The sequence below is a fragment of the Dactylosporangium sp. NPDC005572 genome, from assembly GCF_040605515.1.
In the GTDB taxonomy this organism is placed as follows: Bacteria; Actinomycetota; Actinomycetes; order Mycobacteriales; family Micromonosporaceae; genus Dactylosporangium.
The window spans coordinates 1-55,473 of the sequence record NZ_JBEXCY010000064.1; the positions used below are offsets into that span (position 1 = coordinate 1).

Genomic DNA, 55,473 nt, shown 5'->3' on the forward strand with positions numbered 1-55,473 from the left:
TCGGCACGCTCGACACGGCGACGAGCTCGGTGCCGGAGGTCATCTCCCTGATGGTCGGCCGGGCGATCACGGGTGAGCAGCGGCCGCGCGCGGCGGTGACAGCCGGCGAGCCGGTGCTGTCCGTGCGGGGGCTGCGCACCCGGGCGCTGCTGCGCGACGTCAGCTTCGAGGTGCGCCGCGGGGAGATCCTCGGCTTCGCCGGCCTCATGGGCGCGGGCCGCACCGAGGTGGCCCGCGCGATCGTCGGCGCCGACCGCCGCGACGGCGGCACGGTCGCGGTCCACGGGCGTGAGGTCTCGATCGCCAGCCCGGCGGACGCCGCCCGGGCCGGGATCGGCTACCTGTCCGAGGACCGCAAGCACTTCGGCGTGCTGCTCGGCCGCAGCGTGCGCGACAACGTCGTGCTCGCCTCGATGCCCCGGTTCACCTCGCCCCTCGGGTTCGTCGCCGACCGGCTGATCGGCCGGACCGCGACCGACTACGTCGCGCGGCTGCGCATCCGCACGCCGTCGACCGGTCAGCTGGTACAGCACCTGTCGGGCGGCAACCAGCAGAAGACCGTCGTCGCGAAGTGGCTCGTGCGCGACTGCGACGTCCTCATCTTCGACGAGCCGACGCGGGGCATCGACGTCGGCGCGAAGGACGAGATCTACGCACTGCTCGACGAGCTCGCCGCGGCCGGCAAGGCGATCGTGATGATCTCGTCCGAGCTGCCCGAGGTGCTGCGCATGTCGCACCGCATCGCCGTCATGTGCCAGGGACGGATCACCGCAATTCTCGACAACACCGACGCAACCCAGGAAAACATCATGGACTACGCCACCCGCTTCAACACTGAAGGAGCCGAAGGAACGGTGACCAGGTGACCTCGATCCCCGTCAAGCGCCCGATCGTCGCCCGGATGCGCGGCTCGGTGCAGCAGGTGCTCGCCCTCGCCAGCCTGATCGCGATCCTGGTGTTCTTCTCGTTCGCCAGCCCGTACTTCTTCACCCCGAGCAACCTGGTCGGCATCCTGATGGCGGCGACCGTCACCGGGATCCTGGCGCTCGGCACGACGTTCGTCATCGTGGCCGGCGGCATCGACCTGTCGATCGGCACCGGCATGATCCTGTGCGGCGTCATGACCGGTGTCTTCCTGACGTACTGGGGCTGGCCGGCCTGGGCCGGGGTCACCGGCGCGATCCTGTTCGGCGGCCTGATCGGCTTCGTCAACGGGTTCAACGTGTCCGTGCTCGGCCTGCCGCCGTTCATCGCGACGCTCGGCATGATGCTCGTCGCGTCCGGCCTGTCGCTGGTCATCTCGGGTACGAAGCCCATCTACTTCAAGGAGCACCCCGACTTCCAGCTCCTGATGAACTTCTCGGTCATCCCGGGAGCCCGCTTCCCGCTCGGCGTGCTCATCTTCCTGTCCCTCACCGTCGTGGCGGCGGTCGTGCTCGGCAAGACGATTGTGGGGCGCTACGCGTTCTCGATCGGCAGCAACGAGGCCGCCACCGCCCTGTCCGGCGTCAACGTGGTGCGCTGGAAGCTCACCATCTACACGATCGCCGGGCTGTTCGTCGGCATCGCGGGTGTCCTCGCCGCGAGCCGGCTCAGCTCCGCCCAGCCGGTCGGCGGGATGGGCCTGGAGCTGGAGGCCATCGCGGCCGTCGTCATCGGCGGCACGTCACTGCAGGGCGGTCGCGGTTCGATCGCCGGCACGGTCGTCGGCGCCCTCATCGTCGCCGTGCTCACCAACGGCCTCCGTGTCACCGCAGTACCGCAGGAATGGCAGTCGGTCGTCGTCGGCTGCGTGATCCTCGTCGCCGTCTACGTCGACATGCTGCGCAGAAAACGCGCCTGATCCCTCCCACACCCCATTTGAAGGAGTTCGATCGATGAACAGAAAGGCCTTCGTCGCGCTGCTCGGCGCGACCGCGATCACGGTGGCCCTCGGCGCCTGCTCCGAGGCCGCCGACAAGCCCGGCGGTGGCGGCGACGAGAAGCCGTACGTCGCGCTCATCTCGAAGGGTTTCCGCCACCAGTTCTGGCAGGCCGTGAAGGCCGGCGCCGAGCAGGCGGGCAAGGAGTTCAACGTCACCGTCACGTTCGAGGGCGCGCAGGAGGAGGGCAACGTCGAGCAGCAGATCCAGCTGCTGCAGACGGTCATCGACAAGCACCCGGACGCGATCGGCTTCGCCGCCATCGACAGCCAGGCCGCCGGCCCGCTCATGCAGCAGGCGAAGAACGAGAAGATCCCGGTGATCGCGTTCGACTCGGGCGTGGACAGCGACGTGCCGGTCACCACGGCCGCCACCGACAACCTCGCCGCCGCGGCCGAGGCCGCCAAGCACATGGCCGAGAAGATCGGCCACGAGGGCAAGATCGCCATGGTCGTGCACGACCAGACGAGCGTCACCGGCGTCCAGCGCCGCGACGGCTTCGTCGACTACATGAAGAAGAACGAGCCGAAGATCCAGATCGTCGACATCCAGTACAGCGGCGACCCGCTCAAGGCCACCGACCTGGCCAAGGCGATCATCACCGCCAACCCGGACCTCAAGGGCATCTACGGCTCGAACGAGGGCGCCGCGATCGGCGTCCTGCACGCGGTCCAGGAGCGCGGCCTGACCGGCAAGATGACGGTCGTCGGCTTCGACTCGGGCAAGGACCAGATCGACGCGATCAAGGCCGGCACGATGGCCGGCGCGATCACCCAGAACCCGGTCGGCATCGGCTACGAGACGGTGAAGGCCGCGGTCGCCGCGATCAAGGGCCAGTCGTTGCCGAAGTCGGTCGACACCGGCTTCTACTGGTACGACAAGGCCAACATCGACGACCCGAAGATCTCCGCCGTCCTGTACCAGTGACCGGCGCGCCGCCGGCCGGACGCGGGACGATCCGCGCCCGGCCGGCGGCGAACGTCAGGCCGGGAGAACGTCAGGCCGGCGGCGACCTGGCCACAGTCCACCGCCTGCTGACCCAGCGCTCCTGGCCTGCGGACGCCTGCGCCGCTGACCCGGCGCGGGCAGCCACGGCCGCCGGCGTTCCGCATCACGGCGCCTGCCGATTCTGGCCGAACGCTGCTCGTGGTAAAGTTGGGGCGTTGCAAGCTTGATTTCCACATACGTTGCCTCGCCCGTGGGTCTCGCACCTGCGGGCGTTGTCAGTATTTGCCGGGTTTCCGGAGCAGGGTCATCAAAGCGGCGACGCGGGAGTCCACACCGTGTGGCCTCCATCTGCCTTGCGAAGGAGCAGGTCATGACCATCGGTACTGTGAAGTGGTTCAACGCGGAGAAGGGCTTCGGCTTCATCACCCCCGACGACGGTGGCGCCGACGTGTTCGCCCACTACTCGGCGATCTCGGCGAGCGGTTTCCGCAGCCTCGAGGAGAACCAGCGGGTCGAGTTCGAGATCACCCAGGGTCAGAAGGGGCCGCAGGCGGCCAACATCCGCGCCGTCTGAGCGTCCCGCCCTTGAGCGACGCCTGGCCGGTCGGCGACCGGCCGGCCTGACGCACCCACAAACGCCCCGCACTAGTGCGGGGCGTTTGCCGTCGGTGCCGCTCAACGCCCGCCGTAACGAGCGCCCGACCAGGCCCGGACGCGCGCTCAGGCCCCAGCCCGGGCGCGGTCAGCGCGCCCGGCGTGACGAGCGCTCGACCACGTCCGGGGTGCGCGCTCGATTCGTCCCTGCGGCGACTGCCCGGCGCGGCCCGGCCGACGCCTGGCGTGACCAGCAGCCAGCCAGGCCCGGACACGCGCTCAGGCCGCCACTCCGGCGACCACCCGGCCATGCCTGGGCGCGCTCAACGCCCGGCGTGACGAGCGCCCGACCAGGCTCGGGGCGTGTGCTCAGCCTCGCCGCGACGGCTGCCCGGCGTCGCCCGGCAGCCGCCCGGTGCGGCAAGCGCCTGGCGTGACCAGCGCCCTACCACGTCCGGACGCGCGCTCAGGCCCCCACCCCGGCGACCGCCCGGGCGGGTCCGGGCGGGTCCGGGCGCGCTCAGCGGCCGCCGCGGCGACTGCCCGGGCGGGCCTTGGCGGAGAAGGCGGCCGCACTGGAACGCACCGGTGCGGCGTGGGCCGAGGTCGTCTTCGCCTGTTTGCCGCCGGACTGCGATGCGGACTGGGCCGCGGCGGTCTTCGCCGGTTTGCCGCCGCTCTGTGATGCGGACTGGGCCGAAGCGGTCCGCGACCGCCGGCCGCCGGTCTGCTCAGGCTGCGCCCCCCGCCGCGGACCGGCGGACGCTTGCTGCGTCGAAGCGGTCAGTGACCGCCGGCCGCCGTTCTGCGCGGGCGGCGGTGTCGCCGGCTGGAGGACCAGGGTTCGCTCTCCGGGGGCCAGCGTGCGCAGCAACTCGTCGCCGGGGCGCAGCCGGGTGGTGGTCGCGGCGATGCCGGCCTTGCGGGTCAGTTCGCGGACCTCGGGCGCCTGGCCGTCGGTCATCAGCGTGACGACCGTTCCCGCCGCGCCGGCCCGGGCCGTGCGGCCGGAGCGGTGCAGGTACACCTTGTGCTCCGCCGGCGGGTCGGCGTGCACGACGAGGGCGACGTCCTCGACGTCGATGCCCCGGGCGGCGATGTCGGTGGCGACCAGCGTGCGCACGGCCCCGTCGGAGAACGCCTGCAGGCTCTTGGCCCGCGCGCCCTGGGCCAGGTTGCCGTGCAGCTCCACAGCGGCGACGCCCGCCGCGACCAGCCGGCGGGTGAGCGTCTTCGCGCCCCGCTTGGTGCGCGTGAACACGATCGTCCGGCCCGGCGCGGCGGTCAGCTCCACCAGCACGGCGAACCGGTCCTCGGCGCGGACGTGCAGGACGTGGTGGGTCATCGCGGCGACCGGCGAGAGCGTCGAGTCGACGCTGTGCTCGGCCGGGTTGGTGAGGAACCGCCGCACCAGCACGTCGACGCCCGCGTCCAGCGTGGCGGAGAACAGCAGGCGCTGACCGCCGGCGGGCGTCTGCTCCAGCAGCCACCGCACGGTCGGCAGGAAGCCGAGGTCGGCCATGTGGTCGGCCTCGTCCAGCACGGTGATCTCGATGCCGTCCAGGCGCGCGTGGCCGCCCTCGACGAGGTCGGCGAGCCGGCCCGGGCAGGCCACCACGACGTCGACCCCGGCGCGCAACGTGGCGACCTGGGGCCCGGCGGCGACACCACCGAACACGGTCATCGTCCGCAGCGACAGCGCCTTGGCCAGCGGCGCCATCACGGCGTCGATCTGGGCGGCCAGCTCGCGGGTGGGCGCGAGGATCAGCGCCCGGGGCCGCCCGGCCTTCCGTGCCGCCGTGCCGGCGGCGAGCCGGGTGAGCACCGCCAGGACGAAGGCGTACGTCTTGCCCGACCCGGTGCGGCCCCGCCCGAGCACGTCCCGCCCGGCGAGTGCGTCGGGCAGGGTCGCGGCCTGGATCGGGAACGGCCGGTCCACCCCGGCCGCGGCCAGCACGCGGACGAGCGCGGCCGGCACGCCGAGATCGGCGAAGCCGAGCCCGTCGGCGGACGCGGACGGGCTCGATGCACCGGTTGAGCTCGATGCGCCGGTTGCGGTGGAGGGGCCGGACGAGGTGGTCTTGCGGGGGCGGCGTGCCGCCATACAGGCTCCGAACGTCGAAGGACGTCCCGCCCGGCGCTGACCGTCTCGGCCGCGCGCGTGGCGTGGGACATCGAACCCGGCCCGCCAAACGTGCGGGCCGCGCCGTCAGCGTACCCGAGTCCGCGACCAGCCTCGCTGTCCGCCGGTCGGCGGAGCGCCGACTGTGGCCGCCGACACTGACCGCCGGCGGGGCGAAGACCCTGGCCGCCGACCGTGACTGAACCGTGACCGCTGACCGTGACCGCTGATCGCCGAACGTGACCGCCGGCCGGTCAGACCGCGACGACCTGCCACCGGCTCTGCTCGCCCATCCACGCCCCGGCCAGGATCTCGGCCGACTGCCGGCTCGGACACTGGTGGATCTTCGACCGGCCGGCGGCGCCGCCGGCGCGGGCCTCGACCTCCCACGACTCGCCATCGGTGCGGATGTACACGTCGCGACGCCCTCGCACGGTGCTCTGACCGTTCCACCAATGACGCTCGATTCTCACCCACCGACGGTATAGCACCAGGCCCCAGGCGCGAAACCTTCACGATCTTGACATCTCGGCTGATCACGCACGGTCGCCGCAGGCTCACCGCTCCGCAAGGAGCGCCGGCCGCTACTCGCTGCGTGCGCGCAGCTCGACCAGCAGGCCGTCGCGATCGGTGAGCAGGGAGCCGAGGATCCGCCTTCCGGCGGCGAGCAGGTCCGCCACGTCGGGGGTGCTCAACGCGTACATCACCAGGGAGCCGTCCCGGTAGGAGGTCACAATCCCGGCCCGGCGCAGCACGGCGAGCTGCTGCGAGAGGTTCGACGCCTCGACCTCGATCTCGGCGAGCAGGTCGCGGACCGGTCGCGGACCGTCCTGGAGCAGCTCCAGCACGCGAATCCGGACGGGGTGGCCGAGTGTCCGGAACATTTCCGCCTTGGCCTGGTACAGCGGGACCGACATACGACATCCACCTCCCCCGGGGCCTCGCAGCAAGGTTAGCAGCCGGTGGAGCCCGGCACGGCACCTCGGACACGCCGTGCGACCGTCTCGACTTGAAGACTTTATCAACTGCTAAAGTCTTCCAATCCAGGACGGACGGAGGCGGTGATCATGGCGGTCCGCAGTGCGGCGGTCCGTGGTACCGCCGGCCGGCTGACCCGGCTGACCCGGCTGCTCCCCACGCGGTCGGACTGGGTTGCGGCGCGCCGCAACCCGCGACGGGACCTGCTCGCGGGACTCACCGTCGCCGTGGTGGCGCTGCCGCTCGCGCTCGCGTTCGGCGCCTCCTCCGGGCTCGGCGCGGGGGCGGGTCTCGTGACCGCCGTCGTCGCCGGGGCGGTGGCCGCCGTCTTCGGCGGCTCGAACCTGCAGGTGTCCGGGCCGACCGGCGCGATGACCGTCGTGCTGGTGCCGGTCGTCGCCGACTTCGGGCCGGCCGGCGTGCTGATGGTCGGGGCGATGGCCGGCGTGGTCCTGCTCGTCCTCGCGCTGGCCCGCCTGGGCCGGTACGTGCGGTACCTGCCGACCCCGGTGATCGAGGGGTTCACCGCCGGGATCGCCGTCGTGATCTCTTCTTCGCCGCCGCCCACCACTTCCTGCTCGAGCTGTCCGAGGTCGCCGACGTCCGCGTCGTCATCCTGCGCATGTCGCGGGTCACGACCGTCGACGCAACTGGCGCGCACGTGCTGGGCGACGCCATCTCCCGGCTGCGCCGCCGCGGTATCACGGTGCTGCTGTCCGGCATCGCCCCGCACCACGACCAGGTGCTCACCGCCCTCGGCGTCGCCGACCGGCTCCCCCGGTTCCCCGGCACCCCGGAGGCGATCGCGTACGCCCGCGACCTCATGCGCGGCTCCTGAGCCCTCCCGACTCGAAGAGTTGATAACCTCTGCAATTGATGAAGGCCTCAGACGATGGCCGACGACCCCTGCGGGACCTCGCGCTGCGCTACACGCACGGGGCCGGCCGTCTCGCGGCCGCGATCGCCGCCCGCCCGGAGACCGCGGCCGAGGTGACCGGCCGCCCGAACCGGGTCGCGGTGATCAGCGACGGCAGCGCCGTGCCCGGCCTGGGCAACGCCGGGCCGGCCGCCGCGCTGCCGTTCGTGGAGGCCAAGGCGGCGCTCTACGCCGAGGTCGCCGGCATCGACGCGGTACCCATCTGCCTGGACACCGGCCACGCCCACGGCACCGACGGCGTGGTCGCCGCGGTCCGGGCGATCGCGCCGACGTTCGGGGCCGTCGACCTCACCGGCTTCGCCTCGCCGTCGTGCCGGGACATCGAGCGCCGCCTGCGGATCGCGCTCGACATTCCGGTGTTCCACGACGAGCAGCACGCCACCCCGGTCGTCGTCCTGGCCGCGCTCCGCAACGCGCTGCGCGTCACCGGCAAGGACCTGCACACCGCCCGCATCGTCGTGCTGGGCGCGGGCGTGACCGCCGGCGCAGTGACCCGCCTGCTGCTGCACGCCGGCGCCACCGACGTGACGGTCTGCACCCCGCACGGCATCCTCGACCCCGGCCCCGGCACGCCGCCCGAGCCCACCGCGTGGCTGGCCGGCCACACCAACCCGCGGCGAGTGCAGGGCGGGCCCGCGCAGGCCCTCGCCGGCGCGGACGCCGTCGTCGCGGTGAGCGCCGACGGAGGGCTGGATCAGCACCTGGTGGAGACGATGGCAGCGCGACCCGTGGTGTTCGCGCTGGCCGGCCCGCCTCCCCCGGCCGGGCCGGCCGCCGTGACGGCGACCGGCCTCACCGAGCTGCTGGCGTTTCCCGGCATCGTCCGCGGGCTGCTCAGCGCCCGGGCGCCACGGATCACCACGGCGATGCTCCTGGCCGCCGCCGACGTCCTCGCCGGGCTGCTCGGCGAGGATGCGCTCGGCCCGCACCGGCTCCTGCCGGACGTCCTCGACCCCCAGCTGGCGCCCACCATGGCCGCCGCGGTCGCCGCGGTCGAGGCGTCCCGCCGCCGGGCGGAGCCGACGTTGCACCAAGCCTGAACCGAGCGAGCACTGAGCTTGTCAGCTCGCGTCGCCACCGTAGGCGTCGCGGTCAGTCGACCGGTCGGTACCAACGGCACCACGGCTTCGGGACCTTTGCCCCGTTCGGGGTGGTGGGGGCGGCCGCAGGCTGTGCGGTGAGCGCATCCGGGAGTGCCATGAACCTCTGGTGCGCCGCCTTCGCATCCGACAGGGGGTCGACGCGGTGAGCAAGCAGGCACGGCAGGCACGCAGCGCCAGGTTGGCCGCGCAACAGCGCAGACAGAGACGGAACCGCCTGCTCGCCGCCGGCGGCGGCGTGGTCATTCTCGGACTGCTGGTCGCCATCGTCGCCGGCCTGGTCCACGCGGCCGGCACCGGCGACTCCCCGGAGGTCACCCAGCGGCCGACGGTGGCTCCGGCCAATGCCAACGCGTCCGGCGCCATCGTGATCGGCGACGCCGCCGCGCCGGTGCGGCTCGAGATCTACCTCGACTACATGTGCCCGTACTGCGGCCGCTTCGAGCGGGCCAACAGCGGCGAGCTGGAGCGCCTGGTCGCCGACGGTACGGTCCGGCTGGAGCTGTACCCGCTGGCGTTCCTGGACCGGGCTTCGGCGGGCACCAGGTACTCGACCCGGGCCGCGAACGCCGTCGCCGTGGTGGCCGACCGGGCGCCGGCCAAGGTGCTGGCCTTCAACAGCGCGCTGTTCACCCGCCAGCCGCGGGAGGGTTCCGAGGGCCTGACCGACAACGAGATCGCCGCAGTGGCCGTCGGCGCCGGCGTGGCCCAGGACGTGGCCGGGCTCTTCACCGCCGGCACCTTCGAACCCTGGATCGTGACCCGCACGGATGCGGCGTTCGGCACCGGCGGCATCACGGGCACCCCGACGGTGAAGATCGACGGAGCGATGTTCAAGGGCGACCTCTACACGGCCGGCCCCCTGACGCAGGCGGTCATGGACGCCAAGAGCCGGCCGTGACCGGGACGCTGACCCGCCTGCGCCGCGTGCGCCACAGCAACGTCTGGATCCTCGGGACGATGCTGTTCTCCGCCGGCCTGAGCCTGACGGCGTCGTTCGTGCTGTCCGTCGATGCGATCCGGCTCGCCGAGGACCCGGGCGCCAGCCTCTCCTGCAACCTCAACGCCGTCATCAGCTGCGGTACCGTCGCCGGTTCGTGGCAGGCCCAGCTGTTCGGCTTTCCGAACGCGTTCCTGGGCCTCGTCGCCGAGCCGGTCGTGATCACCATCGCGGTGGCCGGCCTGGGCGGCGTGCGGTTCCCCCGCTGGTTCATGTTCGCCGCGCAGGTGGTGTACACCCTCGGCGTGATCTTCGCGTACTGGCTGTTCTACCAGTCGATGTTCAACATCGGTGCGCTGTGCCCGTGGTGCCTGCTGGTGACGGTGTCCACCACCCTCGTGTTCTCGACACTGACGCACATCAACATCCGCGACGGCAACCTGTTCCTGCCGCGTCGCGTCGGGTCGGCACTGCGCGGCGCGATCGACGCCGAGCTCGACGCCGTCGCGGTGACCATCTGGCTGCTCGTCCTGGCCCTGGCCGTCGTGCTCAAGTACGGCGACGCGCTGGTCGCCTAGCCGCGCGCGCACGGCGGCGGCCCGGAGTGCCTGCAGGCCCCTTCTCGCCGCCGTCGCGTCGGCGTTCGATCAGAGGCGCCGGCGGTCTCCGGGCCGGCCGAATGCGGAGGGGCTGTAGTAGCGGGTGACGGTGCCGTCCTTGCCGACCTCGCGGCTGTAGTGCTTGAGGAAGGCCCACAACAGGGGCGGCTCCTCGGCCGTGGTGTTGTGCGAGCGGTAGAGGTTCCTGGTCACCTTGAAGATCGGGATGGGGGTGCCCGGCGCATTCCAGGTCCAGGTCTGGAAGCGGTCGTGGAAGCCGCTGCGCCGTCCGGCCGTCGTGTCGACGTCGGCGAGGGTCAGGCCGTCGACCCCGAGGTGGTACTGCGCCCAGCTGTCGGTCAGGTTTGCCGTGTCGTCCCAGAGCGTGCCCACGAACTGCTGGATGTCGCCGTACCCGTAGATCATGTAGTTCGGGATCGGCTTCCCGCCGGCCGGGTACGCCACACCGTCGATGCCGATCGTGCCGGCCGCGTTCGGGGCAGCGGGGAAGGACGTCGTCGCGACCGCGGCGAAGTACTCGGGGAAGGCGATGGCGAGGTTCTGCGTGACCTGGCTGCCGGCGGACTGCCCGGTGGAGTAGCAGCGAGTGGGGTCGACGTCGTAGCGGGCGGTGATCGTCTCGCGCAGCTGCCGGAAGAAGGTCAATGAGTCGCGGTGGCTGACGACCACGGACGTGCGGCTGTACTGCTCGCAGACGACGACGAGGACGAACCCTTCGCGTTCGGCGACCTTCCACCACTGCGTGGCGTCCATGAACACCTTGTCGGTCTGGCTGTCGCCGGGCCAGACGAACACGACGGGCGCCCTGCGCCCAGCGGATCGGGGCACGTACACGAGGTACTCCCGGACGAAACCCGCCACCTGCATGGTGTGGACCTCGATGCCGAGCCGCCGGAAATCGGCGCGCTCATACAGCGCGTTGCCGTACGCGAAGAAGTTCTCGTAGCGGGTGTAGGCGGACAGGAACTCGACGATCTGGCGGGTCGTCGTCCTGCTGCGGGGCTCGGTGCGGCGGGCCTGGACGGCGACCTTCGAGATCGGTCCGGCGTGCGACGTCATCCACCGGCCCGAGCCGGGGCGCTGCCGGTACACGGTACCGAGGGTGCCGTCGCGGCCGGCGGAGGCCACGGTGTCGTTGGCGTGCTTCCAGTAGGCCACGCTCGCGGCGGACGAGCGCGGGTCGGGGTGGAGGTACCAGGTCGGCAGCACCGTCTCGTCGTAGCGGATGCGCCGGAGACCGGGCGGCAGGTCGACCGGGGTGTACTGCGACTGGCCGTCGAACTCACGCGCCGCGTACGAGGCGAGGTAGGCGGCGCTCAGGCCGGCGGAGCCGACGTATGCCTGGGCGATGACCCGCAGCGGGTTCGCGACCGCCCACGCCTCCAGGACGGGGGCGCCGCCGCCGTACCCGACGAGGTAGTGCTCCCCGAAGATCGAGAAGTAGCTGTTGGCCTGGTAGAACGCCATCGCCGCCGCGACGTACGCGGCCTCGGCCTCGGCGTCGGCCCAGCCGCCCGGTCCGGGCTCGAGGACGAACAGGCCCTCCTGCCGCTGGTCGGCCACGTCGCGCCAGCCCGACGACTGCAGGAACTCCGCGGTGCCGGCTCCGTCTGGTACCGCGATCACCGTGTAGTAGGAACGGATGGGCGTCTCGGCGGGGAGGTACACCTTCGCGGTGCGTGTCGCACCGGCGACGTCGAACGACCTGGTCCAGTACCCGGCCATCTCCCGCGGCAGGCGGTTGGCGCGGGTGTAGTCGTAGGCGGGGAACGGGCGGCCGTCCAGGGGCTGCGCCTCGCCGAGCTCGCCGGGGCGGTGCGGTGCCGCGTACGCCGCGGTGGTGAAGCCCTCGGCCGTCAGTGCGGCGCCTACCGCGAGCGCGGCGGTACCCACCAGAAGGTGACGCCGGTCGATGTTGGTCATGGCGCGACCGTAGTAGCGGCCCGCCAAGCGGTCCACACGAGCCACACAATCATGCACCCCGTATCGAAACCACCGCTTGCCCCTTCCGAATCCGATTCCTTAGCATGACGGTGGACCTCTAGATGGATCACATGGTCCGCCTGGTGGACCAGGTCGGCATCCTTGAGTACCCGGTACCGGCGCGGTGACCTTCGGCCCTTGGCGGTGTGACCTCCGGCCCATGCCCGCGCCCGGAAGGCCGCGAATGCTGTGCCGGACGCGACCCACGACCAGGAGGCCTCCCCGATGACCACCACCACCGCGGCTGATGCCGGCTCGGCGTACACCTTCAGGAACGCGGATCCGCAGGGCTCGCACCAGCTGACCCTGCTGGCCGACATCCTCGACGAGCACACCATCAAGGTGCTGGCCTCGATTGGCACCGGCATCGGCTGGCGCTGCCTGGACATCGGTCCCGGTGCCGGCACGGTGACCCGCTGGATCGCCGGCCAGGTCGGCCCGACCGGCGGCGTCACGGCCCTGGACCTCGACCCGCGCCACATCGCCGCCGCGGCCGACAACATCACCGTCCTGCAGGGCGACGTGCGCACGGTCGACCTGCCACCGCAGCAGTACGACCTCATCCACGCCCGGCTGGTGCTGCTGCACCTGACCGAGCGGGACCTCGTTCTGCGGCGGCTGGCCGATGCCCTGCGACCCGGCGGCCTGCTCGTGGTGTCCGACTGGGACTGCACCGACCGGAACTGGCTGCTGCACGCCGGCAGCCCGGAGGCCGCCGAGGCGTACGACGCCTTCCAGGACGCGATCCTGTCGATCCTGACCGAGCACGGCGCCGACCTCGGCTGGGCCCGCACCGTCCCCCTCGCGATGCGGGCCGCCGGGCTGGCCGACGTGAGCACCGTGGTCCACAACCGGCTGTGGCCCGGCGGCACGGCCGGGAACCTGCTGCACGTCAGCAACTCCTACCAGCTCCAGGCCGAACTGCTCGACCGCGGGATGACCGCCGAGCAGCTCGGCCTGCTCCGCGAGGCCATGCACGACCCGCAGACGCTCGCGTACTCCTACTGGATGTTCACCACCGTCGGCCGCCGCGCCGAGCCGTAGGCGACCGCACCCGGGGCGGCTCGGGACGAAAGTCCCGTGCGGCCCCGTCGACGTCCTCTGCCCGCGGGATCCGGACCGGCGCATGCTGACGGCACAGACCGAGGAGGGCGTCATGAACCGTCAACGCATCGTCGCCGGATACGACGGATCGGCCGAGTCGGGCGCCGCCGTGCGCTGGGCCGTCGCGGAGGCCGGCCGGACCGGCGCCGCGCTGCACATCGTGCACGCCTACCAGCCGCCCTGGACCGTCGCCTACTACGACGGCGTGTCCGCGCAGGCGGCCGCCGACGCGGAGACCCTGGCCGAGGAGAAGCTCGACGAGCTCGTGGCGCACCTGCACGAGCGGCACGCCGGCGTCCGGGTCGTCGCCACCACCGTCCGCGGCGTCCCGGCACCGGCCCTGCTCGACGCCGCGGCCACCGCCGGGCTACTCGTCGTGGGCAACCGCGGCTCGGGCGGCCTGACGAACCTCCTCATGGGCTCGGTGAGCCAGCAGGTCGCGACACACGCAGCGGTGCCGGTCGCGGTCGTGCGCGGGCGCTCGGACGCGGACGACGGGCCGGTCGTCGTCGGTGTCGACGGCTCGCCGTCCACCGATGCGGCGCTCGCCCTCGCGTTCGAGCAGGCGGCCTCCCGGGGTGCCGAGCTCGTCGCCGTCCGCGCGTACGTCCCGCCGCCCTCCGTGCTGCCGCTGAGCACGGTCGAGGCGCCGGAGCGGGCGGCGCTGCAGCAGTCCCTGACCGGCTGGTCCGAGAAGTACCCGGCCGTCAAGGTCCGGGCCGTCGTCGCCATGGGCCGCGCGGCCGAGGTCCTCGTCGGCGCTTCGCGCACCGCGCGGCTCGTCGTCGTCGGCAGCCGCGGGCACGGCGGCTTCACCGGCCTGCTGCTCGGCTCGGTCGGCCAGCAGCTCATGCACCACGCGGAGTGCCCGGTGCTCATCGCCCACCGCCGCGAACACCCCTGAACCGGATGGCCCGGGGCCGCCGCCCGCACTCCACGCGGGCGGCGGCCCCGATCAGCGCGCGAACCGCTCGGCGATCGCCTCGACGACCGACGGGTCGTCGGTGAAGACCGGGTCGTCGGGGCGCGGGTCGTGGAAGACGATGTCGGTGAAGCCGAGGCGCTCGTACCGGCCGACGAAGTCCTCGAACGCCGCCAGGCCGGCCAGGGGGCGCTCCTCGGTGTTGCCGATGAGGTAGATGCGGTCCAGCGACGCCGGGTCACGGCCCAGCTCGGCGCAGCGCTCGTCCAGGATCGCCGCCTGGGTGCGCACCGCACGCTCGGTCGCGGCGGCCGACTGGTCGCTCGCCCCCGGGTCGCCGTAGGTGATCCACGCGTCGCCGAGGCGGGCCGTGAGGGCAAGCGCCCGCGGGCCGGCCGCGGCGATCGCGAGCGGCAGCCGCGGCCGCTGGACGCAGCCCGGGACCATCCGCGCCTCGTCGACGGTGTAGTACGCGCCGCGGTGGCTGTAGGCGGGTGCGCGCAGCAGCCCGTCGAGGACGTCGACGAACTCGGTGAACCGGGCGGTGCGCTGCCCCGGGGTGAGCGGCGCGTCGCCGAGGACGGTGGCGTCGAAGCCGGTGCCGCCGCCGCCGATCCCGAGCGTGAGGCGGCCGTCGCTGACGTGGTCGAGGGTCATCGCCTCCTTCGCCAGGTTGACCGGGTGGCGGAAGTTGGGCGAGGTGACCATCGTGCCGAGCCGCACCCGGCTGGTCACCCCGGCGATCCCGGTCAGCCAGGGGATCGCCGCGTGCCACGGCCGGTCGCGGTACCGTCGCCAGGAAAGGTGGTCGTACGTCCACAGGTGGTCGTAGCCGATCGCCTCCAGATGCCTCGCCCGTTCGACCGTCTGTGGCCATGGGTCGGCCGGGAGCAGCAGGACACCGATTCGCACCGGGTGATCGTATGCGCCCGTTCCCGACGGCGGTCAGCGCTCGTGGGTGACGGTGCGGCCGGAGCGCCACGCGCCACCGGCCTCGTACCGCTGCTCGACGTGGACGTGTCCGGCGTCGACGCGGATGACGTTCCACGAGCGCGGCGCGCCGCGCAGCCGCCGGCTCGTCGCCGTGCCGGCCACCACCTCGACCGGTCCGTGACCGGTGGCCGGGTCGAGCAGCCGGTGGCTGGCCGGCACGTGGGTGTGACCGGCGAGCACGAGGTCGACGTGCGCGGCGGCGAGGGCACGCAGCAGTTGCGCCCGGCCCACGATCCGGGCCGGGCCGCCGGCCGACGGCGGGTGGTGCAGCGCCAGCAGCCGGATCGCGCCCGCCGGCGCGGCGCCGAGGTAGGCGGCGACCAGGGCCGACTGGCGGCGGGTCACCCGGCCGCCCTTCCAGCGCCAGCGTGGCATCGACTGCAGTCCGAGCGCCCGGACGTGCGGCAGGTCGAGCCGTGGATCGAGGTCCGCGTCGATCCAGGCCCGGTAGCCGGCGTACGGTGCGAGCAGTCGGCCGGGCCTGAGCAACGGGACGTCATGGTTGCCGGTCACCACGAGGCGGGGCGCCGGAAGGCGGTCGAGCAGGGCGCGGGCCTGCGCGAACTGGCGGTCGCGGGCGCGCATCGTGCAGTCGCCGGTGACCACCACCAGCCCCGGCGCGACCGCCGCCACGTCGTCGACGAGCGCGTCGGCCGCAGCCGGTGCGTGCGCGCCGAAGTGCAGGTCGGACACGTGCGCGATGACGAACGGCGCATCCGCCGGGCCGACGCTCACGGCCGGGCCCGGCCGGTCGGGAACGCGAGGCGGTACAGCCGGTGCCACGAGACCGGATGCCACGGCCGGCGGCCCGGCCCGGTTCGCGGTACCCAGACCCGCAGCGCCCCGGGCTGGATCCGGCACCGCACCGGCGTGGCCACCCGGGCCGGCTCCCCGTCGATGCCGACCGGCACCGACGGCGCGTCCGCGTCGACGACGACCTCGCCGGCCGTGACCCGGGTGATCGCCCGCGACCGGCCGCCCCGCACGAGCCGGGCCGCGTCGGCGGCGCTGTCGACGTTGACCGCGAGCACACCGAGCACACCGCCGTCGAGCCGCTCGCGCCGGCCCAGCCCGGCGACGTCGCCGACCGCGTACGGGTTGTTGCTCACCAGGACGGCCTGCGACCCGGCCACGAGCGTCGGCCCGGCGCGCAGGCGCAGGCGTGCGTGCTGGGCGGTCAGCAGGTCCGGCAGCAGGTCCAGGGCCGTGGCCGTCTTGTCCGCGCGGTACGCCGGACTCTGCACCACCCCGGCGTAGGCGCCGAACGAGGCGTTGTTGACGAACATCCGGTCCCCGGCCCAGCCGACGTCCACCCGGACCTCGACGCCGTCGGCGAGCGCGTCCAGGCACCTCGCCGGGTCGGTGCGGTCGAGCCCGAGGTCCTTGGCGAAGTGGTTGCGGGTGCCGGCGGCGACCACCAGGAACGGCAGCCCGCTCTCCACCGCGACCTCGGCCACGCGCGCCTGCGTACCGTCACCGCCGGCCACGCCGAGCAGATCCGCGCCGGCCCGGACGGCCTGCCGGGCCAGCGCGGCGACGTCAGCCGTGCCCGGCCCGTCCAGCAGCACCACCTCGGCACCGAGCGCGCGGGCCCGGCGCACCAGGTCGAACCGCTCCACCTTCCCACCGCCGGAGCGAGGGTTCATGATGACGAACGGCCGGCGCCGTGGCGGGAGGTCAGCGGTCACCCGCTCAGCCGTACCCGTGCGGCCCAGCGCGGCCGAGCCCACCGCCAGTGCCACGGCCCACAGCGCGCCGCAGGCCAGCACCAGCCACAGCAGCCCGGCCCGGGCGTACAGCGCCACCACCGTCACCGGCGCCGCGATCGTGAGCGCCGCGGCGACCAGCCGCCGGATCCCGCGGTACACGAGCAGCCACCAGAGGCCGGCGAGACCGGCCACGACACCGGCGGCGCCCAGGGCGAGCAGTCCGACACTGCGGATCCCGGCGACGCCCACGAGCAGCCCGGCCGCGGCCACGGCCGCCGCGAGCGCCGCCCGGGCGAGCCACCGCGAGGCACCGTCGCCGTCCGGTGAACCGCGCCCCGACCCCACGCCGCTCACGCTGCTCCCGGCCGGGCGGGGCGCCCTCATCCAGCCCGGGTGAGGCCGGCGGGACGACGCTCACCCCGTTCGGGCGAGGCGGCGCGGCGACGGAGTGATGAACGTTGCAATTGGGGAGACAGGCGTCGAGGAGGACAGATGTCGTCGTACTCGCTGTGGGACGTGCTGCTGACCATGCTCTGGTACTTCGTGTGGTTCCTCTGGATCTTCCTCGTCATCACGGTGCTCGTCGACGTCTTCCGCAGTCGTGACCTCAGTGGCTGGGCGAAAGCGGGCTGGACGCTGCTCACGATCGTGCTGCCGTTCGTGGGCGTGCTCGTCTACCTGATCGCCCGCGGCGACCGGATGTTCGTCCGCAAGGCCGGCGAGGTGCAGGCGCGCGAGGAGCAGTTCCGTGCCTTCGTCAGGGACGCAAGCGGCGGGGGAACCGCCGCGGAGCTGACCAGACTCGCCGAGCTCCACGACCACGGCGTCATCACCGACGCCGAGTTCGAACGGGGCAAGACCAAGATCCTCAGCTAGCCGGGAGGCGGCAGTGGATGCATACCCGGCCATCGAGCGTCACGGCCTCATCGGCGACCTGCAGACCGCGGCCCTGGTGACCGACGACGGCACCATCGACTGGTTCTGTGCACCGCGCTTCGACGCTCCGAGCATCTTCGCCGCGCTGCTCGACCGCCGCAACGGCGGCTGCTTCCAGCTCGTCCCCGACGGTGTGCAGTTCGTCAGCAAGCAGCTCTACCTCCCCGGTACCCCCATTCTGATCACGAGGTTCCTCAGCGCCGACGGCGTGGGCGAGCTGATCGACTTCATGCCGGTCGCCGGCGACACCGCCACCGACGTCCACCGCATCGTCCGGATGGTGCGGATGGTCCGCGGCCGGTTGCGCTTCCGGGGCGAGTGCCGGCCACGGTTCAACTACGCGCGCGACGAGCACGAGAGCGAGATGACCCCGGACGGCGCCGCGTTCCGGACTCCGCACTGCGCGGTGAACGTCAACGCCGTGCGCCGCCACGGAGGACTCGTCCGGCCGGAGGACGTCCGGCGCGACGGCAACGACATCCACTTCACGGTCACGCTGTCCGCCGGCGACGTCGGCGGCATGCTCCTGGAGACCCAGCCGGAAGGGCCGCCCCGGGCGGTCTCCGCCGACGAGGTCCTCCACCTGTTCCAGCAGACCCGGGACTTCTGGCGCGGCTGGATCGGCCGCTCCCGGTACCAGGGACGGTGGCGCGAGATGGTGGAGCGCGCCGCGATGACGCTCAAGCTCATGACGTACGCGCCGACCGGCGCGCTGGTCGCGGCCCCCACCGCCGGGCTTCCCGAGCAGGTCGGTGGCGAGCGGAACTGGGACTACCGCTACACCTGGATCCGCGACGCCTCGTTCTCCGTGTACGCGCTGCTCGGCCTCGGCTTCACCGCCGAGGCACAGGCGTTCCTGCAGTGGCTCAACGACCGGGTGCGGTTCGCGAGCGAACACTCCTCCCCCTTGCAGATCATGTACCGCGTCGACGGCTCACCCGACCTCGACGAGGAGATCCTCGACCACCTCGAGGGGTACCGGCAGTCCGCCCCGGTGCGGATCGGCAACGGCGCCGCGACCCAGTTCCAGCTCGACATCTACGGCGAGGCGCTGGACTCGCTGCGGCTCGCCGACGCGCACGAACTGCCGATCTCGCACGCGGCCTGGGAGCACGTCGCGCACGTGGTCGACTGGCTCTGCGAACACTGGGACGAGCCCGACGACGGCATCTGGGAGACCCGCGGCGGCCGGCAGGACTTCACCTACGGGCGGGTCATGTCCTGGGTCGCCTTCGACCGGGCGATCCAGCTGGCCCGGCGCCGGGGCCGGCCGGGCGACGTCGACCGCTGGACCGGCATGCGCGACAGGATCTACCGGCAGGTCATGCAGCGCGCCTTCCACCCGAAGCGTGAGGCGTTCGTCCAGCACTACGACACCGACGTGCTGGACGCCTCGCTGCTGTACATGCCCCTGGTCGGCTTCATCTCGCCCACCGACCCGATGTGGGACACGACGCTGCGCGCCATGGACGAGGAGCTCGTGGCCGACAGCCTGCTGTACCGGTACGACCCGGCCGCGTCCCCGGACGGACTGCGCGGAGCCGAGGGCACCTTCACGATGTGCACCTTCTGGTACGTCGACGCGCTCGCCCGTGCGGGACGCCTCGGGGAAGCCCGGCTGACGTTCGAGAAGATGCTGACCTACAGCAACCACCTGGGCCTGTACGCCGAGGAGATCGCGCCGACCGGCGAGCAGATCGGCAACTACCCGCAGGCGTTCAGCCACCTCGCGCTCATCAGCGCCGCGATGAACCTCGACTACCAGCTGGACCACGGCTCGGGCTGGGTCGAGCCGGTCCTGCGCCACGGCGTGGCGACGTCCTCCCGCTGACCGGCTACCGCCGTCTGGGAAGTCGCTCCGCGAGGGTCTCGCGCAGGTCGTCGGGCAGCCCGTCGATCTCGACCAGGCCGGGCAGCAGCTCCGGCTCGGTCATGTACGCCCGGAACGCCTGCGCGATCGTGACGCCGTGCGCCGGGCGGTCCTCCACGGTCACCGGGTCGCCGGCCCACACCTCGCCGGGCTCCAGCACGCGCAGGTACGCGCCCGGGCGGTTCGACCGGGTGAAGGTCTTCACCCAGCGCGGCTCGCCCATCTTGTGCTGGAACGTGGCGCATGGGATGCGGCCGAACGTCGGCTGGAGGACCAGCGTCGGACCGATGCGCCACCGCTCGCCGATGACCGCGCCGTTGACGTCGACCTCCTCGGTCGTCAGGTTCTCGCCGAAGAGGCCGTTGGCCAGCCGCCGGCTCAGCCGCGCCTGCCACCAGTCGTAGTCCTCCCGCGCGTACGCGTAGACGGCCTGGTCATCACCGCCGTGGTGCTCGATGTCGAAGATCTGGTCGCCGACCAGTCCGCTGTGCAGCCCGGTCGTCTTCGGCCCCGGCGCGCGCACGGTGACCAGGTGGTCGACCGGCCGCTTGTTGATGCCCGTGATGCCGACGCCCTTGGCCGGGTTGGGCTCCGGTACCGCCAGGTTGACCGAGACGATCCTGCTCACGCCCGACAACCTAGCCGTCCCGGCCATCGTGCGCCGTCCATTTTCAGGCGTCCCGGCACCGGTCCCGGACCTCGGGGAGCCGCTGGAAGCCGGCCGACGTGTACGTGGCGACGGCGCCCGCATTCGAGCTCGGGGTGCAGACGAGCGCGCTCGACGAGCCGAGCTCCCGCAGCGCGGCCGCCGCGGCGACCGTGATCGCCCTGCCGTGGCCGCGGCCGCGATGGTCCCGGTGCACGCCCATCGGTTCGAGCAGCCCGGGCCTGCCCGGACCGGCGGACCACACGGTCACCGCCGCCACCGCGTTGCCCTCGTCGTCGTACGCGACCAGGCACCGGGCGTCGGCGTACGGCAGTCCGCCCGCCATCGCGTGCCAGCGCTCGTCCGTGAACGTCGACCGGTCGAACGACGCCCGCTGGACGGCGGCCCGCACGTGCGCCCGCTCCGGCCCGACCACCTCGATCCGCCCACCCGGGTCCTGCACCGGCGCCGTGAGGTCGCGGCGCAGCGGCGTCCACGGCTCGTCGGCGTTCCAGCCGTCCTCGGACAGCACCTCCTGGACCAGCGCGCCCGTCGGCGCCTCGACGGACACCCGCCCGCCGGTCGGAATGCCGGCGGCATCCGCAACAAGCTGCCGCGCCAGCTCCTCGTCCCGCCGGGCGTCCGGCGCGATGGTCAGCCGCAGCAGCGCAGGACCGTCGAGCAGGCCGACAGCGAGCGTCTGCCCGGCCCGGCTCCAGGTCCGCACCGCCGCCGCCGTCGCCTCGGCACCGAACCGCCAGAACCAGCCCAGGTCCCCCGGATGCAGCTGCATCGGCACCCCCTCGGACTGCCACTCGCGCAGCACGCCCACAACCCCGCGCAGCTCGTCGACTCCCGGCCCGGCCAGCTCAATCGCCACGCCCCGATCACACACCACCACGCCGACAATCCGCACCCGGGTTACGACCGGAGCGACGTTGTCAGGTCCTTGCAACGATCGTCGATTTCTTGCATGTGCGTGATGGTCGCGGATTTGGCAGACTGCTGCGTCGCCTGCCCGTCGAAGAATTGAGGTGCTGACGATGCTTGACGATCAGGTCCAGCCCAACGAGACCACCGTGCCGTTGCTGCCCTGTGTGGCACCGGAGGAAACCCTGGCCTTCTGGCGCGCCCTGGGCTTCGCCGTGACCTACGAACAGACGAAGCCCTACCTGTACCTGGCGTTCCGGTGGCGCGGATTCGACCTGCACTACGGGCGCGCGTCCAGCACCGTGGACCCGGCGCTGGAGAATACCGGCGGATGCCTGGTCATGGTCGATACGGTCGCGCCGTACCACGCGGCCTTCGCTGCGGCGATGCGCCGCACCTACGGGAAGGTGCTGGCGAAAGGGCTCCCTCGGATGACGCGCTACCGGCCCGGTGCGTCACGGTTCACCGTCATGGACCCGTCGGGCAACTCGATCATCTTCATTCAGCGCGACGAGCCGGCGGAGTTGGAGTACGGCGGCTCCAAGCAGCTGCGGGGGCTTGCCCGGGTGCTGGACAACGTGCGGATCCTGCGTGAGTTCAAGAACGACGACCGGGCCGCCTTCCGGGCCCTGAACTCGGGACTGCGCCGCCACGGCGACACCGCGCCGGCCGTGGAGCAGGCAGTGGCACTGGCCGTGCTCATCGAGCTGTCGGCGGCGCTCGGGGAGTCCGAGCGGGTCCCGGAGTGGGGCGCCAGGCTTCGGCATCTCAGCCTGACCACGGAGGAGCGTCGCCGGGTCGAGTCCGCCGTCGCCGACCCCACGCTCCTGGAGCGGTGGATGCCCACCACCCCCTGACACACCGGCCACTGCGCGACGCCGACAACGAGGACCCGGGTGTTCACACACTCGGCGACGGCCGTACATGTGCTCGGTCGCGCGCTCGGTCTGCGGTCTGGTTCGACCACGACGGTGTTCGAATAGGCGGGATGGGCGCCGATGCGAAATGGCGCCGACAGGCGTCTGGTGCGAGGCGACTTGGGGCAAGCGGTTCAGCGGCTCAAGCAGGAGCCAGGCGTGGGCCTGTGGGTGGGGGGGCGTGACGCTCCCTCTGGCGTTGGCTGATCTGGGACTGATCGACGAGTACGAGTTCCTTGTACAGCCGGTCCTTGCCGGACACGGGCCGACGTTGCTCGCCGGTCTGCGCGAGCGCATCCAGCTCGAGCTCGTGGATCGACATGAGTTCCGGTCGGGGGCGGTCGCCCTGCGATACCGGCCCACGCGAGTAACGGCTTGACGTGATGTGTCTCTGGATCGAAACCCCCGTCCTCGCCGACGGCAGCACCCGGGTCCCGAGTCACGCCGAACAGCGGGAGGCGCCGAAATGGATGGCCCGGTCACCGTCGCGATGCGCAACGGTCAGCGGGACGTGAAGGCGGCGACGGCGGCCGCGTGGTCGGGCGTCACGCCCAGGGCCGCCTGCTCGGCCGCCTCGGCGCGCAGTGTGTCGGGCAGGGAGCGCCCGGCGGACGCCGCCAGCAGGCGCTTCGACGCCGCGAGGGCCTGGGCCGGGCCGCCGGCGAGGCGGGCGGCCAGCGCAAGGGCGCGGGGCTCGACCTCCTCGGGCGCGACGACGTCGCCGGCGAAGCCCCAGGCGAGCGCCTGCTCGACCGTGAACGGCTCGGCCAGCAGTACCAGGGCCGACGCCCGCGCGTGGCCGACCGCCCGGGCCAGCGTCGCCGACAGGCCCGAGTCGCAGGTCAGGCCGACCTTCGTGAACGCGGTCGCCAGGGTCGCCGTCGCCGACCACACCTGCAGGTCGCAGGCGAGCGCGAAGCCCAGGCCGGCGCCGGCGCAGGTGCCGTTCACGGCGGCGATCACCGGCTTGGGCATCGTCGCCAGCAGCAGCGTGATCGGATTGTAGTGCCGCTCGACCGTCTCGGCCGCCGCGGCCGGGTCGGCCCGCAGCGCGGCGTCCAGCTCGCGCAGGTCCTGGCCGCGGCTGAAGACGGTGCCGGTACCGGTGAGGACCACGGCCCGTACCGCGTCGTCGGCGGCGGCCGCGCGCAGCGCCGCGAGCAGCCGCTCCTTCTCGGCGAGGGTGAGCGTCGGACCCATACGCACGACGGCGACGGCGCTCACGACAGCCGCTCGTAGACGACCAGCGGGTTGCCGGCCGGGTCGGTGACCAGGGCCCGCCGCTCGTGCGGGCAGGTCACCGGCTCGGACGCGGCCGTGCCGGCCGCGGCAAGGCGCGCGAGGCAGGCGTCGAGGTCGTCGACCTGGATGCTGAGCACGGTCCGGCCGGCGACGGGCTGCTCGGAGGCGTCGGCCAGGCCGAGCGTCACCGCGCCGTCGGTGACGGCGGCGTAGCGGTCGCCGTCGCGGAACCGGGTCGTGAGCCCGAGCGCGCCGTAGAAGGCGAGCTGCGCGTCGAGATCGTCGGCGGGGACGATGATGTGACCGATCTTCATGGGCGAAACCTCGGCATGACCTCGCGGGCGAACCGCTCGACGATCTCGACGGACCGTTCGATCGGCAGCCCGAGCCACTGGGCACGGAAGACGAAATGGTTGAAGCCGGCGTCGGCGAAGTCGCGGACCTTCGCGGCGATGTCGTCGGGCGATCCGAAGAACAGCGCCTTGTGCTTGATGCCCTCCCACTGCGTGGCGAAGTAGTCCATGCCGTACTGGACGTACTCGTCGTAGGAGCGGCGGACCTCGGTACCGGCGATGGCGAAGGCCTCGTCGGACGAGTCGGCGACGCACAGGTCGCGGTGGATCGGGAACTCGGCGCCGTCCTCGGTGAAGCCGGCCTCGAGGCGCGCGGCCCGGTAGTCGGCGAGGTTGCCGACGGCCCAGTTCCGGCGCACGTTCGACGGGGCCAGCCAGGGCAGGCCCTGCCGGGCGATGCGGGCGATGCCGATCGGGCCGTTGGCGCCGACCCACACCGGCGGGTGCGGCCGCTGCACCGGCAGCACGCTGCAGCGCACCTCGTCGAGCTGGAAGTGCTGGCCCTTGTGGGTGACCGTCTCGCCGGTCCACAGCCGTTGCATGACCTCGAGGGCCTCGTTCATCCGGGACACCCGCGTGCGCCGTTCGAGGCCGAACGACGCGAACTCGATCTCGCGGTACCCCGAGCCGATGCCGAGCACGAACCGCCCACCCGACATCTGGTCGATGGTGGCGATCTCCTCGGCCCAGTGCACCGGATGGCCCAGCGGCAGGATGAGGATGCCGGTGCCGAGCTGCATCGTCCCCGAGTGGTCGATGAGCCGGCTCAGCAGCGGCAGCGGCTGCGGCGTGGACAGCGACGACAGGTAGTGGTGGATGCCGAAGACGGAGTCGTACCCCAGGTCCCGGATGTGCTGCACGTACTCGACGGTCTCGGCGGTGCGCCGGTGCAGGTCGTCGCCCGGCGCGTACTGGTGGTCGAGCAGGATGCCGAACTTCACGCGACCTACTCCTCGCGCGACCGGGTGTCGCTGAGCCGGAAGTACGGCGCGACGAGCCGGTCACGGTCGGCGAGGGCCTGCCGGATGCCCTTCTCGCGGCGCTCCTTGAGGAAGTTCCAGTCCCCCTCCTCGAAGCTGACGTTGGTCGCCCAGCCGTGGCCGACCCAGCCGGTCATCGCGCCCAGGCCCTTGCCGCGGGCCTCCATGACGACCTGCATCATCGACTTGCCCATCATGAGCGAGTCGAGCGGCATGACGGCGATCGCGTCGGCGTAGTCGTCGACCCAGCGCTGCAGTTCCTCGTGCGGCACGACCTTGGTGACGAGGCCCTTGCGCTCGCCCTCCTCGGCGCCGATGGCCCGCATGGTGAGCATGACGTCCTTCATCGTGGTCAGGCCGACCTTCTCGATCCAGTGGTACATGTCCTGCGGCGCCGGGCCGAGGTAGCGGAACGCCGGGTGGGTGAAGCGGGCGTCCGGCGCGGCGATGACGATGTCGGCCGAGAGCGCGATCTGGAAGTGACCGCCGTAGCAGTACCCCTGAACCTGGCAGATGGTCGCCTTGAGCGACTCGATGATCGGGCGGGTGAAGCCGGAGCTGAGCACGTTGCGGTCGGGCAGGATCCGCTGCCGCTGGGCCGGGCGGCGCCGCGACGCCTTGTCGGTGCCGGCCTTGTAGCCGATGTAGTGGCCCAGTTCGGCGGCGTCGGCGCCGGTACCGAAGTGCTCGCCCTCGCCCTTGAACACGATGACCTTGACCCGGTCGTCGGTCTCGGCCTCCCGCACGAGGTCGCCGACCCGCTCGAAGGCGGCGACCGGGATGGCGTTGAGCCGCTCGGGCCGGTCGAACGTGATCGTGGCGACGTGGCGCTCCGCGTCGACGTCGTAGCGGACGTACTTGGCGAGGACCTCCGGGTCCACCTCCATGTTCTCGACGTCCCACTGGTTTTCGAGCAGCTCGGCTTCGGTCTTCTTCACAACGGGTCCTTAGGGTGTGCGAAAGGCGGGGAACACTTCGGTGGCGAACAGCCGCAGCGAGGCGCGGACCTTCTCGGTCGGCATGCCCAGCCAGCCGGGGCGGAAGATGAGGTGGTCGAAGCCCAGCTCGCGCAGGGCCGCGATGCGCTCGATGAGGAAGTCGGGCGAGCCGAGCAGCAGGGTGTTGCGGACCAGCTCGTCGAAGCGGTCCCGCTGCCAGCGCAGCGCCGGGTACTCGGCGTAGGTGGAGTACTCGACGCGGGCGTGCGGCAGGGCCTCCTCGACGGCCCGTTCGGTCGTCGGCGCGCAGTAGAGCTCGACGCCGACGGGCCGGCTCACCGTCGCCGGGTCCCGGCCGTACTCGTCCAGGGCCGCGTTGTAGACGGCGAGGTGCTCGGGCAGGAACCGCTTGCTCGGCGAGTTGCCGGGCGCGTACCAGGCGTCGCCGAGCCGGGCGGCGCGGCGCACCGCCTTCTTGCCGCCGGCGCCGACCCAGATCGGCGGTCCGCCCGGGGTCAGCGGCCGCACCCCGATCGTGGCGTCCGTGAGCGGGTAGAACTCGCCGTCGCTGGTGACCGGCTCGCCGCTCCAGAGGGCGCGGATGAGCCGCAGGCTCTCGTCGAGGCGGCGGAAGCGGGTGTCCGGGTCGATGCCGAACGCGGCGAACTCGTTCTCCCGGTAGCCGGCGCCGACGCCGAGCACGACCCGGCCGCCGGAGAGGTGGTCGAGGGTGGCGAACTCCTCGGCGACGTGCACCGGGTGGAACATCGGCAGCAGCAGGATGCCGGTGCCGATGAGCATGTTCCCGGAGCGCGGGATGAGGCTGGCCGTCATCGAGATCGGCTGCGGGGTGGCCAGGTTCGACTGGAAGTGGTTGATCGTCCACACCGAGTCGTAGCCCAGCTCCGCGGCCAGCTCGACGGTGCCGAACAGCTCGCTGAGGTGCTTGCCGAGGTCGTCGCCGTGGGGGTACTGGTGCGACGCCATGATGCCGAACTTCACCGCTCACCTCCGGGAGAACCGTCGCCGACGCGGCTGAGCTTGCCGGTCGCGCTGCGCTCCAGCGCGGGCACGAACTCGATGCGCCGCGGGGTCTTGAAGTGCGCGAGCCGGTCGCGGGCGAAGGCCACGAGCGCCTCGGCGAGGTCGGCGTCGGTCACGGTACCGTCGGGCTCGCGCACGACGAGGGCGACCGGGATCTCGCCGAGCCGGTCGTCGGGCCGGCCCAGGACGCGCACGTCGTGCACGAGCGGGTGCTCGCGCAGCTCGTCCTCGATCTCCTCGGGCCAGACCTGGAAGCCGCCGCACTTGATCATGTCGCGCTTGCGGCCGACGAGGAACAGCACGCCGTCCTCGTCGACGTAGCCGATGTCGCCGGTGTGCACCCAGCCGTCGCGGACCAGCTCGCGGGACGCCTCGGCGTCGTCGACGTAGCCGCGGGTGAGCTCCGAGCGCACGACCACCTCCCCCTCCGCGCCGGTCGGCAGGGCGGTGCCGGCGTCGTCGCGGATCTCCAGCTCCACGCCGGGGTACACCCGGCCGGCCGAGCCCGGCTTCCACAGGCCGGCCTTCATGTCGCGGCCGTTCCAGCCGGCGATGTGCCCGGCCTCGGTCGAGCCGTAGTTGACCAGGATCGGCACCCGGTACCGCTCCTCGAACGCGCGGCGCACCGGCCACGCGATGGCCTGCCCGGCCACGAGCACCGACTTGACGCCCTCGAACGGCAGGTCCCGCTCGGCGTGCACGATGTCGAACACCATGGTGGGCAGGAAGAAGAAGTTGTCGAAGCGGAACCGCGCCATCAGCTCGGCGAGCCGGTCGACCCCGAAGCGCTCCCAGACGACCGCGGCGCGCCCGACGTAGCACGCGAACAGCAGCGAGTGCTGCCCGCCGCTGTGGAAGAGCGGGAGGGCGATGAGGTTCGGGCTGGCGTCCGCGGCGGCCGTGGATTCAGCGTCGGTACCGGTGGAGACGCGCGCCAGCCGGGCGAGCGACCCGCGGGTGCCGCCGTGGGTAACGCTGACCGCCTTGGGCCGGCCGGTCGTGCCGCCGGTGAACAGGATGCACGCCTCGGCGTCCGGCTCGACGTCCACGGCCGCGACCAGCTGCTCCCGCCGCCAGTCCAGGGCGGCGACGCCGGGCAGTGCGGCCTGAGCGGGCCCGAACGCGCGGACCGGCACGGCGGAGTGCGACCTGAGCTCGGCGACGACGCCGGGGCGGCGCTCGTCGACGAGCAGCAGCTGCGGATCGGTCTTGGCGACCGACTCGGCAAGCTCGGCGGCGTTGTAGAGGCTGCTGATCGTCACCGGGACGGCGCCGATCTTCCAGGCGCCGAAGAGGAAGAAGGCGATCTCCGGGCCGTTGGTCAGGTAGCAGGCGACCCGGTCGCCGGGGCCGATGCCCTCGGCCCGCAGCGCGGCGGCGACCCCGCCGGCGAGCAGGTCCACCTCGGCGAACGTCCACGAGCGGCCGTCCTCGCCGTACAGGCCGACGGCGTCGCCGCGGTCGTCGCGGCGCCCTTCCAGGATCCCGGCGAGGTTGGTCATCGGGTTCGTCATCGGGTTCGTCATCGGGTTCGTCATCGGGTTCGTCATGGCGTCGCCACCCGCGGGATGACCTCTTCGCCGAAGCGGGCGAGCTGCTCCATGGCCTCCTCCTGGGACGCGCCGACGAACTGGTGGCGCAGCGACACCTCGGTGATGCCGAGCTCGGCCTCCCAGCGGCGCAGCTTCGCGACGATCTCGTCGGCCGAGCCGACCAGGCAGTCCTCGGCGAGATAGCGGTCGAGGTCGAGGGACTGCGCGTCGTCCCACGACTTGTAGCCGGCGTACTGGCGCTGCAGGTGCGGGCGGACCCCGGCGACGGCGGTGTCGTAGCTGTCGGCGATGAACGCTTCGCGGCTCATCGGGTACTCCCGCTGCGGGGAGAACCCACGCTCCGCCAGCTCGGCGCGGTAGAGGCCGAGGAGGTGGGCCAGCTCCTCGTCGTTGCCCTTCGGGCCGATGAGCCAGGGCGCGTCGAGGCGGGCGGCGCGGCGCACGGCGGGCTCGGCGAACGCGCCGATCCAGATGGGCGGGCCGCCCGGCTGGACGGGGCGCAGCGCGACGGAGGCGCCGGGGACCTCGCCCCAGCTGCCGGCGGCGTCGACGGTCTCGCCGTTCCACAGCGCGCGCAGCAGCGGCACGTACTCGCGCAGGCGGCGCAGCCGGTCGTCCCACGCGACGCCGAACGCGGCGGTCTCCCGCTTGCGGTAGCCGGCGCCGAGGCCGACGGTGAGCCGGCCGCGGGACAGCACGTCGAGGGAGACCAGCTCCTCGGCCAGGGCGATCGGGTTGAGCAGCGGCGCGAGCAGCACGGCGAAGCCGATGCGCACGCGGCTGGTGGCGTGGGCGAGGTAGCCGGCGAGCGGGACCGGCTGTACGAACGCGGACCGGGCCAGGTAGTGGTGGCCGAGGTAGACGGCGTGGAACCCGGCCGCCTCGGCCGCGGCCGCCTGGGTCACCACGTCGTCGATGCCGTCGGCGGCGGGTGCCGACGGGTCGAACTGGGCGCTCAGGAAGCAGCTGATCTTCACCCGGCGACCGCCTCGGCCGGGTTCTTGACGGCGGCCTGCTCCTGGGCCCGGAAGTACGGGATCACCTTGTCGGCGAACTCCTCCATCGACTTGAGCGCCGCCTTGCGGTCGAGGGTGGGGATGCGCAGCCAGCCGATGTAGTGGTTGATGCCGAGCTGGTCGCGCAGCATCTCGATGGTCTCGATGACCCGCTGCGCGGAGCCGAAGTTCCCACCGTGCGTGAGGGTCTGCTCCAGCGTCAGCAGCTCGATGTTCTTGGCCACCGCCGCGTAGTAGGCGCGCTCCTTCTCGATGGCCTCCTCCGAGCCGGGGATCACCTTCCCCACCGACTTGTAGTAGTTCATCGCCGCGTGGGCCGCGTCGCGCAGGCCGTCCTCGCCGTCGCCGACCCAGACCTGCTGCATGAACGGTACGTCGTAGCCGGCGATGTCGAAGCCGTTCTCGGCCATGCTCTGCCGGTACAGGTCGAAGTTCTTCTGCATGATGCCCAGCGGCGTGAAGTTCGGCGAGGTGATGATCGACTCGCCGACGGCGCCGCGCTCGCGGAAGCTGTCCGGCGAGACCGTGCCCTGCAGGATCGGCGGTCCGCCGGGGGTGAACGGCCGCGGGTACGTGGTGATGTTGTCGTAGTTGAAGTACCGGCCGTGGTACGAGAAATTCTCCTGGGACAGCGCCAGCCGCAGGATCTCCAGCGTCTCCTGGTAGCGCTCCTTGGACTCGTCCAGGGGGATGCCGAAGCCGGCGAACTCCGAGGGCTGGTAGCCGCGGCCGACGCCGATCGAGACCCGGCCGCCGCTGAGCACGTCGAGCGCGGCGATGTCCTCGGCCAGGCGCAGCGGGTCGTGCAGGGGCAGGACGAGCACGGCGGTGCCGATGGTGATCCGGCTGGTGCGCTCGGCCACGGCCATGCCGAAGTGCACGGGGCTGCCGAGGATGCCGTACTTCGAGAAGTGGTGCTCGGCCAGCCAGACCGAGTCGAACCCGAGCTCGTCGGCCATCTCGATCTCGTCGAGGGTGTCGCGGAGCACCTGGTGGTCCGATGTGCCCTCGCTCACCGGAAACAGGTTCATGATGCCGAACTTCACGGTCTCTCCTGGAGTATTCCGACCAGCCGGTATGTTACTGGTCTGACGAACGGCCTGCAAGGGTGCCGCAGGCCAGGGCCTTTGTTCGTAGGCCACGACGTGCGGCCCGCCCGGCGCGGCGGCGCGGTGGCACCGCCGCCTCCCTCGTTTCTGATGCATCACTCGTGATGCATCACTCGTGATGCATCAGTCTTGATACATCGCGGCTGATGCATCACGCCCGATGGATCGTTCTTGCTACATCACGCCCGACGCATCGCACCCGATGCATCACGGCCGATGCATCACGGCCGATGCATCACGGCCGATGCATCGCACCCGACGCATCGCACCCGACGCATCACGGCCGATGCATCGTTCTTGATGCATCGCTCTTGATGCATCAGGGCTGGCGCATCGCGGCCGATGCATCTCGGCCGATGCATCGCTCTTGATGCATCAGAAATGATGCATCAACAGTGGTGCGTCACGGCGCGGCCTCCGGTCGGGCGGCGATGCGCAGGGCGCCGGTGCGGCGGCGGTGCCAGGAGCCGGCGCCCAGGACGGCGTCGAGGACCAGGGCGCGGCGGAGGTACAGATGCGGATCCGCCTCCATCGTGATGCCCATGCCACCGTGGACCTGGATGCAGCGCTCCGCGGCGAAGACCGCCGCCCGGCCCGCCGCCGCCTTCGCGGCGTGGACCTGAATCGCGGCGTCGGGGCGCGCGTTGTCGACGGCCCACGCCGCGTAGAGCGTCAGGTCCCACGCGGCCTTCCGGGCGGTGGCGGCCTCGGCGAGCTGGAACGCAACCCCCTGGAACGAGCCGATGACCCGCCCGAACTGCTTGCGCGTGCGGGCCTGCTCCGCGGCCAGCTCGATCGCGCCCTGCGCGACCCCGCACAGCTCGGCCGCGACCACGAGCGTGGCCCGGTCCACGGCGGCCGGCACCCCGGCGGCGGCGCCGATGGCGGTGGCGGCCACCGTGAGGTCCGACAGCGGCACGGACGGGTCGAGGGACTGCCGCGCGGTGACGGTGACGTCGGCCGGGCCGACGATCCGGACCCGCCCGGCGCCCTCGTCGTCGCCCCCGCCGAGCACGGCGAAGCCGTCGGCCGGCGCCGCGTAGCGGACCAGCGTCCAGGACGACGGGCCGGCGTCCACGGCCGGGGTGAGCACGCGGGTGCCCTCCAGGACGTCCGCCGGAAGCTCAGCACCGGCGCCGCAGAGCAGCTGCACGGCCGCGGCGTGGGCCGGGTAGCGGCTCGGGACCAGGTGCTCCCCCAGCGCCTCGACGGCGACGAGGAGGTCGACGAGGCCGGAGCCGATGCCGCCGGCCGGCGTGGGTACCCCGAGCAGCCCGAAGTCCCGCAGCAGCGGGCCGTCGCAGGCCGGGGCGGTCCACGGCGCCGACAGGGCGGACCGGGCGGTCACGCCCTCGCCCTCGGCGATGGCGTGGACGGTCTTGCCGATCTCCAGCTGTTCCTGGGTGAACGTCGCTCGCATGCGCGCCTTCCCTAGCGCGAGCGGGGCAGGCCGAGCACCCGCTCCGCGAGGATGGACTTCTGGACTTCCTCGGTGCCGCCCTCGATGGTGTGGGCCCGCGCCCGCAGGTAGCGGCGCATCCGGGCGGCCGCGCCGTCGCCGTCGAGGAGCACCCCGCCGGCCTCGTCGAGCTGCACGGCGAGCCGGTTGGCGTTCTGTACCACGCCGGCCCACAGGCTCTTCAGGGCCGAGGTCTCCGGGCCGGGCACACCGCCGGCCTGGGCCTCGCCGAGCATCCGCATCGAGCCGATGCGCACCGCCTCGGCGTCGCACTGCAGCGCGCCGACCGCGTCGGCGAAGGCGTCGTCGCCGGCCAGCCCGCGGGCGATGCCGACGTCGACGACCCGGTCGACCGCCTGGCGGGCCCACACCCACAGGTTGAGCGCCATGCTGCCGCGCTCGAACGCGAGGGTCGTCAGGGCGACCTTCCAGCCGTTGCCGACGCCGCCGAGCACGTCCTCGTCGGGGACGAACACGTCATCGAGGAACATCTCGTTGAACTCGGTGTCGCCGTTGATCATCACCAGCGAGCGGACGGTGAACCGGTCCATGGGCGCCAGGAGGTACGTGATGCCCTGGTGCTTGGGCGCGTCCGGGTCGGTACGGGCCAGCAGCAGGCACTGCGAGGCGTTGTGCGCGTTGGAGGTCCAGATCTTCGAGCCGTTGACCAGCCAGCCGCCGTCGACCCTGGTCGCGGCGGTGCGCAGGCTGGCCAGGTCGGAGCCGGAGCCGGGCTCGCTGAAGCCCTGGCACCAGTAGGTGTCGCCACGCAGGATGCCGGGCAGGTGGCGGGCCTGCTGCTCGGCGGTGCCGTGGGCGATGATGGTGGGCCCGGCCAGCATCATGCCGACGCCGTTGAGCGGGTAGGGGGCGCCGCGGACGGCGGCCTCCTCGTTGAAGATGGCCTGCGCCATCGAGTCGAGCCCGCGGCCGCCGTGCTCCGCGGGCCAGGACAGCCCGGCCCAGTTGCCGGCGCAGAGCCGGTCCTGCCAGACCCGCGACCAGTGCTCACGCTCGTCCTGGGTCAGCTCCTCCTGGTCGGGCACGTCGCGCAGCGCCCCGTCGAGCCAGGCCCCGGCCTCCCGCCGGAAGCCGAGGTCGGCCTCGCTGTCATCGAAGTCCATGGGCACCTTCCCGGAGCTTGGCCTTGTAGAGCTTGCCGTTCGGGTCGCGCGGGAGGGCGTCGTGCAGGACGTACCCGGCCGGGCGCTTCGGCTTGGCGAGGACCGTCTCGACGTACGACCGCAATGACGAGAGCACCGCGGCGGCGGGCGGCGCGCCGTCGCGCAGCACGATGTGGGCGCGTGGGACCTCGCCGAACTCGGGGTCGGGCGCGCCGACCACGCCGGCGTCGGCGACCCACTCGTGCGCGATGAGCGCGGCCTCGATCTCGGCGGGATAGACGTTGACGCCGCCGACGAGGATGAGCTCGGCGGCCCGGCCGGTGATGTAGAGGAAACCGTCGGCGTCGACGTGGCCGACGTCCCAGACGGTCATCAGGCCGCCGTGGCGGGCGCCGTCGGTCTTGCCGGGGTCGTTGTGGTACTCGACCTTGTCCTCGCCCTGGCGCATGTACACGATCCCGGTCTGGCCGGTCGGCACCTCGTTGCCCTGCTCGTCGAGGATCTTCAGGGTCGAGATGGAGGCGGGCCGCCCGACGGTGCCGGGGTGGGCGAGCCACTCGTGCGGCCGGGCGATGGTGGTGCCGACCTCGGTCGAGCCGTAGTACTCGTAGACGACGGGGCCGAACCAGTCGAGGATGCGCTGCTTGACCTCGGCCGGGCAGGGCGCGGCGCCGTGCAGCACGTAGCGCAGCGACGAGACGTCGCAGGCCGCGCGCACCTCGGGCGGCAGCTGCAGCAGGCGGTAGAAGTGGGTGGGCACCATGCTGGTGCCGGTGACCCGCTGGTCGGCGACGCGGTGCAGGAAGCCCTCGGGGGTCCAGCCGTCCATTAGCACGAGCGTGCCGCCGGCGTGCAGCGCGCCCATGGCGGGGGTGATGTTGGCGGAGTGGTACATCGGGGCCGACACGAGCCAGGAGGTGAACGCGTCGCGCTCCATCCCGAACTCCTTGAACAGCCAGACGTAGGTGAGCGCGCCGGCGTCGGCGTCGATGCCGCTGAGCGGCCGCTTGACGCCCTTCGAGCGGCCGGTGGTGCCGGAGGTGTACATCATGAGGGAGCCCGCCGGCGTCTCCTGCGGGCTCTCGGCGGGCATGCCGTCGGTGAGCTGCGGCAACGACTCGCCGTCGACGTAGACCTGGACCCCGGCCGGCGCGGCGGAGGTCACGACGTCCGCGACCCGCGGCGAGGCGACGACCACCTTCGCCCCGCTGTCGGCCAGGATGTAGGCGATCTCGGGCTCGGTGAGGTGGTAGTTCAGCGTCACCAGGTACAGCCCGGACTGCATCGCGGCGAGGTACAGCGCGACCATGCCGGGGCTGTTGGTCATCACCGCCGCGACGGTGTCGCCGGCCTCGAGCCCGGCCCGGGTGCGCAGGCCGTGCGAGATGCGGTTCACCTCGGCGTACAGCTCGCCGTACGAGATCCGCCGGTCGTCGGCGGTCACGATCGCACACAGGTCCGGTTCCGCGGCCGCCCACAGCCGAAAACCGGTGCGGTCCTCGCTCATCGGGCTCCTTGAGTTAAATTCCGACCATCCGGTATGTTGTTGCCAACAGTAAGGGAGCCTGCCGACGATGTCCATACCCGCACGCCCCGCCGGACCGGCCGGAGCAGCGCACGCGGCCGGCTGGCACGCCCGCGAGGTGCCCGCGCCGGCCCCCGTCGCCGACGGCGTCTGGGCCGTCCCGGTCCCCCTCAACGGCCACCCGTTGCGCTCGGTCACGGTCTTCCTGATCGAGACCGGCGGCGGGCTGGTGCTCGTCGACGCCGGCTACCGCCACCGCAGCTGCTGGGAGTCGTTCCAGGCGTCCCTGGCGACGATCGGGCACCGCGTCGAGACGATCGGGGCCGTGCTGCTCACCCACAACCACCCCGACCACGTCGGCTTCGCCGCGCGGGTCCGCGAGGTCTCCGGCGCGCGGGTCGTCATGGGCCGCGCCGACGACTTCGCGACGATGCACGCCACCCGCGGCGACTTCCTCACCCAGCTGCGCGCCTCGCTGGAGCTGACCGGCGCGCCCGAGCAGGTGGTCGAGGAGATGTACGCCGACGCCGTGACCGTCGCCGTGCACGACGAGAACCTGACCCTCGACGTCGCGCTGCCCGGCGCCACCGACCTCGCGTTCGGCGGCGTCACGATCCACGCCGTGCCCACGCCCGGCCACACCTACGGCCACTTCGTCTACTACGACACCCGCGGCCTGGTCTTCACCGGCGACACTATGATGGCCGAGGGCCCGACCCAGCTGGCGATCGTCAGCCGCCCCGGCGACGACCCGGCCGGCGACCTGTTCGCGTCCCTCGCCCGCATCCGCGACCTCGGCGCGGCGATCGCCTGCCCGGCCCACCAGTACCCGTACGGCGACGTGGCGGCCCGGGCCGAGGCCCTCGCCGAGCACCACCGGGCCGAGGTCGCCGCCGCGCACGCCCTGGCCGGCCCGGGTGCGACCGCGTGGGACGTCGCGCCGCGGATGACCTGGCGCAAGCCGTGGGACGAGCAGGGCCGGGGCACGAAGCGGTTCAACCTCGTGCACACCCTGGCCCTGCTGACCCACCGTCAGCCGTAGGTCCAGTCCGGGGTCAGCCCGGCGCGCAGGTCGCGCAGGGTGCGCTTGAGGACCTTGCCGGAGGGGTTCGTCGGGAACTCCTCGACGATGTAGACCTCCTTCGGCACCTTGAACCGGCCGAGCCGCGCGCGGGCGTGCGCGATGAGCGAGTCGGCCGTCAGCCCCGGGCGGCCGATGACGAACGCGACCGGGACCTCCTGCCACTTCGGGTCCGGCGCCCCGACGACCGACGCCGCCAGCACCAGCGGGTGGTCGGCGAGCACGTTCTCGATCTCGGCGCTGGACATGTTCTCCCCGCCGCTGCGGATCATGTCCTTGAGCCGGTCCCGGATGTAGAGGTACCCGTCGGCGTCGAGGCAGCCGACGTCGCCGGTGTGGAACCAGCCGTCCCGGAACGCGCTGTCCGTGGCGGACGTGTCGTCGAGGTACCCCGGACTCACCTTCGGCCCGCGGGCGACCACCTCGCCGTTCTCCCCCACCGGCACGTCGTTGCCGTCCGCGTCGACGACCCGCACCTGCACCCACGGCACCGGGATGCCGACCGAGCCCTGCTTGGACTCCATGTGCGCCTCGTCGAGGTACGTCAGGCCGCTGCACGTCTCGGTCAGCCCGTAGCCCTCGATGAGCCGGGCGTTGGGGAACAGCTCCCGGGCGACGGCGAACAGCGCCGAGGTCACCTGCGAGTAGATGAGCCAGCGCACCGAGGACAGGTCGGCCGGCTCCTCGACCCGGCGGACCATGTCGAGCATCGTCGCCGCCATCACCATCCCGGTGATCCGCTCCGCCTCGATCGCCCGCCGCACGGCAAGCGGGTCGAAGCGCCGCTGCAGCACCATGCAGCCGCCGACGTGCCAGATGCCGTAGCCGGGCAGGTCGGTGCCGCCGACGTGGTACAGCGGGGCGAAGTTGAGGATCCGGTCGTCAGGGCGCAGCCCCAGCTCGACGATCTGGGCGTGCATGTTCATGTTCACGTTGCCGTGGGTGAGCATGACGCCCTTCGGCAGGCTCGTCGTGCCCGACGTGTAGATGATCCGCTGCAGCGCGTCGTCGCCGAGCGCCGCATCCGGGACGCGGGCGCCGCGGTGGCGCCCGGTCAGGGCGCGCAGGTCGAGCCAGCCGTCGATCGGTTCGAGCGCGAACCGGCGCACCGACGGCAGTTCAGCGATCGCGGCGGCGGTCAGTTCCGCGTACTCCGGCACGGTGGCGACCGCCTGCACGCCGGCGTGGCCGAGCAGGTGGGCCAGCTCCCCCGCGGTGAGGCGGTAGTTGAGCGGGACGAAGACGGCGCCGAGCTTCGACAACGCGAGGGACAGGATGAGGAACTCGGGCACGTTGTTGGCCACGATCGCGACCCGGCCGCCCGGGCCGACACCTTCGGCGGCCAGCCCGGCGGCGAGGGCGTTCACGTCGTCGTCGAGCTGCCGGTGGGTCCAGCGGCGGCCCTCGAAGACGAGCGCGTCGCGGTCGGCGAAGCGCAGCGCGTTGCCGCGCAGCATGGCGGCGATGTTGGCGGTGCTCATGCCCGCAGCCCCCGTTTCAGGACCTTGCCGGAGTCGTTGCGCGGCAGCGACTCGACGAACTGCACGTACTTGGGCACCTTGAACTTCGCCAGCCGGGCCAGGCAGTGCGCGCGGATGTCCTCGCCGGTCGTCGCGGCGCCGGGGCGCAGGATGACGAACGCCTTCGGCACCTCGTCCCACTGCGGGTCGGGCACGCCGATGACGGCGACCTCGGCGACGTCGGGGTGCTGGGCGATGACCCGCTCGATCTCGGCGCCGGCGACGTTCTCCCCGCCGGACTTGATGAGGTCGACGCGGCGGTCGACGAACCAGAGGTAGCCGTCCTCGTCGAGGCGGCCGACGTCGCCGGTGAGGAACCAGCCGTCACGGCGGGTGCGCCGGTTGGCCTCGTCGTCGTTCCAGTACCCGGGTGAGATCTTCGGCCCGCGCACGACGATCTCGCCCTCGACGCCGGGGGCGACCGGCCGGAAGTGCTCGTCGACGATGCGGATGTGCACGCCGGGGAACGGCGCGCCGAGCGCGCCCATCTTCGACTCCTCGTGGGCGGCGTCCATGTAGCACACGCCGTTGCACAGCTCGGTCATGCCGAACGTGTCGATGAGCCGCACGTGCGGCAGCCGCTGCTTCACCGCCCGGCGCACGCTGGGCGCGACGCCGGCGAACAGCAGGTACCGCAGCGTCGAAAGGTCCAGCGACGGCAGGTCGAGCATCCCGAACAGGATCTGCGCGGCGAGCACCATCCCCGTGACCCGCTCCCCGGCGGCGATGCGGGCGATGTCCTCCGCCTTGAACGTCGGCGTGAGGACCATCGTCGCGCCGGCCGAGAAGATGGCCAGGCCGGGAGCCTCCAGCCCGCTGACGTGGAACAGCGGTGCCGAGATCAGGATCCGGTCGTGCTGGGTCAGCTCCAGTTCGAGGACCTGCGCGAGGTGGTTGGCGGTGAGGTTGCCGCAGGTGTGGATGACGCCCTTCGGGTGGGCGGTGGTGCCCGAGGTGTACAGCAGGCGGTGCACGTCGCCGGGCGCCTTCTCGGCGTCGGGCACCCGCACCCCGGCGGGCTGCGCGGCGAGCAGGTCGCCGAGCCGGTGGGCGGTGCCGACGAGCCGGGTGCCGTTGGCGACGAGGGTCCGCACGCCGGTCTTGGCCGCCAGGTGCTCGGCGTCGTCGGCGAAGTCGTCGTCGTAGAGCAGGGCGGTGATGCCGGCCTGGTCGAAGACGTACGCCTGCTCGGTGGCGTGCAGCCGCCAGTTGAGCGGCACCGAGATCGCCCCGATGCGGGCCAGGGCGAGCAGTTCGAGGACGTAGGTGGCGGTGTTGCGGCCGAGGACGCCGACCAGGTCGTCGGCGGTGATCCCGGCGGCGAGCAGCGCGGCGGCGTGCCGGTCGACGTCGGCGTCGAGCTCGGCGTAGGTCCACCGGGCGCCCCCGTCGACGAGGGCCTCCCGGCCGGCCCGGCGCAGCGCCTGCAGCCGCAGCGTCTCGGTGAAGTTGCTGGTCGCCATCAGTCGCTCACCAAAGAAGCGCGATACGCAAGGATCTCCTCGCGGGTCGGCAGCGACACGAACTCGAGCAGGTTGCCGTCGAGGTCGCGGGCCGCGAACGCGGTGATGTAGCCGTAGTTCTCCAGCAGCGTGCGGTGCGGCTCGGAGAGGCACTCGGCGCCGAGGTCGAGCATCCGCTGGTGCAGCCCGGCCATCTCGTCGAGCGGCACCTCGAAGCTGAGCAGGAACGTGCCCAGCTCCAGGTGCCCGGCGGTGGCGGTGCGCCGCTTCTCGCCGCTCCACTCGATGAGCTCCAGCTGCCCGATTTTGCTGGGGCCCTGCATGTACTGGACCCGGCCGGTGGTGCCGGCCGGCAGCCGCAGCGCGACCTCGATCCCGGGGCCGCCGACGTCGGTCCGCAGGGTCTTGCGGTAGCCGAGGGCCTGTTGGTAGAAGTCCGCGGCCCGGTCGACGTCGGAGACGGTCATGGCCACGTGGTGCACTTCGCTGACCGGCATGGGGGTGTGACTCGCTTTCTATTCGGTTCCGCTGTCGCTGGCGAGCACCTGCTGGATCAGCGTCACCTCGTCGGCGCCGCTGTCCGGGACGATGAACCCGTCGAGGGCGCAGATGTCGTCGACGGACGCGAGGATGTCGTCGGGCGAGGCCGGTTCGGGGCCGGAGTACCAGCCCGGCGTGACGCCGAGGAAGATCCGCCCGACCCGGCCGCCGCCGACGGTGAGGATGTGCCGGTTCAGCGTGCACTGCTCGGAGGCGAGGAACGTGGCGACGGCGGCGACGTGCCGCGGGTCGAACCGGTCGGCGAGCTCGCCGAGCAGCCCCTCGGTCATCCGGGTCGCGGCCGTCGGCGCGATCGTGTTGACCAGGATGCCGCGGCGGGCGCCCTCGAGGGCCAGCACGTTCATGAGCCCGACCAGCCCGGCCTTGGCCGCGCCGTAGTTCGACTGGCCGAAGTTGCCGAACAGCCCCGACGAGGAGCTGGTGAGCACAATGCGGCCGTAGCCCTGCCCGACCATGTGCGGCCAAGCGGGGCGCAGCACGTTGAACGCGCCGGCGAGGTGCACGTCGAGGACCGCGGTGACGTCGTCGGCGCCCATCTTGGCCAGGGTCCGGTCGCGCAGGATGCCGGCGTTGTGGATGACGGCGTCGACCCGGCCGAACGCGTCGACGGCGGTCCGGATGAGGGCGGCGCCGCCCTCGGCGGTGGCGACCGAGTCGGTCGAGGCGGCGGCGGTCCCGCCGGCCTTCACGATCTCGTCGACGACCTGCTGGGCGGCGCCCGACGAGCCGGAGCCGTCGAGCGACCCGCCGAGGTCGTTGACGACGACCGACGCGCCGCGCTCGGCGAGCGACAGGGCGTGTGCGCGGCCGATGCCGTTGCCGGCGCCGGTGACCACGACGACCCGGCCGCTGAGGTCCACGCGGGCGCTCACCGCTCGCTCCCGAGGACGGCGACGAACGCGACGCAGGAGCCGGGCTGCCCGCCGAGGTTCTGCGCGACGGCCAGCCGGGCATCCGGCACCTGCCGCTCGCCGGCCTCGCCGCGCAGCTGGGTGAAGCACTCGAACATCATCCGCAGGCCGGTGGCGCCGATCGGGTGGCCGAACGACTTGAGGCCGCCGTCGGTGTTCACCGGCAGCGCCCCGCCGAGGTCGTAGCGGCCGTCGAGGATGTCGCGCCAGGCCTTGCCGCGCTCGGAGAAGCCGAGGTCCTCCATGAGCACCACCTCCGTCGGGGTGAAGCAGTCGTGGACCTCCGCGAGGGAGATCTGGGTCGCGGGGTCGGTGACGCCGGCCTGCTCGTAGGCCTGCCGGGCGGCCTCGACCACCTCGGGGAACGTCGTGAAGTCGTAGCCGTCGGCGGCCAGCCCGGCGCCGGAGCCGGCGACGAAGCTCATGCCGCGCAGGAAGACCGGCTTGTCGGTGTACCGGTAGGCGTCCTCGGCCCGCACCAGGATCGCCGCTGCGGCACCGTCGGAGACGCCGGAGCAGTCCATGACGCCGAGCTGCCCGGCGATGCGCGGGCCCTTCTCGACCGTCTCCGCGGTGACCGCCTTCTGGAACTGTGCCCGGGAGTTGCGGGCGCCGTTGGCGTGGTTCTTCACCGCCACCCGGGTGAGCGCGTCGCGCATGCCGCGGGCGTCCACGCCGTACGCCTCCTGGTAGGCGGGGGCGAGCAGCGAGAACCCGGCGGGTGCGGTCCAGTCGACGGCGGTGCCGTCGTCGGGCGGGTAGACGGCGGACAGGCCGGACTGCGACGAGTCCTTGAGCTTCTCGACGCCGGTCGCCATCACCATGTCGTAGGCGCCGGACGCGACGGCGAACGCCGCGTTGCGGAACGCCTCCGAGCCGGTGGCGCAGTAGTTCTCGACGCGGGTGACGGGCTTGCCGACCAGCCGCAGCGGCCGGGCCAGGGTCTGCCCGGACATGCCGGAGCCCTGGGTGCCGACCCAGAACGCGTCGACGTCGTCGAGGGTGACGTTCGGCAGGGCGCCGACGCACTCGGTGACGGCGTCGACGAGCAGGTCGTCGGCCGAGGAGGTCCAGTGGTCGCGGAACTGGGTGCAGCCCATCGCGACGATCGCGACGTCGTGGGCCATGCGCCTACTGCCCATCGGTGTAATCCTTTGCGGGACGCAGTTTCCAGAAGTAGTTGTGGATGCCGTCGGTGGTCCAGAGCCGCCGGAACGTGGGCGTCAGCGTCATCCCGACGGTGACGTCGCCAGGCGGCGTGTCGGTGGCGTAGGCCGTGAGCCGCCCGCCGCCGTCGACGTCGGCGACGACGATCGCGACGTCGGTCTCCGGCATCGTCGTGAGGTGGTCGCGGGTGACGGAGACGACCCGGGCCGCCCGGTCGCGCAGCGACACCTTCGCGTTGCCGTCACCGGCGATGCCGCACGCGGCGCAGACCCGCCCGGGCGGGGTGGTGACCCGGCCGCAGGCGCCGCACTGGCTGCCCTCGAGGCGGTACTTCCAGCCGGCCCGGCGGTGCATCGGCGGCGACGCCGGCGCGGGCGCGGCGGGGCGGGCCGGGCCCTGCACGTCGAGCAGGCCGCGCCAGCGCAGGTACCGCCCGTAGCCGACGGTCTGCCGGCCGGCGAGCCGTTCGCGCACGGCCGGGCCGCGCCGCGCGGACCGGACCCCGTCGGCGACCCGGAACACGAACGCGTCGGCGCCCTCGGTCGCCGACAGCAGCAGAATCGTCTGCCCCGGCTCGGCCCGGTCGAGGGCGTCGGCGAGCAGCAGGCCGGGGTGGGCGGCGCCGGTGAACCCGGTGGCCCGCTCGACCGCGGCGTCGTCGCCGGAGCCGCGCAGCCGCTTGCGCAGGGCCGCGGCGGCGCGGGCGTTCGACGAGGAGACGACGACGTGGTCGGCGGCGTCGAGGGCCGCCTCGGCGAGGGCCCGGCGGGCGGCGGCGAGGCCGGCCTCCGTGAGGATCTCGGCGGTGAAGCGCTCGTCCCAGACCCGGTCGTGCCGTTCGCCCGGCAGCCGCCAGCGTTCGAGGATCTCGGCGGTGTGCGCGGCCCGGGCGAGCAGGACGGCAGCGGCGGTCCCGCCGACGAACGCGGCCGCGGCGTCGCCCTGGGCCAGCTCGTCGGGTGCGCCGGGCCGGGTGGTGCGCAGGTCGGCGAGGGCGGCCGCGGCACCGGTCGCGGTGACGAGGTCGAGGGCGGTCGCGCCGGAGCGGTGCCCGCGCAGGTCGGCGGCGGCGACGCCGGGGTCCAGGCCGAGGGCCTCGTGCACGATCCCGGCCGACGTCTTCGCCTCGTAGGGCGCGCTCGTCGTGGCGAGCAGCAGCTGCCGCCCGACCGGTGCTACCGGGAGGTACCGCAGCGCCTCGACGGCCATCGTGACCGTGTCCTCGTCGAACGAGGCGACGCTGCGGGACGGGCCGCCGGGGCGCGCCGGCTCCGTCGCGTCCAGGCGGTTGTCGGCCAGGGCGTAGGCCGGAAGGTAGGCGGCGTAGGCGCCGATGCCTGACATGTGTTTCAGCTCCACGAAGGTATGGCGGCCAGCAGCCGCTTCGTGTACTCCTGCTCGGGGTGGTCCAGGACGTGCTCGGTGCTGCCCTGCTCGACGACCCGCCCGCCGCTCATCACGGCGATGCGGTCGCACAGGTCGCTGGCGAGCATGAGGTCGTGCGTGACGAACAGCAGCCCGATGCCGAGCTCGTCGACGAGGGTGCGGAACAGGCCCACCACCTTCGTCTGGGTGGTGACGTCGAGGGCGGTGGTGCACTCGTCGGCGATCACCAGCGCGGGGCGGGTGACGACGGCGAGGCCGATGGCGACCCGCTGGCGCAGGCCGCCGGAGAGCTGGTGTGGGTAGCTGTCGAGGACCCGCGCCGTGTCGGTGATGCGCATCTGCTCCAGCACCTCGACCGAGCGCCGCTCCACCTCGGCCTTCGTGATGCCGCGGACGTGCCGGTGCAGCACCTCGCCGAGGTGGGTGCGGACCTTCATGAGCGGGTTCAGCGAGCGCGAGGCGTCCTGGAAGACCATGCCGGCGGCGGTACCGCGGATCCGGTCGGTGCGGTCGACGCCGGGCGCGACGACGACGTCGCCGGCGAGCTCGATCGCGCCGGCCGCGACGCGGACGTTGCGCTCGAGGAGCCCGACGACGGACCGGGCGAGCGTGGTCTTGCCGCTGCCGGACTCGCCGACGACGCCGACGATCTCGCCGCGGCCGATCGCCAGGTCGACCCCGTCGAGCAGGGTCAGGTCGTCGTGGGCGAGCCGGGCGGTGATGGACAGGCCCCGGACGTCGAGCAGGCTCATCGGCGCCTCTTCCGCGGGTCGTGGTGGGTGAGCAGGGCGTCGCCGAGGAGGTTCACCAGCAGGACCAGCAGGGTGATGGCCAGGCCCGGGAAGAACGCGATCCACCAGGCCTGGCTCAGCTCGTCCTGGCCGGAGGCGAGCAGCGAGCCCCAGCTGATCATCGGCGGGACGACGCCGAGGCCGAGGAAGCTCAGCGCGCTCTCGATGAGGATCGCGGTGCCGACCTGCAGGGTGCCCAGGGCCACGATGGTGCCGGCGAGGTTGGGCAGGACGTGGCGGAACACGATCCGCGTCTCGGACGCGCCGGCGGCGCGCAGGCCGAGCACGAACTGCCGCTCGCGGATGGCCAGGGTCGCCGAGCGGGTGACCCGGGCGCAGACGGCCCAGCCGGTGAGCGCCAGGACCAGGAACAGCACGGGCAGGGAGCTGCCCCGGTTGGAGATGATCGCGAGGGCGATGAGGATGAACGGCAGGGCCAGCTGGGCGTCGATGAGCACCGAGATGACCCGGTCGACCCAGCCGCGGAAGTAGCCGGCGAGCACGCCGAGCAGGGTGCCGGGGCCGATCGCGACGACCGCGCCGACGAGGCCGATGACGATCGTGATCCGGCCGGCCGTGACGAACTGGCGCAGCACGTCCTGGCCGAGCTTGTCGGTGCCGAGCGGGTGCGACCAGGCGCCGCCGGCGAGGAAGCCGGGCGGGCGGCGGGTCGCGTCCAGGTTCTGCCCGGCCTCGGGCAGCAGGCCGGTCAGCGGCAGGACGAAGACCAGGATCGCGGCCGCCGCCAGCGGCAGGGCGAGCCAGAAGACCGAGGTCCGCCGCCGGCGGCGCCGGCGCGGCGGGGTGGCCGGCGCGGTGCCGTCGCCGGTCGTGGTCTCGAGTTCGAGCTGGGTCACGGGGTCACCTCACCCTCGGGTCGACGATCGAGTGGATGACGTCGACGAGCAGGTTGAGCAGGACGAAGGTGAGCGCGCCGAAGACGACGATCGCCTGCACGAGCGGGAAGTCGCGGAACTGGATGGCCTGCAGCGCGAGCTGGCCGAGGCCGGGCCAGGAGTAGACGTACTCGACCGCGACGGCGCCGGAGAGCAGGATGCCGGTCTGCAGCACGACAATGGTGAGGATCGGCATCATGGCGTTCTTGAACGCGTGGCGCCAGACGACCCGCAGCGGGGCGATGCCGCGGGCGCGGGCGGAGTCGATGTAGGGCTCGGCGAGGGCCTCGCTCATCGACGCGCGGGTCAGCCGGGCGATCTGCGCCATGGGGTACACCGACATCGTCAGCGCGGGCAGCACGAGGTGCCGCGGCGTGCCCGACTGCCCGGCCGGCAGCCAGCCGAGCTTCACGGCGAAGAGGACCACGAGCATCATGCCGAACCAGAAGACCGGCACCGACTGCCCGAGCAGGGCGAGGGTCGAGGCGGCCCGGTCCCACCAGGTGCCCTCGCGGCGGGCGGCGAGCACGCCGAGCGGCACGCCGATGAGCACGGCCAGGGCCATGCCGCCCGCGACGAGCTGCAGCGTGAACGGCAGCCGGTCCATGATCATGGTGGTGTTCGGCTGGTAGAACTGCAGCGACTGGCCGAGGTCGCCGGTGAAGACGCCCTTGAGGTAGTCGAGGTACTGCACGATGAGCGGCCGGTCGAGGCCGAGCTCGTGGCGCAGCTGGACGCGCTGCTCCTCGGGGGCCATCGGGCCGAGGATGGTGGCGGTCGGGTCGCCGGAGAGGCGGCCGAGCAGGAACGCCATGCTCAGCGCGATGAGCAGCGAGGCGAGCAGGGCGGCGACCCGGGCGCCGGCGCGACGCAGGGTGCCGGCGTTGAGCCGCCCCTTCGGCCGCGTTGCTGCGGGGCGCGTCTGCGTGCTGGTGTTCATCGGCGGGACCTCCAGCGCGCGCCGGGCATGGCGGCGAGCAGCTCGCGGGTGTACTCGTGCTCGGGGGTGGCGAAGACCGTCTCGCACGGCCCGGACTCGACGACCCGGCCGCGGTGCATGACGTGCACGTCGTCGCAGACCGAGCGCACGACGGCCAGGTCGTGGCTGATCATGAGCAGCGCGGCCCCGGTGGTCGCCCGGATCTCCTTGAGCAGGGCGAGCACGTCGGCCTGGACGGAGACGTCGAGGCCGGAGGTCGGCTCGTCGGCGACGATGAGCCGCGGGCGCATGAGCAGCGCGCGGGCGATGCAGACCCGCTGCGCCTGGCCGCCGGAGAGCTGGTGCGGGTAGCGCTCGAGCATCTCCGGCGCGAGCCGGACCCGGCCGAGCAGGCCGGTGTCGTCGATCCAGGCGGTGCGCTTCGGCTGCAGGCTGCGCAGCTCGCGCAGGCCCGACCGGACGGACTGGCGCGGGTCGAGGGAGCCGTGCGGGTCCTGGAAGACCACCTGGACCTCGGGCCGCAGCCGGCGCAGCTCCTTGCGGCCGACCGCGGACAGCGAGTGCCCGAGCAGCCGGATGTCGCCCTCGCCCCGCGGACCGAGGCCGGTCGCGGCCATGGCCAGGGTCGTCTTGCCGGAGCCGGACTCGCCGACGACGGCGACGCTGCGGCCGGCGTCGATGCGCAGCGACACGCCGTCGACCGCCCGGAAGACCTCGCCGGTGCTGCGGTTGCGGTGCTCGACGACGAGGTCGTCGATCACCAGCACGGGGGTGTCGGTTTCGGGGGTGCGGAGGTGCCGGGCGACGTCGCCGCCCGGCACTCCCGTCTCGACTGCCTCGGGCATCGTCAGCGGGTCGTCTTCGTGAAGTCGACGGTGTTCAGCGGGCCGAACACCACACCCTTGACGCCGTTGGTCGCGTAGTTGAACACCTGCCGGTAGAGCGGGACGTAGCAGTGCTTGTCGACCACGCCCATCGTGTTGAGCTGCTCGTACATCGGCGCGGCGGCCTGGGCGCTGTCCTGCTCCAGGGCCTTGCCGACCAGCTCGTCGATCTGCGGGTCGGGGCAGTTGCCGGTGATCGACTTGGTCTTCATGAAGCCGCTGGCGAAGTAGTCCGGGGTGGCGACGTTCGGGACACCGGCGAAGATGGCGATGCCGGGGACCTGGCGGCCGACGACCCGCTTGACCAGCGTGCCGTAGTCGATCGGGACATAGGTGACCTTGAAGCCGGCCTTCTCCAGGGCGCCGCCGACGGCCTGCGAGACCTCTTCGATGTTGGTGTACTGCGCGGCCGGGTAGGTGATCTGCACGGCCGGCGCCGAGGAGCCGACGAGCTCCTTGGCCTTGGCCGGGTCGGCCTTGACGCTCTGCGCCGGCTGCTGGCCCGGGTTGATGTTGAGCAGGCCGGTGTCGGCGACGGCCTGGCCGTCGAAGATGCCCTTGACGATCGCGTCCCGGTCGATGGCCAGGGCGGCGGCCTCGCGCAGCTTCGGGTCGTTGAACGGCGCCTTGGTCGAGTCGAGGAACGCGATGATCTTCATGGCGGTCTCGGTGCTGACCACGTCGATGCCGGCCTTCTTGGCCTCGTTGGCCTGCGCGGGCGGCAGGTCGAAGGAGACGTCGACGCTCTTGCTCTGGATCAGCGCGAGCCGCTGCGCGGCCTCGTTGGCCCAGGTGAAGGTGATGCCGTCGTTGGCGGCCGCGGTGCCCCAGTAGCTCGGGTTCTTCTTGACCGAGATGTCGCGGCCGGCATGCGCGCCCGCCCAGACGTAGGGGCCGGTGCCGATCGGCTCGGCCGCGAAGCCCTCGGAGCCCTTGTCCTTGTAGTACTTCGGCGGCACCAGGTAGACCGTGGTGAGCAGGTCGGGGATGTTGTACTGCGGGGTCTTGGTCTTGACGACCACGGTGCTCGCGTCGGGGGCGTCGACGGCGGTCACGTTGGTGAAGTAGGACTTCAGCTGCGACGCCGCGGTGTCGCGGGTGAGCAGCAGGGTGTTGGCGACCGCGGCCGCGTCGGCCTTCTCGCCGTTGCTGAAGCTGACGCCGTCACGGACCTTCAGCGTCCAGGTGGTCGGGTCGGTGCGGGTCCAGCTCGTGACCAGGCCGGTGTCGGTCATGGCCAGGGCCTTGTCGGTGTTGATCAGGGGCTCGAGCATCGTCGCCCAGACGATCTGGGCGGAGCGGGCGCCGACGATGGGGTCGAGGGTGGCGGGCTGGGCGGCCAGGAGCGCCCGGACGGTGAGCGGTCCGGCCGACTGGGTGCTGCCGGGCTCGGAGCCGCCGCAGGCGGCGAGCCCGGCGCTCGCGATCGTGAGGGCGGCGGCCAGCGCCAACGGCCGCCGGGATCGCAAGATTCTGATGATCATTATGGACGTCCTTCACAAGCGATGGACTGTGACGTGTCACCGCGGTCAGCGGCCGTGACGCTGGCCACAAAGTACCGACCAGCCGGTATCAAGTCAACAGGTCCACGGCGTATCGCGATTGTGACGATCGGATGACATCGGGCGCCCAGCCAGCGGCGTTGCCTTCATACCGACCGGTCTGTATGCTGCGCCGGTGACCATCACCCTGACCCGCGAGCACGACGGCCGTGTCGCCCGGGTGTGCTACGACAACGCGACGCGCGGCAACTGCTTCGACGACGCGGCGCTGCGCGAACTGGTCGACACCCTGGAGACCGCCGCGGCCGGCGAGGCCTGCGCGGTCGTCCGCCTCGACATGGCCGGCCGGCACTTCTGCGGCGGCTGGGACACCTCGTCGTTCGCCGCCCTCGCGGCCACGACCGCCGCCGCCGTCGCCGACGGCCTGCGCGACAGCGACGCCGCCCTGCGGCGGGTGCGGGCCCTGCCCGTGCCCGTCGTCGCCGCCGTCCGCGGCAAGATCATCGGGTTCGGCGCCGGGCTGCTCGCCGCGGTGCACCTGCCGGTGGCCGCCGCGGACGCCGTGCTCACGCTGCCGGAGGCCCGCTACGGCTTCGCGCCGGCCGGCGTCGGGCACACGATCGCCCAGGCCCTGCCCCGCGCCCACGCCTACGACCTGCTCACCGGCGCCGCCACGGCGAGCGCCGCACAGCTGCTCGCCTGGGGGCTGGTCGCCCGGGTGGTCCCCGCCGCCGACCTCGACGGCGCGGTGGACACGCTCGTCGGCGACCTGGCCGCGGTACCGGGGGAGACGCTGCGGGCGGTGGTGGAGGTCGTCGAGTCGAGCCTCGCCACCGGCTCCCCCGAGCGCGCCTACCAGGTGTCGGCGCGCACGATCGTCACCGGAGCGTCGCGGTGAGCGGGCGGTTCCGGGCCGGCGAGGCCGTCTGGATCGAGCTGTGCACGCCCGACCCGGCCCGGGCCGAGGACTTCTACCGCGCGCTGCTCGGCTGGAGCGTCCGGCACGAGCAGCTGGGCAGCACGACGTACCGGATGTGCAGCGTCGGCGGCCGCGACGTCGCCGGCATCTCCGACGCCACCGGCCTGCACGGCGGCCGGCCCCGCGGCTGGATCACCTACTTCGCGGTCGACGACATCGAGCGCTCCGCGCAGCTGGCGGTCACGCTCGGCGGCGAGCTCGTCACGCCGCCCCGCTACCTGCCGGCCGCCGGCTCCGGCGCCGCCGTGATCGACCCGTTCGGCGCCGCGTTCGGCCTCTACCAGGGCGAGTCGCGGGCCGGCGTCGAGGTGCTCAACGCGGTCGGCGCGCTGTGCTGGAACGAGCTGGACACCGGCGAGCCGGCCGCGTCCGTCGACTACTACCGGGCCCTGTTCGGCTACACCACCCAGCAGCGCGACGACTCACCGACGGCCCGCCCGTACACCGTGCTCATGCTCGGCGACGTACCCGTCGCCGGCGTCCTCGAGCTCGACAACGAGTGGCCCAACCTCATCCCGTCGAAGTGGATCACCTACTTCACCGTCGCCGACCTCGACGACGCGCTCGCCCGGGTGACCGCCCTCGGCGGCCAGCCCACGGTCGGGCCGGTCGACACCCCGCACGGGCGGCTGCACCTGGTGAAGGACCCCGGCGGGCACACGCTGTGCCTCATCCAGCTCGAGGGCGGGCTCCGCCACGACCCCTCCGACGACCCCTCCGACCGGGCGGTGCGCCGATGATGACCGAGCCCCTCTTCGACTCCGCCCAGTTCCGCCAGGTCTGCGGGCACTTCCCGACCGGCGTGACGGCGGTGACCGCGGTGACCGGCCCGTCCTCGGGCTCGGCCGTCGCCGCGCTGACCGTCAACTCCTTCACGTCGGTATCGCTGGAGCCGGCGAAGGTGCTGTTCTGCGTCGCGAACTCCTCGTCGAGCTTCCGGGTGCTCATGGACTCGGCCCGGATCGCGATCCACATCCTCAGCCAGGACCAGGAGGACGTGGCCCTCCGGTTCGCGACCTCGGGCCTGACCGGCGCCGAGAAGCTCAGCGGGGTGTCCTGGGTGCCCGGCCCCGACGGGGTGCCGCTGCTGCCCGGTACGCCGGCGGTCCTCGCCGGCCGCCGCAACGAGGTGATCACCAGCGGCGACCACGTGATCGTGCTGCTCGACATCGACCACGTCCACCTGAAGCCGACGAAGGTGCCGGCGCTGTCCTTCTACCGGGGCCGTTTCGCAGCCCCGGTGACCGCCGTCGAGTGACACCCCCTTCGGCGCCGCCGGCACCGTCCCCTCGGCGCCGCCGGCGCCGATCTTGAGGTTGTGGCGCCGCGACACTCCCACAATGTCCGGGTTTGTCAGGCGCCACAACTCCAAGATCGACGCTGAGGAGCGGGCGAGCGCCCGCGGACCGGCACCGACGTGACGGGCCGGCGCGGGCGCGCCCCCGTCAGGCGTAGTAGCGGAACAGGATCTCGGCCGCGCAGCAGGTCTCGCCCGTCTCGGCGAACTCGACCACGACGGACGCCTTGGCCTGTACGCCGTCGGCGTCCTTGAGCGGGTCGGCGGAGACGAGCGTCGCGACGCCCTGGATCGGCGTGCCCGGCGGCAGCGGCTTGACGAACCGGACGCGGTCCAGGCCGTAGTTGACGCCCATGGAGTACGACTCCACCTCGAGAATGTCCGCGAGCAGGAGCGGGACCAGGGCCAGGGTGAAGAAGCCGTGGACGATGGTCGAGCCGAACGGCCCGGACCGCGCCCGCTCGACGTCGACGTGGATCCACTGGTGGTCGCCGGTCACGCCGGCGAACAGGTTCACCTGCTCCTGGGTCACCACCTGGGCCGCGCTGGCGCCGAGTTCCTTGCCGGCGAGGGCGGTCAGGTCGCGCGGGGCGGGTACGACGGTCTTGCGTGCGGGTCGCATGTCACTCCGATCTGGCGGCGCTGTCGCGCTGCGCCGCGATGTGTTCGGTGAGGGTGTCCCATTCGCGGTCCCAGGCCGCGTCGTCCACGGGCGGCCGGGCGACGCGCAGCATCCGCCCGACGGCGGTCGGGTCGAGCACGGCGATGCGGGCCGCGAGGGCGTCGACGTGGGCTTCGAGGGCGTCGCCGGGGACGACCTCGCTGACCAGTCCGTGCCCGGCGGCCTCGGCCGCGGTCCAGGTCTCGCCGGCGATGAGCAGCCGGCGCGCGGCGGCCGGGCCGACGGCCTGGGGCAGCAGGACGCTGGAGCCCCAGCCGGGGACCTGGCCGACGGCGATGTGCCGGTCGCCGATGCGGGCGGTGTCGGCGGCGACGGCGATGTCGCAGGCGAGCAGCAGTTCGAGGCCGCCGCCGAACGCGGCCCCGTTGACCGCGGCGATCGTCGGCACCGGCGCGGCGCGGACGGCCCGCACGAGGCGGCGGCCCCGGTCGAGGAACGCCCGCAGGGCGGCCTGGTCGCCGAGCAGGCTCGTCGCCTCGGTCAGGTCGGCGCCGGCGCAGAAGCTGCGGCCGCTGCCGGTGAGCACCAGGACCCGCACCGCGGGATCGCCGGTCGCCAGCCACGCCTCCAGTCCGGCCATCACGGCGGAGTTGCAGGCGTTTCCGGTACCGCCGCGATCGATGCGGGCCCACAAAGCGGCACCGCGGCGGGCGAGCGCGACGGGGCTCACGACAGGCTCACGCAGAGCTTGCCGAACGCTTCCCCGGCCAGCATCCGGGCGGCCTGCGCGCGCACGTCGGCGAGGTCGGCGGTGCTGTCGACGGCGGGCCGGATGCGGTGCGCGGCGACGAACGCGACGAGCGCCTCGAACTCGGCGAGCGTGCCCATGGTCGAGCCGTGCACGCTGATCTCGCGGGCGAACAGCCGGGCCAGGTCGAGTTGGGCGGCGAAGCCGCTGGTGCCGCCGCAGACGACGATCGTGCCGCCGGCCCGCGTGGAGCGGGTGGAGTGCTCGAAGGTGGCCGGGCCGACGGTCTCGACGACGACGTCGGCGAGCTGCGGGACGCGCTCGCCGCTGCCGATCGCGGCGGTGGCGCCGAGGGCGAGGGCGCGCTCGCGCTTCCCGGGCGAGCGGGAGGTGACGACGACGGTGGCGCCGGCCGCGGCGGCGAGGCCGATCGCGGCGGTGGCGACGCCGCCGCCGGCGCCCTGCACGAGCACGACGTGGCCGGGTTCGAGGCGGGCCTTGGTGAACAGCATGCGGTACGCCGTGAGCCACGCGGTCGGCAGCGCCGCCGCCTCGGACCAGCTCAGGTGGCCCGGCTTGGCCACCAGGTGGCCGGGCGGCACGGCGATGCGCTCGGCGAGGACGCCGTGGCCGGCGTCGGGCAGCAGGACGGCGTGTTCGACGATCCTGCCGTCCGGCTTCCTCGGGACCACCGGGTACACGATCACGTCGCGGTCCCCGGCGACGCCGGCGGCGTCGCTGCCGATGACGTGGGGGCGGGTTCCGGTGCCCTTGTTGGCGCCGCGCAGGGTCCAGATGTCGTGCATGTTGAGGGCGCCGGCGCGCACGTCGACCTCGACCCAGCCGTCCGGCGCCGGTGCCGGGTCGAGGTCGCCGACGCGGATGGCCTCGGCGGGCCGGTCGGCGTCGGGCTCGACGAGGTACGCGGCCCTCATCCGGCGGCCCGCTCGGTGGGGCCGTTCCAGAAGGCGACGTCGGACAGGTCGGCGCGGGCGGCGGGGCGGAAGTCGAGGCCCTTCGTGTAGGCGACCGGCAGCAGCGTGATCGGCCGCCAGTCGTCGGGCAGGCCGAGGGCGGCCTGGACCCGGCCGGCCTTGTGGGCGAGGGCCGTGGCCATCACCGAGCCGAGGCCGCGGGAGCGCAGGGCGAGCTGGAACGACCAGGCGAACGGGAAGATCGAGCCGTAGTACCCCGAGGCTGTGCCGCCGACCGGGTGCTGCGGGATCGGCTTGGTGCTGCACAGCACGACGAGGACCGGCACCTGCTCGAGGTGGTCGACGAGGTACTTCACCGCCTTCAGCACGCGGGTCTGCCGCGCCTGCGTCACGGGGTCCGGCCGCACCGACGGCGACAGCCGGGTGGTGGTCGCCGCCTCGCCGCTCGCGAGGGGTCCCTCGACCGTCTGGTGCCAGACCTCGGTGTACAGCTCGGCCAGCCGACGTTTCAGGGCCGGGTCGTCGACGGCGACGATGCGCCAGTCCTCCAGGTTGGAGCCCATCGGGGCCTGCTGGGCGAGGCGCAGGCACTCCTCGACGACGGCACGGCTCACCGGCCGTTCGAAGTCCATGCGGTTGCGCACGGCGCGGGTCGTCGTGAGGACCTCGTCGATGTCGCGGATCACGGGGGTGCTCATGCGACCTCCGCTCCGCTCCGGCCGCACGAGCTCCAGACTGAGCCCATGATGAGCGGCCTCCTCCGCTGCGCTCCGGAACCACTCATGCGTACTCCTCTCCGGTGAGCCGCTCGACGGGCTTGTCGTCGTAGGGCAGCGGCTCGCCCCAGCGGTCGAGGTAGGCGACGGCGTTGACGGGCTTGCGGGCCGCGACCCGGAAGTCGGTGCCCTGGGTGTACGCGACCGGCAGCATCGTGATCTGCAGCGCGTGGTCGGGGATGCCGAGCAGCGCGGCGGCGGCCGCGGCGTGGTGCAGGTGCAGGGTGGTGATGACGGTGCCGAGGCCGCGGGCCCGCAGCGCCAGGTTGAACTGCCAGATCGCCGGATACAGCGAGCCGTAGACGGCCGAGTTCGTGCCGGCGCCGCCCTTGGCCGGGTTCGGGCGGGTGGCGCACGGGATCAGCAGGTACGGCGCGCGGCCGATGTTGTGCGCGAGATCCTCGGCGCCGCCGAGGATGCGGGCCGTGCGCGCGCTGAGGCTGCCGTCCGCGTTGCGGCCGCCGAGGCGGTCGCGGACGATCGGGCTGTCGGCGTCCTGCAGCGGCCGCTGCACGTACTCGACGTACGCGGCCAGGTACAGCTCGGCGAGCGCCGCCTTGGTGCGCGGGTCGCCGACGACGAGCCACCGCCAGTCCTCGGCGGCGCCGCCGGTGGGCGCCTGGAGGGCGAGCTGGAGGCACTCGCCGACGAGGCCGAGCGGGACCGGGCGGTCGTAGTCGAGCCTGCGGCGGACGGACCGGGTCGTGGTCAGGACGTGGTTGAGGTCGGTGAGCGGCTTCACGTCGGGTAACCCATCAGCTCGGCGATGTGCAGGGTGTCGCAGTACTCGCGGACGGCGGCGATGCCGGTGGGGCGCACGTCGACGACCCACAGGTAGCGGTTCTGGTACCGGCCGCCGCCCAGCAGGGCCTCGCCGGTCGCCTCGACGGCCACGAGCGTGTCGTCGGCGATCCAGCGCTGCGGGGTGACGGTCACGGCGGCCGACCTGTACACCCCGCTGGCGATGCGGGCGCGCATCGCCCCCAGCTTGTCGGCGATGGGGACGACGCCGTGGAACGGGCTGGCCGCGATGTCGCCCCGCCGGTGGAGGCGGCCGCGGTCGCGGTCCGGGCCCGTGTCGGTCCACCAGGTGGCGTCCTCGGTGAACAGCTTCCCGAACGCGTCGAGGTCCCCGGCCGCGAGGGCGGCCCACATGGTCGTCACCGCTGCCGGTGCGTCCTGGTGGACCGGTTCGGGGTGCTCGGTCGTACTGCCCGGGACGGGTTCTCCGTCGCCGACCACCTGCTGGGCGTGGAGGGTGTCGAGGTACTCGCGCACCGACACGATCGCGCCGTGCGCGTCGACGTCGAAGACGAACCCGTAGCGGTTGGCGTAGACCGCGCCGGAGGCGTGCACGCCGTGGCCCTCGACCTCGATGACGCAGGCGTCGTCGCCGGCGACGATGCGGCGCGGGATCTGCCGGCAGCCGGTCGGGAACGCGGCCGGGCCGAGCTCGCGCATGAGCGCGAGCTTGTCGTCCATGCGCATCGCGCCGTGCAGCGGGAAGCGCCCGCTGCCCTCCCCCGCGTGGTCGCCGCCGCGGCGGTCGGGCCCGGAGTCGACCCACCAGGTCGCGCCGGGCGCGCACAGCCTGGCGAGCCCGCCGAGGCTGCCCCGGTCGAGGGCGGTGATGAAGTCCATACCAGCTCGGACGGCCCGCGTCACGTGCCCTCCTTCGTATTTGCATACCGACTGGAAGGTATCTATCACGTCACGCCGGCAGTGCTCAAGCTAGTGTGGCATTCCGACCGGCTGGTATTCTCTCGGCGTGTCGTACTCCGAGATTCGCGCGGCCGTTCGAGCGGTCTGCGACGACAAGGTCGCCCCCAACGCCGCGCTCGCCGACGAGCGGGCCGAGTTCCCGCAGGCCTCCTACGACGCGCTGCGGGCCGCCGACTTCCACGCCCCCCACGTCCCGGCCGAGTACGGCGGCGCCGACGCCGACGCCCTCGCCACGGTGATCGTCATCGAGGAGGTCGCCCGCGCCTGCGGGTCGTCCTCGCTGATCCCGGCGGGCAACAAGCTCGGCACCATGCCCCTGCTGCTGGCCGCGTCCGAGGAGCTGCGCCGGCGCTACCTGCCGCCGGTCGCCCGCGGCGAGGCGATGTTCTCGTACTGCCTGTCCGAGCCGGAGGCCGGCAGCGACGCGGCGAGCATGCAGACCCGCGCCGTCCTGGACGGCGACACCTGGGTCCTCAACGGCGTGAAGCGGTGGATCTCCAACGCGGGTGTGAGCGAGTACTACACGGTCTTCGCCGTCACCTCCCCCGGCGAGCGCGCCCGCGGCATCTCGGCGTTCGTGGTGGAGAAGTCGGACCCGGGCGTCAGCTTCGGCGCCCCCGAGCGCAAGCTGGGCATCAAGGGCTCCCCGACCCGGGAGGTGTACCTCGACAACGTGCGCATCCCGGCCGACCGGATCATCGGCGAGCCCGGCACCGGCTTCGCCACGGCGATGCGCACGCTGGACCACACCCGGGTGACGATCGCGGCCCAGGCGCTG

56 protein-coding genes and 1 pseudogene are annotated in these 55,473 nt (G+C 72.7%); 20 read left to right on the forward strand and 37 right to left on the reverse strand.

Going from position 1 to position 55,473, the window contains the following annotated elements:
• From ABZS66_RS27705 to ABZS66_RS27720, 4 genes are all read left to right on the forward strand, one after another.
• Positions 1 to 866: sugar ABC transporter ATP-binding protein (locus tag ABZS66_RS27705; protein WP_354762544.1), on the forward strand; the 866-nt coding region annotated here is incomplete at its 5' end.
• Positions 863 to 1,843 (forward strand): ABC transporter permease, encoded by a 981-nt coding sequence (locus ABZS66_RS27710; RefSeq protein WP_354762546.1) that lies wholly within the window; start codon positions 863 to 865, stop codon positions 1,841 to 1,843. The genes ABZS66_RS27705 and ABZS66_RS27710, both read left to right, overlap by 4 nt.
• A gap of 34 nt (positions 1,844 to 1,877) precedes the next feature.
• The gene (locus ABZS66_RS27715) at positions 1,878 to 2,849 is read left to right on the forward strand and encodes an ABC transporter substrate-binding protein (RefSeq protein WP_354762548.1); all 972 of its coding nucleotides are present in this window, start codon (positions 1,878 to 1,880) and stop codon (positions 2,847 to 2,849) included.
• A gap of 391 nt (positions 2,850 to 3,240) precedes the next feature.
• Positions 3,241 to 3,444 (forward strand): cold-shock protein, encoded by a 204-nt coding sequence (locus tag ABZS66_RS27720; protein ID WP_354762550.1) that lies wholly within the window; start codon positions 3,241 to 3,243, stop codon positions 3,442 to 3,444.
• Positions 3,445 to 3,984: 540 nt separating this feature from the next.
• Here ABZS66_RS27720 and ABZS66_RS27725 read toward each other — a convergent pair.
• From ABZS66_RS27725 to ABZS66_RS27735, 3 genes are all read right to left on the reverse strand, one after another.
• Positions 3,985 to 5,568, reverse strand: a complete 1,584-nt coding sequence (locus ABZS66_RS27725) for a DEAD/DEAH box helicase (RefSeq protein WP_354762552.1) — start codon at positions 5,566 to 5,568, stop codon at positions 3,985 to 3,987.
• 272 nt (positions 5,569 to 5,840) lie between these two features.
• On the reverse strand, positions 5,841 to 6,059 hold the full coding sequence (locus ABZS66_RS27730; protein ID WP_354762554.1) for a hypothetical protein: 219 nt from the start codon (positions 6,057 to 6,059) through the stop codon (positions 5,841 to 5,843).
• Between the two features lie 111 nt (positions 6,060 to 6,170).
• A complete protein-coding gene (locus tag ABZS66_RS27735) occupies positions 6,171 to 6,503 on the reverse strand; it encodes a metalloregulator ArsR/SmtB family transcription factor (RefSeq protein ID WP_354762556.1) in 333 nt (110 codons plus the stop codon).
• Between the two features lie 150 nt (positions 6,504 to 6,653).
• On the opposite strand from ABZS66_RS27735, the pseudogene ABZS66_RS27740 reads away from it, so the two are divergent.
• The 5 genes and pseudogenes from ABZS66_RS27740 to ABZS66_RS27760 all read left to right on the forward strand — a co-directional run.
• Positions 6,654 to 7,058 (forward strand): annotated as a pseudogene (locus ABZS66_RS27740) (SulP family inorganic anion transporter); the annotation flags it as partial.
• Positions 7,059 to 7,147: 89 nt separating this feature from the next.
• On the forward strand, positions 7,148 to 7,402 hold the full coding sequence (locus ABZS66_RS27745) for a sodium-independent anion transporter (protein WP_354762653.1): 255 nt from the start codon (positions 7,148 to 7,150) through the stop codon (positions 7,400 to 7,402).
• Positions 7,403 to 7,440: 38 nt separating this feature from the next.
• Positions 7,441 to 8,541 (forward strand): malic enzyme-like NAD(P)-binding protein, encoded by a 1,101-nt coding sequence (locus tag ABZS66_RS27750; RefSeq protein WP_354762558.1) that lies wholly within the window; start codon positions 7,441 to 7,443, stop codon positions 8,539 to 8,541.
• A 205-nt stretch (positions 8,542 to 8,746) separates the two neighbouring features.
• The gene (locus ABZS66_RS27755) at positions 8,747 to 9,502 is read left to right on the forward strand and encodes a thioredoxin domain-containing protein (protein ID WP_354762560.1); all 756 of its coding nucleotides are present in this window, start codon (positions 8,747 to 8,749) and stop codon (positions 9,500 to 9,502) included.
• Complete coding sequence (locus tag ABZS66_RS27760) at positions 9,499 to 10,119, forward strand: vitamin K epoxide reductase family protein (RefSeq protein ID WP_354762562.1); 621 nt, start codon at positions 9,499 to 9,501, stop codon at positions 10,117 to 10,119. Before ABZS66_RS27755 ends, ABZS66_RS27760 begins: the two co-directional genes overlap by 4 nt.
• Positions 10,120 to 10,188: 69 nt before the next feature.
• On the opposite strand, the gene ABZS66_RS27765 is transcribed toward ABZS66_RS27760, so the two are convergent.
• Complete coding sequence (locus tag ABZS66_RS27765) at positions 10,189 to 12,084, reverse strand: PHB depolymerase family esterase (RefSeq protein ID WP_354762564.1); 1,896 nt, start codon at positions 12,082 to 12,084, stop codon at positions 10,189 to 10,191.
• A 285-nt stretch (positions 12,085 to 12,369) separates the two neighbouring features.
• Here ABZS66_RS27765 and ABZS66_RS27770 point away from each other — a divergent pair, with 285 nt between their 5' ends.
• Both ABZS66_RS27770 and ABZS66_RS27775 read left to right on the forward strand, forming a co-directional pair.
• Positions 12,370 to 13,188: a class I SAM-dependent methyltransferase gene (locus ABZS66_RS27770; RefSeq protein WP_354762566.1), complete on the forward strand. Its 819-nt coding sequence runs from the start codon at positions 12,370 to 12,372 to the stop codon at positions 13,186 to 13,188.
• 112 nt (positions 13,189 to 13,300) lie between these two features.
• The gene (locus tag ABZS66_RS27775) at positions 13,301 to 14,152 is read left to right on the forward strand and encodes a universal stress protein (protein ID WP_354762568.1); all 852 of its coding nucleotides are present in this window, start codon (positions 13,301 to 13,303) and stop codon (positions 14,150 to 14,152) included.
• A 51-nt stretch (positions 14,153 to 14,203) separates the two neighbouring features.
• On the opposite strand, the gene ABZS66_RS27780 is transcribed toward ABZS66_RS27775, so the two are convergent.
• Genes ABZS66_RS27780 through ABZS66_RS27790 form a run of 3 tightly spaced genes read right to left on the reverse strand, consistent with a single transcriptional unit; the run spans position 14,204 to position 17,217 of the window.
• The gene (locus tag ABZS66_RS27780; protein WP_354762570.1) at positions 14,204 to 15,082 is read right to left on the reverse strand and encodes an LLM class flavin-dependent oxidoreductase; all 879 of its coding nucleotides are present in this window, start codon (positions 15,080 to 15,082) and stop codon (positions 14,204 to 14,206) included.
• 33 nt (positions 15,083 to 15,115) lie between these two features.
• The gene (locus ABZS66_RS27785; protein ID WP_354762572.1) at positions 15,116 to 15,898 is read right to left on the reverse strand and encodes a metallophosphoesterase; all 783 of its coding nucleotides are present in this window, start codon (positions 15,896 to 15,898) and stop codon (positions 15,116 to 15,118) included.
• On the reverse strand, positions 15,895 to 17,217 hold the full coding sequence (locus ABZS66_RS27790; RefSeq protein ID WP_354762574.1) for a diacylglycerol kinase family protein: 1,323 nt from the start codon (positions 17,215 to 17,217) through the stop codon (positions 15,895 to 15,897). Before ABZS66_RS27790 ends, ABZS66_RS27785 begins: the two co-directional genes overlap by 4 nt.
• A gap of 147 nt (positions 17,218 to 17,364) precedes the next feature.
• On the opposite strand from ABZS66_RS27790, the gene ABZS66_RS27795 reads away from it, so the two are divergent.
• Together ABZS66_RS27795 and ABZS66_RS27800 are read left to right on the forward strand one after the other, a co-directional pair.
• Positions 17,365 to 17,748 carry an SHOCT domain-containing protein gene (locus ABZS66_RS27795; RefSeq protein WP_354762576.1) on the forward strand — a complete coding sequence of 128 codons (384 nt, stop codon included), beginning with the start codon at positions 17,365 to 17,367 and terminating at the stop codon, positions 17,746 to 17,748.
• A 13-nt stretch (positions 17,749 to 17,761) separates the two neighbouring features.
• Positions 17,762 to 19,639 carry a glycoside hydrolase family 15 protein gene (locus ABZS66_RS27800; protein ID WP_354762578.1) on the forward strand — a complete coding sequence of 626 codons (1,878 nt, stop codon included), beginning with the start codon at positions 17,762 to 17,764 and terminating at the stop codon, positions 19,637 to 19,639.
• A gap of 4 nt (positions 19,640 to 19,643) precedes the next feature.
• Here ABZS66_RS27800 and ABZS66_RS27805 read toward each other — a convergent pair whose 3' ends face one another.
• Together ABZS66_RS27805 and ABZS66_RS27810 are read right to left on the reverse strand one after the other, a co-directional pair.
• A complete protein-coding gene (locus ABZS66_RS27805; RefSeq protein WP_354762580.1) occupies positions 19,644 to 20,306 on the reverse strand; it encodes an MOSC domain-containing protein in 663 nt (220 codons plus the stop codon).
• A gap of 43 nt (positions 20,307 to 20,349) precedes the next feature.
• Positions 20,350 to 21,204 (reverse strand): GNAT family N-acetyltransferase, encoded by an 855-nt coding sequence (locus ABZS66_RS27810; RefSeq protein WP_354762582.1) that lies wholly within the window; start codon positions 21,202 to 21,204, stop codon positions 20,350 to 20,352.
• 163 nt (positions 21,205 to 21,367) lie between these two features.
• Here ABZS66_RS27810 and ABZS66_RS27815 point away from each other — a divergent pair, with 163 nt between their 5' ends.
• Both ABZS66_RS27815 and ABZS66_RS27820 read left to right on the forward strand, forming a co-directional pair.
• Positions 21,368 to 22,111 (forward strand): glyoxalase, encoded by a 744-nt coding sequence (locus ABZS66_RS27815; protein ID WP_354762584.1) that lies wholly within the window; start codon positions 21,368 to 21,370, stop codon positions 22,109 to 22,111.
• A gap of 241 nt (positions 22,112 to 22,352) precedes the next feature.
• Entirely contained in the window at positions 22,353 to 22,550 is a 198-nt protein-coding gene (locus ABZS66_RS27820) for a hypothetical protein (RefSeq protein WP_354762586.1), read from the forward strand.
• A 122-nt stretch (positions 22,551 to 22,672) separates the two neighbouring features.
• Here the strand turns inward: ABZS66_RS27820 and ABZS66_RS27825 are convergent, their stop codons facing one another.
• The 11 genes from ABZS66_RS27825 to ABZS66_RS27875 form a co-directional block, all read right to left on the reverse strand.
• Entirely contained in the window at positions 22,673 to 23,395 is a 723-nt protein-coding gene (locus tag ABZS66_RS27825; RefSeq protein ID WP_354762588.1) for an enoyl-CoA hydratase-related protein, read from the reverse strand.
• On the reverse strand, positions 23,392 to 23,727 hold the full coding sequence (locus tag ABZS66_RS27830) for a VOC family protein (protein WP_354762590.1): 336 nt from the start codon (positions 23,725 to 23,727) through the stop codon (positions 23,392 to 23,394). The genes ABZS66_RS27825 and ABZS66_RS27830 overlap by 4 nt, the downstream gene beginning before the upstream one ends.
• Complete coding sequence (locus ABZS66_RS27835) at positions 23,724 to 24,707, reverse strand: LLM class flavin-dependent oxidoreductase (RefSeq protein WP_354762592.1); 984 nt, start codon at positions 24,705 to 24,707, stop codon at positions 23,724 to 23,726. The genes ABZS66_RS27830 and ABZS66_RS27835 overlap by 4 nt, the downstream gene beginning before the upstream one ends.
• 5 nt (positions 24,708 to 24,712) lie before the next feature.
• Positions 24,713 to 25,684, reverse strand: a complete 972-nt coding sequence (locus ABZS66_RS27840; RefSeq protein WP_354762593.1) for an enoyl-CoA hydratase/isomerase family protein — start codon at positions 25,682 to 25,684, stop codon at positions 24,713 to 24,715.
• Between the two features lie 9 nt (positions 25,685 to 25,693).
• Positions 25,694 to 26,686, reverse strand: a complete 993-nt coding sequence (locus ABZS66_RS27845) for an LLM class flavin-dependent oxidoreductase (RefSeq protein ID WP_354762595.1) — start codon at positions 26,684 to 26,686, stop codon at positions 25,694 to 25,696.
• Positions 26,683 to 28,278, reverse strand: coding sequence for a class I adenylate-forming enzyme family protein (locus ABZS66_RS27850; RefSeq protein WP_354762597.1), 1,596 nt, complete (start codon positions 28,276 to 28,278; stop codon positions 26,683 to 26,685). Before ABZS66_RS27850 ends, ABZS66_RS27845 begins: the two co-directional genes overlap by 4 nt.
• The gene (locus ABZS66_RS27855) at positions 28,275 to 29,258 is read right to left on the reverse strand and encodes an LLM class flavin-dependent oxidoreductase (RefSeq protein ID WP_354762599.1); all 984 of its coding nucleotides are present in this window, start codon (positions 29,256 to 29,258) and stop codon (positions 28,275 to 28,277) included. The genes ABZS66_RS27850 and ABZS66_RS27855 overlap by 4 nt, the downstream gene beginning before the upstream one ends.
• A complete protein-coding gene (locus ABZS66_RS27860) occupies positions 29,255 to 30,343 on the reverse strand; it encodes an LLM class flavin-dependent oxidoreductase (RefSeq protein ID WP_354762601.1) in 1,089 nt (362 codons plus the stop codon). Before ABZS66_RS27860 ends, ABZS66_RS27855 begins: the two co-directional genes overlap by 4 nt.
• A gap of 466 nt (positions 30,344 to 30,809) precedes the next feature.
• The gene (locus ABZS66_RS27865; RefSeq protein ID WP_354762603.1) at positions 30,810 to 31,826 is read right to left on the reverse strand and encodes an acyl-CoA dehydrogenase family protein; all 1,017 of its coding nucleotides are present in this window, start codon (positions 31,824 to 31,826) and stop codon (positions 30,810 to 30,812) included.
• A gap of 11 nt (positions 31,827 to 31,837) precedes the next feature.
• Positions 31,838 to 32,989 carry an acyl-CoA dehydrogenase family protein gene (locus ABZS66_RS27870; RefSeq protein WP_354762605.1) on the reverse strand — a complete coding sequence of 384 codons (1,152 nt, stop codon included), beginning with the start codon at positions 32,987 to 32,989 and terminating at the stop codon, positions 31,838 to 31,840.
• Positions 32,976 to 34,496, reverse strand: coding sequence for an AMP-binding protein (locus ABZS66_RS27875; RefSeq protein WP_354762607.1), 1,521 nt, complete (start codon positions 34,494 to 34,496; stop codon positions 32,976 to 32,978). Before ABZS66_RS27875 ends, ABZS66_RS27870 begins: the two co-directional genes overlap by 14 nt.
• A gap of 67 nt (positions 34,497 to 34,563) precedes the next feature.
• Between ABZS66_RS27875 and ABZS66_RS27880 the strand changes: the two genes are divergently transcribed.
• Positions 34,564 to 35,556 (forward strand): MBL fold metallo-hydrolase, encoded by a 993-nt coding sequence (locus ABZS66_RS27880; RefSeq protein ID WP_354762609.1) that lies wholly within the window; start codon positions 34,564 to 34,566, stop codon positions 35,554 to 35,556.
• Here ABZS66_RS27880 and ABZS66_RS27885 read toward each other — a convergent pair.
• Genes ABZS66_RS27885 through ABZS66_RS27935 form a run of 11 tightly spaced genes read right to left on the reverse strand, consistent with a single transcriptional unit; the run spans position 35,547 to position 47,598 of the window.
• Positions 35,547 to 37,076, reverse strand: coding sequence for an AMP-binding protein (locus tag ABZS66_RS27885; protein ID WP_354762611.1), 1,530 nt, complete (start codon positions 37,074 to 37,076; stop codon positions 35,547 to 35,549). The two genes, ABZS66_RS27880 and ABZS66_RS27885, sit on opposite strands and share 10 nt — an antisense overlap.
• Positions 37,073 to 38,578: an AMP-binding protein gene (locus ABZS66_RS27890; RefSeq protein WP_354762613.1), complete on the reverse strand. Its 1,506-nt coding sequence runs from the start codon at positions 38,576 to 38,578 to the stop codon at positions 37,073 to 37,075. Before ABZS66_RS27890 ends, ABZS66_RS27885 begins: the two co-directional genes overlap by 4 nt.
• On the reverse strand, positions 38,578 to 39,075 hold the full coding sequence (locus ABZS66_RS27895) for a VOC family protein (protein WP_354762615.1): 498 nt from the start codon (positions 39,073 to 39,075) through the stop codon (positions 38,578 to 38,580). The genes ABZS66_RS27890 and ABZS66_RS27895 overlap by 1 nt, the downstream gene beginning before the upstream one ends.
• 18 nt (positions 39,076 to 39,093) lie before the next feature.
• Positions 39,094 to 40,011 carry an SDR family NAD(P)-dependent oxidoreductase gene (locus ABZS66_RS27900; protein ID WP_354762617.1) on the reverse strand — a complete coding sequence of 306 codons (918 nt, stop codon included), beginning with the start codon at positions 40,009 to 40,011 and terminating at the stop codon, positions 39,094 to 39,096.
• Positions 40,008 to 41,192, reverse strand: a complete 1,185-nt coding sequence (locus ABZS66_RS27905) for an acetyl-CoA acetyltransferase (protein WP_354762619.1) — start codon at positions 41,190 to 41,192, stop codon at positions 40,008 to 40,010. The genes ABZS66_RS27900 and ABZS66_RS27905 overlap by 4 nt, the downstream gene beginning before the upstream one ends.
• A complete protein-coding gene (locus tag ABZS66_RS27910) occupies positions 41,182 to 42,561 on the reverse strand; it encodes a zinc ribbon domain-containing protein (protein WP_354762621.1) in 1,380 nt (459 codons plus the stop codon). Before ABZS66_RS27910 ends, ABZS66_RS27905 begins: the two co-directional genes overlap by 11 nt.
• Positions 42,562 to 42,566: 5 nt before the next feature.
• Complete coding sequence (locus ABZS66_RS27915; RefSeq protein WP_354762623.1) at positions 42,567 to 43,355, reverse strand: ABC transporter ATP-binding protein; 789 nt, start codon at positions 43,353 to 43,355, stop codon at positions 42,567 to 42,569.
• On the reverse strand, positions 43,352 to 44,251 hold the full coding sequence (locus ABZS66_RS27920; protein WP_354762625.1) for an ABC transporter permease: 900 nt from the start codon (positions 44,249 to 44,251) through the stop codon (positions 43,352 to 43,354). Before ABZS66_RS27920 ends, ABZS66_RS27915 begins: the two co-directional genes overlap by 4 nt.
• A gap of 4 nt (positions 44,252 to 44,255) precedes the next feature.
• Positions 44,256 to 45,230 carry an ABC transporter permease gene (locus ABZS66_RS27925; RefSeq protein WP_354762627.1) on the reverse strand — a complete coding sequence of 325 codons (975 nt, stop codon included), beginning with the start codon at positions 45,228 to 45,230 and terminating at the stop codon, positions 44,256 to 44,258.
• Positions 45,227 to 46,075: an ATP-binding cassette domain-containing protein gene (locus ABZS66_RS27930; protein ID WP_354762629.1), complete on the reverse strand. Its 849-nt coding sequence runs from the start codon at positions 46,073 to 46,075 to the stop codon at positions 45,227 to 45,229. Before ABZS66_RS27930 ends, ABZS66_RS27925 begins: the two co-directional genes overlap by 4 nt.
• A gap of 2 nt (positions 46,076 to 46,077) precedes the next feature.
• Positions 46,078 to 47,598, reverse strand: a complete 1,521-nt coding sequence (locus tag ABZS66_RS27935; RefSeq protein ID WP_354762631.1) for an ABC transporter substrate-binding protein — start codon at positions 47,596 to 47,598, stop codon at positions 46,078 to 46,080.
• 193 nt (positions 47,599 to 47,791) lie between these two features.
• Here ABZS66_RS27935 and ABZS66_RS27940 point away from each other — a divergent pair, with 193 nt between their 5' ends.
• Genes ABZS66_RS27940 through ABZS66_RS27950 form a run of 3 tightly spaced genes read left to right on the forward strand, consistent with a single transcriptional unit; the run spans position 47,792 to position 49,853 of the window.
• Entirely contained in the window at positions 47,792 to 48,514 is a 723-nt protein-coding gene (locus ABZS66_RS27940) for an enoyl-CoA hydratase/isomerase family protein (protein ID WP_354762633.1), read from the forward strand.
• Positions 48,511 to 49,335: a VOC family protein gene (locus tag ABZS66_RS27945; RefSeq protein WP_354762635.1), complete on the forward strand. Its 825-nt coding sequence runs from the start codon at positions 48,511 to 48,513 to the stop codon at positions 49,333 to 49,335. The genes ABZS66_RS27940 and ABZS66_RS27945 overlap by 4 nt, the downstream gene beginning before the upstream one ends.
• Positions 49,332 to 49,853 carry a flavin reductase family protein gene (locus tag ABZS66_RS27950; protein ID WP_354762637.1) on the forward strand — a complete coding sequence of 174 codons (522 nt, stop codon included), beginning with the start codon at positions 49,332 to 49,334 and terminating at the stop codon, positions 49,851 to 49,853. The genes ABZS66_RS27945 and ABZS66_RS27950 overlap by 4 nt, the downstream gene beginning before the upstream one ends.
• A 187-nt stretch (positions 49,854 to 50,040) precedes the next feature.
• Here the strand turns inward: ABZS66_RS27950 and ABZS66_RS27955 are convergent, their stop codons facing one another.
• The 6 genes from ABZS66_RS27955 to ABZS66_RS27980 form a co-directional block, all read right to left on the reverse strand.
• Positions 50,041 to 50,514, reverse strand: coding sequence for a MaoC family dehydratase (locus ABZS66_RS27955; protein WP_354762639.1), 474 nt, complete (start codon positions 50,512 to 50,514; stop codon positions 50,041 to 50,043).
• Between the two features lies 1 nt (position 50,515).
• Entirely contained in the window at positions 50,516 to 51,244 is a 729-nt protein-coding gene (locus tag ABZS66_RS27960) for an enoyl-CoA hydratase/isomerase family protein (protein ID WP_354762641.1), read from the reverse strand.
• A complete protein-coding gene (locus ABZS66_RS27965; protein ID WP_354762643.1) occupies positions 51,241 to 52,197 on the reverse strand; it encodes a zinc-binding dehydrogenase in 957 nt (318 codons plus the stop codon). Before ABZS66_RS27965 ends, ABZS66_RS27960 begins: the two co-directional genes overlap by 4 nt.
• Positions 52,194 to 52,895: a nitroreductase family protein gene (locus ABZS66_RS27970; RefSeq protein ID WP_354762645.1), complete on the reverse strand. Its 702-nt coding sequence runs from the start codon at positions 52,893 to 52,895 to the stop codon at positions 52,194 to 52,196. Before ABZS66_RS27970 ends, ABZS66_RS27965 begins: the two co-directional genes overlap by 4 nt.
• Before the next feature lie 82 nt (positions 52,896 to 52,977).
• A complete protein-coding gene (locus ABZS66_RS27975) occupies positions 52,978 to 53,715 on the reverse strand; it encodes a nitroreductase family protein (RefSeq protein WP_354762647.1) in 738 nt (245 codons plus the stop codon).
• Entirely contained in the window at positions 53,712 to 54,638 is a 927-nt protein-coding gene (locus ABZS66_RS27980; protein ID WP_354762649.1) for a nuclear transport factor 2 family protein, read from the reverse strand. Before ABZS66_RS27980 ends, ABZS66_RS27975 begins: the two co-directional genes overlap by 4 nt.
• Positions 54,639 to 54,741: 103 nt before the next feature.
• On the opposite strand from ABZS66_RS27980, the gene ABZS66_RS27985 reads away from it, so the two are divergent.
• A partial coding sequence (locus ABZS66_RS27985) for an acyl-CoA dehydrogenase family protein (RefSeq protein ID WP_354762651.1) occupies positions 54,742 to 55,473 on the forward strand: 732 nt, incomplete at its 3' end.

What these genes read in the sequence shown, in the direction of transcription:
- ABZS66_RS27925 (WP_354762627.1), bottom strand. Translation starts at nt 45,230, where the DNA reads ATGAACACCAGCACGCAGACGCGCCCCGCAGCAACGCGGCCGAAGGGG.
- ABZS66_RS27935 (WP_354762631.1), bottom strand. Translation starts at nt 47,598, where the DNA reads ATGATCATCAGAATCTTGCGATCCCGGCGGCCGTTGGCGCTGGCCGCC.
- ABZS66_RS27750 (WP_354762558.1), top strand. Translation starts at nt 7,441, where the DNA reads ATGAAGGCCTCAGACGATGGCCGACGACCCCTGCGGGACCTCGCGCTG.
- ABZS66_RS27770 (WP_354762566.1), top strand. Translation starts at nt 12,370, where the DNA reads ATGACCACCACCACCGCGGCTGATGCCGGCTCGGCGTACACCTTCAGG.
- ABZS66_RS27930 (WP_354762629.1), bottom strand. Translation starts at nt 46,075, where the DNA reads ATGCCCGAGGCAGTCGAGACGGGAGTGCCGGGCGGCGACGTCGCCCGG.
- ABZS66_RS27865 (WP_354762603.1), bottom strand. Translation starts at nt 31,826, where the DNA reads ATGCGAGCGACGTTCACCCAGGAACAGCTGGAGATCGGCAAGACCGTC.
- ABZS66_RS27915 (WP_354762623.1), bottom strand. Translation starts at nt 43,355, where the DNA reads ATGAGCCTGCTCGACGTCCGGGGCCTGTCCATCACCGCCCGGCTCGCC.
- ABZS66_RS27850 (WP_354762597.1), bottom strand. Translation starts at nt 28,278, where the DNA reads ATGACGAACCCGATGACGAACCCGATGACGAACCCGATGACGAACCCG.
- ABZS66_RS27970 (WP_354762645.1), bottom strand. Translation starts at nt 52,895, where the DNA reads ATGAGCACCCCCGTGATCCGCGACATCGACGAGGTCCTCACGACGACC.
- ABZS66_RS27775 (WP_354762568.1), top strand. Translation starts at nt 13,301, where the DNA reads ATGAACCGTCAACGCATCGTCGCCGGATACGACGGATCGGCCGAGTCG.
- ABZS66_RS27895 (WP_354762615.1), bottom strand. Translation starts at nt 39,075, where the DNA reads ATGCCGGTCAGCGAAGTGCACCACGTGGCCATGACCGTCTCCGACGTC.
- ABZS66_RS27910 (WP_354762621.1), bottom strand. Translation starts at nt 42,561, where the DNA reads ATGTCAGGCATCGGCGCCTACGCCGCCTACCTTCCGGCCTACGCCCTG.
- ABZS66_RS27880 (WP_354762609.1), top strand. Translation starts at nt 34,564, where the DNA reads ATGTCCATACCCGCACGCCCCGCCGGACCGGCCGGAGCAGCGCACGCG.
- ABZS66_RS27765 (WP_354762564.1), bottom strand. Translation starts at nt 12,084, where the DNA reads ATGACCAACATCGACCGGCGTCACCTTCTGGTGGGTACCGCCGCGCTC.
- ABZS66_RS27885 (WP_354762611.1), bottom strand. Translation starts at nt 37,076, where the DNA reads ATGAGCACCGCCAACATCGCCGCCATGCTGCGCGGCAACGCGCTGCGC.
- ABZS66_RS27955 (WP_354762639.1), bottom strand. Translation starts at nt 50,514, where the DNA reads ATGCGACCCGCACGCAAGACCGTCGTACCCGCCCCGCGCGACCTGACC.
- ABZS66_RS27725 (WP_354762552.1), bottom strand. Translation starts at nt 5,568, where the DNA reads ATGGCGGCACGCCGCCCCCGCAAGACCACCTCGTCCGGCCCCTCCACC.
- ABZS66_RS27720 (WP_354762550.1), top strand. Translation starts at nt 3,241, where the DNA reads ATGACCATCGGTACTGTGAAGTGGTTCAACGCGGAGAAGGGCTTCGGC.
- ABZS66_RS27905 (WP_354762619.1), bottom strand. Translation starts at nt 41,192, where the DNA reads ATGGGCAGTAGGCGCATGGCCCACGACGTCGCGATCGTCGCGATGGGC.
- ABZS66_RS27735 (WP_354762556.1), bottom strand. Translation starts at nt 6,503, where the DNA reads ATGTCGGTCCCGCTGTACCAGGCCAAGGCGGAAATGTTCCGGACACTC.
- ABZS66_RS27815 (WP_354762584.1), top strand. Translation starts at nt 21,368, where the DNA reads ATGCTTGACGATCAGGTCCAGCCCAACGAGACCACCGTGCCGTTGCTG.
- ABZS66_RS27950 (WP_354762637.1), top strand. Translation starts at nt 49,332, where the DNA reads ATGATGACCGAGCCCCTCTTCGACTCCGCCCAGTTCCGCCAGGTCTGC.
- ABZS66_RS27965 (WP_354762643.1), bottom strand. Translation starts at nt 52,197, where the DNA reads ATGAGGGCCGCGTACCTCGTCGAGCCCGACGCCGACCGGCCCGCCGAG.
- ABZS66_RS27875 (WP_354762607.1), bottom strand. Translation starts at nt 34,496, where the DNA reads ATGAGCGAGGACCGCACCGGTTTTCGGCTGTGGGCGGCCGCGGAACCG.
- ABZS66_RS27870 (WP_354762605.1), bottom strand. Translation starts at nt 32,989, where the DNA reads ATGGACTTCGATGACAGCGAGGCCGACCTCGGCTTCCGGCGGGAGGCC.
- ABZS66_RS27795 (WP_354762576.1), top strand. Translation starts at nt 17,365, where the DNA reads ATGTCGTCGTACTCGCTGTGGGACGTGCTGCTGACCATGCTCTGGTAC.
- ABZS66_RS27715 (WP_354762548.1), top strand. Translation starts at nt 1,878, where the DNA reads ATGAACAGAAAGGCCTTCGTCGCGCTGCTCGGCGCGACCGCGATCACG.
- ABZS66_RS27830 (WP_354762590.1), bottom strand. Translation starts at nt 23,727, where the DNA reads ATGAAGATCGGTCACATCATCGTCCCCGCCGACGATCTCGACGCGCAG.
- ABZS66_RS27890 (WP_354762613.1), bottom strand. Translation starts at nt 38,578, where the DNA reads ATGGCGACCAGCAACTTCACCGAGACGCTGCGGCTGCAGGCGCTGCGC.